A 57,671-nucleotide genomic window follows, 5' to 3' on the forward strand; every position below is an offset into this window, starting at 1 on the left:
AGTCCTTGTCAGTTGGATCGAACACTGCTCTGCGTGCCATTTTCAGAGCTTATGCGCATGCGCCTGAACCATCGGGTCGACGACGATAGCCGATCGTTCTTCGGGACGGCGCAAGCGGAGCGCTCCCAGATGAAGCGAAGTTGGCGGACCGGCGGGAAAAGTACCGGTGCTCACCACAAAGTGAGGCCCTTGGATCGCATCGATCCAAGGGCCTCACTGACCAACCGGCTGTAGTTACATCATCAACAGTTCTTTCACCTTGCCGGTCTTTGGATCATCCAGCATCGGCTTGCTGTCGACTCTCGATCCCCGTCCAAGTCAGTCGCCACGGTGACCCGCACTCAACGAAGTCTCGGCCCGATTCATTGTCCTTTCCGGATCTTGACTGTCCGTACGATGTGGTGGATGCGCGATCGGTTGAAGACTTGGGGCCCGCAGGTCCGCAACGGGTGGTTATGGCTCGGATGTGGGGTAATAGTGGTCGCTCTCCTCATCACGGGTATGTTCACCGTTTCGCGGGTGTTTCATGACGACCCTTGCGACTCCGCTCTCCCGTTAGCGTCCGAGCTGGGACTACATCTTTCCGACGACGACGATATCGTCTCCTGCGAATGGCACTCGAGCTTCCCGGACTCCTCCGGAACTGTCATGGTGCGTACTGCATCACACACCACGCGAGAGGCCTTGCTGGAACGGTCCGGTGTCAGCGAGGAGATTGACCGACGGACAGTAAGTCTGAACGACGGACCGTTTCACGAAGAGATGCGTAGACCGAACCCCGAACGCAGCGAGCAGGTGTACATAGCAACCGCACCTAATGGCCACCAGCTAAGAATCAGCTACGACGAAGGTGTGGAGTCCGGACTCCTGCTCACCGTGCGGGCTATCGAGGTGTGACTACTCGTCCTTCACCGCGTGCCGTTACCGGTTCAGCCATCGGGCGAAGCCTGCGCCGAGCACCATGGGGATCATCGCCGCCCGGAAGCGGAACCATCACCGGGACGAGATCGACTGCCGAACATCGCTGGGACGATGTCGACGCCAGCCGCAGCGATGTAGCCGTCCAGAGTCACGTTCATGCCCAGATGGCATATAGCCTTTCCGGCCGTGGGTGTCCGGCCTCTTGACCAGCGCGGCGCGGGAAACTCATCGGTGCGCGATCTGGGCTCGCCGGTAGTCCTCGTGCTCGGGGCTCAGCGTGGTGTACTCGGCGGACTCGGGCAAGCCGCCTGATCTCGACCGTTCGGAGTGCCTACGCCGTTCTGGGCAGGGTCGTGCCGGCATGCGCCTGCTTCCGCAGCGCCTCGAGATTCTGTCGCATCTGGGGTCGCATGTCTCGATGCTGCGGGAGCAGACGTAGATAGAGCGCGAGCAGTGGGCGGTACGGCAGTCGGTCGATCCGATACGAATGCGTCACCTGCGTTCCGTCGCCGTCCGCTCTGAAGGTGTAGGTCCAGGTTGTCGAGTCGTGGTACAGCGGGTTGCGACGCTCGGAGACCGTATGGAATTCGAACGTCCTGCCCGGGTCGGCGACGGTCACCTCGCACAGCCGCGACCAGCGCAGGTGATGGGCGCGGTTGTGCCCCCGGAATCGGGCGCCCACGGTTCCCGGTGACCGTCCCGGCAACCATGTGCAGCGTCGGCACTCGGGGCTGCGTTCGTCGATGCGGGTGACGTCGGCGACCGCGTCGTAGAGCTGTCGGGCCGGGGCGTCGATCCACAGTTCCACCGACCCCTCGGTGCGTGGTGGCCGGTGGAGACGGGGGCTGACGTCGAGATGAGCGCCCCACCGGGCGGCGCACGCCCGCCGATAGGGTCGTGCGAACGTATGGAGCAAGATGAACCGAGTGAGGGGACCGACTTTACCGACGGCGACGTCGTAGTCCTCGTGATCGACACCGTCGATAATCCAGTGCGCTTCGGTTCCCAACTCCCGCTTGGTTTTCGAGGCGATGAAGACGCGCTGCTCCACCTCGTCCCATTGCCGACCGGTCAGGGTCCGGGCGACGACCGGCATCATCTTGTCCTCTTCACGCTGCAGATGCGGCAGGAGAGCGTGCTCCAGAGCGGTGAGGGATTGTAGAAAATCCTGTCGGGCAGCGGGATCGGCACGATATTCGATGGCCGCGGCGGTGACCCGCTCGATCTCTGGGCCGATCCGAGCATGGTCGGCGTCCATCACGTCGAGGAGTGCTCCGGCGGCCGGGTTCAACTGACGGACGAGAGGCCATAGGGCATCGTCCTCGCCGCTGTGGTGCAGGTGAAGGAAATGCATCATCCACACGAGGTGGTCGGCGAGGGCGACCCGCTGGGCCGATGTGGGCGCAGGGGCAGCGCCCAGCACCTGTATCGCGCGAGCAAGATCGCGGCGTAGCGCGTTGTGCACGATGCGCATGATCCGGGTGTCGGCGTGGGGCAGAGTGTCGGTTGTCATGACGGACTCCAGATAAAAGGCGCACGAAGATTCAGCTCGGGCGGTTGAGGATTTCTGTGATGCGGTCGATCAGCCACGACTCGTATCGGACGCGAGTCCAGCGGCATTCTTGTACGAACAGGGCATATACCTGGTCGCTGGTCTGGACGCACAGTTCGTCGACCTGACCGGGGTCGGGTTGACGGCCGATGATCATGTTTGCGACGTCGGCAGCCGAGCGCCTGCGCTGCCCTTCCAGGTCGACGGACGCCGCTGCGAGCGTGGTATCGACCGTCGCACCCTGGCGGATTGCCGCGGCCAGGCGGTAGATGCGCTCGTTGATCGAGGCGATCATACGCGCAGCGATCTCGATGCGGTCGCCGCTCGTGCGCCCCGCACCGATTGCCGTGTAGACGGGCCGGTCGGCCAACGGCACCTTGGCGTCATCGCCGACAATGGCGACCTCGAGCGTCGCTTTCAACAGGTGAGCCTTGGAACCAAACGTCGTGTAGACGGTTTCGACGGACACCGTCGCGGCCTGCGCGATATCCCTGATGCCGGTGCCGGCCCAGCCGCGCTCGGCGAACAACCGCGCGGCGGCCTCGAGTACGGCCGCTCGGGTTTGAGCTGCCTGCATCCGACGCAGCGGAGAACGGTACCGGCGGGATTGGGACCCGCTTGGCGCCGCCGAATCACGACCGACCGTGGCCATACCTCAGTCTAGAACGGGCAAGTTTTCGATACAACAGCGTTCAGGTGATTTCGTTGCCGCCCAGGCCGGCGTATGCGGTCGCCATCTCGGTGGCGACGACGCCGCCGATGATTGCCAGTCTCGGACGGGATGTACTTCACGGTCGTCGCCTCGCGGGCGGTCCACGGCTGCGCCGCGGTCAAGCCGTCGATCTCCGGAACGAACGGATCGGATCCGGTGGCCACCGGCAACGGCATGCCGTGCCGTGCCGTCAGGGCGGTGACAGTGCCGTCTTCGGCGGTAACGGTGACCTCCTTCGCAGCGCAGATCCGACCGTGGCCGCGGACCAGGGCGATCCCGGCTTTCGCGACCCACCGCTCCTGCCAACTGGACCATCGAAGGCTCCGGATGAGGAACCCTGACCGGCGTGTTCCGGAAGCGGTCCCGGGACCGAAGTCTCCTGACCTGCTGTTGTCCCGTAAAGGTGATCCGGTGACGAATTCGAAACGGTGCGATAACCGGGACTCCACCATCGCACCACACGGCGCCTTCGGCATGGGAGGCCCAGTCAGTCAGCTCAGAGGTCAATGGTCAACGGTCAAACCCTATCCATAACCCAGGCACCTACCCGTTCAGCGTCCAGGTGAAATATCTCGTCCCAGCCGATTCCTAGCTCGCCCCACACGCCCGGATCAGGCCTGTCTGTCACGTGCCCGGGCCATCCGATCAGCCAAGCGGCGCACCGCCCGCTCGTCGGGGATACCGACCATCCTGGCGCGCTCGTGGGCCGCAAGGAACGCCGTGACCTCTGCACTCCCCCGCTGGCGGTCTCGGTGCTGGAACGCTCGGCGCGCCTCGGCCAAGTCCTCGAGGACCAACCACTGGAAGCGATCTAGATTGGCGGCGATCTCGGCCATCCGCGCCCGTTGTGATCGAGCCTCGCGCCACCGGTCGGCCAGGGACGCCCCGAATAGCAGCGCATCGACGACAACACCGCGGAACTCGCTGATCACGGAGCGACCGCTCCCTCATCACCGACCACGCTGGATACAGTCCGCCCACTTCGCATCTGGTCTTCCCGCAAGGTCGCGCGGGCGAGCATCTGCTCCATCTGTGGCCACCCGAACCGGAGATCGGCTGCGATCATCCCCGCGCGGGTATCCAAGTCAGGCTCGAACGCAGTGAAGACCACCCTCGCCGCCGGTGCGAGAACATCGCGTTCAACGGCGTGCACTGTCTCGCTCGGCCAGCGTTCCTCGCCGCCTGTGGTGTCGGGCTCTCCGAACAGCTCGGTCAGTCGGTGCCGAACGTAACCGAGCTGTTCGAGTTCGGTTACGGTGTAAAACTCGGTCAAGGCTCCCCCTGGTGTGCTGTTGCCTGCTCTGACTGTCTGCCGACCGTCTTGGTCTTACAGCTAGTCTCCCTCGATCAGCGTGAGTCCCGCGTCGAGGACTGGGCTGTTGATGACGTTCGTGCGTACGAACTCGATCTGGGCGGTCAGGTTCGCTCTCAGCGCGGTGAGTTCGTCGGCCATCCTTTCAGTGTCGGTCGCAGCGAGCTCGTTACGAGTGATCTGCGTGTACGCCTGGTGGAGGCTCGCCTGCTGCTCTTCGAGCTGGTCGAGGGTCTCCATCTGCTTGATCAGTCGATCCAGCGGTGCGAGTTCGTCGCGGTACGCCAGCAGGGCGGCAACTCGGTTGATGAGGCTGGCCCGCATCTCGTCGATCAGTCCGGTGCTGCGTTCGACTGCTCGGCGGAGGCGCTCGGCGTCCGGGCCTTCGTCTTCGAGAACGTCCGGGTCGATGGCGGCCGAGAGTTGTTGCTTGTCCAGTAGTCCCGCGCTGCTCGCGATTTCGAACCGTTCCCGGCGAAGGTCCAGCCTGATTCGGTGTTCGTCGAGCAGTGGCGACTTCCACGCTGCACTTTTGCGGATGTCGGTAATGATTCGGTCTGCGACGTAGGCGATCTTTTCTGCGTCGCGGGGTTGTTTCCGCGCTTCTGCCGGGAAACCCGTGCACTGGTAGGCCTCCTCGATCGCGAGGTGTTCGTCCGAGCGCACGTGCAAGGGGTGATGGGCGGCGTGTCGACCGCGAGCGGCGGCTGCGATGCCGAGACCTGCGGGAAGAAGGAATGGAATGGTCGTCGTCAGGGGACTCGGTTCCCCTTGCGCCGCGACGATCGCGATGGCGCACAGCAGGGACACGAGAGACAGAACGGCCAGGGCGACTGTCGTTCCCCACCCGGACTTCGGCACCCGCGACCAGTAGTTGTTGAGACCAACCCTTCTGCGATCGTCGAGCTTGCGGGTCAGTTCCGGTGTGAGCGAGCTCCGGTCGAGCCGTTTCAGGTCGCGGAGCTTGGAGCTGGTCGCATAGTCATATTCGGTAATGCCGGATATGAGCTTCTCGACTTCCGTCGAGGACACCAGTGAAGCCAGTCGAGTGTGATCGCGACTGATCTCCCCGGGTGCCTGCTCGTTGCAGTTCTCTTTGCCGTTCATCGTCTCCCCCTTCGTGCCGCCCGTACACGGGCGCGGATCAATTTCTACCGCCAGCTCCGCCGGCGTGCGCAGCGCCCAAGCCTCCCCCCTGGTCTGACTGATGTTTGCCTTGTTCAGGCGATCGGGCTATCCCCAGCTGCGCAAGGTTTCGGCTTCTTCGTCTGAGAGTCCCAGCAGTTCAGCGACTTTGCGCTCTTCGTCTTTCCGGGCGGCGGCGATCACTGGTGCATACTTCCGCTGCGCTGCCTGCTTCGTGATTCCGCCTAGCGCCTGGCCGATCTCGGCCCAGCTGATCCCGCGGCGTCGGGCGACGGCCACGATCTGCTCCAGTGTCCATTTGGCGAGATTCGTGGCCTCGTGCTGGGCCCGGAGCGCTTCGACGACCTGTTCGTTCGTCACGGATCCGCTGAAACGCATGACGTCGCCGGTGTTGCTGCGCTCTTCCATCCCGTCCATGCGTCATCATATTGCTGACCTATCTTGTGTTTGTCAACATAATGATGACGCCGTAAGCGGCGGGCTTCTGCCGCGAACCGACGGGAGTCGGGCGACAGCCGGTGGGTCGACCTGGTTCCGTCGTAAGGTCGATTCGGATCGGCAAGTCGCAACGCGAGCGACCTCGGAAGAGGCCGGAATTGATCAGCCGAACGCAGGGGGGCACACGATCATGAACGCTCACAACGCGGGCGACGTCGGTTCACTACCACTGGCTCCCCGGAACCCGCTGCCGTTCCGGCAACGATTGAAGGCAGTCAGGGAGTACCACATCGGGCAGGAATTGCTGCGCGAGACCGGTGGGCCCGTGAGCAGGGTGACTCTCGGCCCGAAGTGGCTGAACGAGCCGATTGTGTGGGTCACGTCGCCGATGGGGGCTCGTGACGTCCTGGGACGGAAAGATACTGCGTGCGATAGGACTGCTGTTCACCGGGAGATGCGGCACTTGATGGGGGACAACATCGTCGACCTCCCGAACGAGCCGTGGCTTTCGCGTAAGCGGACCTTGCAACCGCTGTTCACCAAGCAGCGTGTGCGCACCTTCGGTGGCCATATGTCCCAGGCAGCGGCGATGGTCGCCGACGGGTGGGGAGACAACGCCGAAGTCGATCTGGACGCCGAGTGCCGGCGGCTGACCATGCGGGCACTGGGCCGCTCGGTCCTCGGAACTGACCTCGATAAACGGGCCGACGCGTTCGCTGAGCCACTGCGTATCGCTCTGTCGCATATCGCTGATCGTGGGATGCGGCCGGTGCGCGCACCGCGATGGCTCCCCACGCCTGCGCGTCGGCGCGCGTGGGCAGCGGATGCGGCCATGCACCGGCTCTCGGACGAGATCCTTCAGGTGTGCCGCGCGGACCCGACCCGAGACGCGCCGCTCGTCCATGCGCTGATCGGGGCCACGGACCCGGCGACCGGGCGGGAACTGTCCGACCAGGACATCGGCAACGACCTGATCGCTTTCGCGGCCGGTGGCTACGACACCACCGCCACCACCCTCGCCTACGCGCTATGGGCGCTGGGACACCACAGCGAGCAGCAGAACAGGGTCGCCGCCGAGGCGGCCGGCATCGGCGATCGGGAACTGACCCCCGACGACGTCCCCCAGCTCGGATACACCGTGCAGGTGCTGCACGAAGCGATGCGACTGTGCCCGCCAGTCGCCGTCGCCGGGCGCACAGCCATGCAGGACATCGAGGTCGCCGGCTACCGAGTCGAGGCCGGCAGCATGGTGCTGGTCGGTATCTACGCCATGCACCGCGACCCCGCGCTCTGGGAGAACCCCCTGGTCTTCGATCCGGACCGATTCAATGCCGAGAACTCCGGTGGCCGCGACCGATGGCAATACATCCCGTTCGGCGGTGGGCCACGGTCCTGCATCGGCGACCACTTCGCGATGCTAGAAGCCACACTCGCACTGGCCACGATCATCCGAACGATCGAGATCCGATCCCTGCAGGACGACTTTCCCCTGGCGGTCCCGTTCACCACCGTCGCCGCGGCGCCCATCCAGGCCCATGTACGCGCGCGAAACTGATGTCGATCCGTGAGCAACCGGCCTGCGCCCCGGGCATCGGGGATGCGCAAGCCGTGGTCACGAGAGGCCCTCTGGCGCGCTCGGCTTCAGCAAATCCTCACCGTTGTTCCTGACGTTGTTGACGGCCTTGGACACCGGATAGGTGTCCAAGCTGCCCGGTTGCGGTGGCGCCATCAAGGATCGGGCGTAGTCGACGTCGGTGTTCGTCGGGTCGAGCCAGTCCGCCCAGTTCTCCTGGGCCACACTCATCGGCATCCGATCGTGGATATGTCCCACGTCGTCGGTGGCATCGGTGTCGGCCGCAGCGAAAACCTACGGGTCGCCTGGTCCGATCCCGAGAACCGGACAGTCCCCTGTCGGGAGGATCTGTCCGTACCACACCGATCGGTCTTGACTATCCTCTCCGCTGCGGCGGACGATCAGATGGGCGTCTGTTGACCAGGAGCCTCAGCGCGGTTCCGTCAACTGACCCCAGAAGAGGCAATAACCATGTCACGCAGCCTGTCGCACACTGAAATATGAAAGGTCATCCAATCTGCTGTAGAGCAGGTGCGATCAATCTGGATCTAACTATTGGAAGCTTTCTGGATTCGATTGCTTCGGCCACCCGACCCGTCAGGCGAGGCAATTTCGCGTGAGAATTTTCATGCCGCACAAACGCCGGATGAGGGGCCATGATGTCACCCACGCCGCCCGGGGACGAGTCCGGGCCGTCTCCCACACCGAATCAAAACGCTGAAACCATGACTTCGACGAACTCATGGTGGAATCACTTAACCCGACTGTTCGACTGGCCGGGCTGGAAAGGCGTCACAGGGCTAATTACGACCCTCGCCGCCATAGGGGCATTGGTATTTTCGGCGGCGACCGTACGACAGACCAGTAAGCAAAATGCTGCGACAATTCACAGCCAGAATACCGAAATGTTCACGAAGGCAGTCGAGCAAATCGGCGATGAAGCGTCGACCAATTCCCGACTTGGCGGAATCTACACACTCGAAAGCGTCGCACACAACTCCGAAGTTTTGAATTCCCTCGCCTACGAGGTTCTGGCTGGTTTCGTCAGGAACCAATCTCCCGGAACGGCGCCCTTATGCTCGGATTCCTCTCAAGCAGAACCCTCCGCTTCTCTTTACTTCCTTCGCGCCCCCGATGACATACAGGCAGCAATAACGGTATTAGCACGGCGTCCCACCAACGTCAGAGAAAGCGTTGCCATCGATCTATCAAGTACATGCCTTTTTGGCTTGACCATGCAACCCGGATCGGATCTCAGCAATACAAAGATTATCTACACAACGCTAAGGGGATCTATATTAGCCGGCATGAATTTGGCCAATGCAAATCTTGGTGTGTCTAACCTGACCAACACAGATCTGTCTGACACGAATCTGAGTGGAGCAAATCTCAGACGCACAGGTCTTGGCGAGGCAGATCTCCGAGGAGCCATTTTGGATGACGCTGTGCTCGTAGGAGCGGATCTTTACGGGGCTAAAGGGCTGGCCGACGCATCATTGATTAATATCTACTACGACGAGTCCACTAAGTGGCCTGACGGATTCACGCCGCCAGAGAGTCGAGCGAACCCGTAGGATTTTCATCCACCAACTCGGCCTTTCGTTACGGGATGCTGTTGCAGGTTACTCGGAAGTTTGTGAAGTCCCCGTTGGCAAAGGTGTAGTGAAACAGAGAGCGCTCGGTCAGCTGAGTACCGTCGGAGAACGACCATTTGACCAGTAGCGGACCTGAGCTGGTTTCGGCCGGACCGCTGGTAAGCCCCCCAACGCTGGCTCCGGTGGCGGTGACGGTGGGCAGGCCCGGGTCGATGGGAACCCCTGTCACCGACACCGTGTACCGGAGGTTGACGCGCTGAACGCCTGCACTCGTGTCGACAGTGCGCACGGAGAAGTTGAAGGTCTCGGTGAGGTTGTACAGCGGCCCGTCCGAGCAGTATGAGGCGGGTCCGACACGGTCAAAGGTATCTGTGAAGGTGTCGTCGGTGACCACCGCCGGCGCCGCCTGTGCAGGTAGGGCCGCCGCGGCAGTGGGCAGGAGAATCAGGGCCGCCATAGGGAGCGAGCGAGCAAGGATTCGAAGGGAATTGCGGATACCGGGAACGGACTTCATGGTGTCTCCTCGGGGCGCGTGTAAATCCGCACCGATCTTCCCACTCCATGGACTGCTCGGGGCCGGAATCTCCTTTCAGTAAAGGAGAATTCACGAGTTTAGTGGGATCACCAGCGCCTATGACAGGGGCTGACCCGGAGCAGTAGCTGACGATCGCGGCCATTGGCTCCGGCAGCTGTTACCGAATCCGGCCGACGAGGCAAGACGGACTGAACGCCGTTCTGCGCTCACCAGGGTCCGTTTTGGCCTAGGTTCTGTCTGCTAATTGCGCAGACGGTGCGTTGTGACTGTTGAGGCGAGGAGTACGCCACCGAGGTAAGTGATGGCGTACTTGTCATACCGAGTGGCTATACCGCGCCAGTGCTTGAGTCGATTGAAACCCCGCTCAACGGTGTTGCGGTGTCGGTAGAGCGCCGGGTCGAAGGCCGGTGGTCGCCCGCCTCGGGAACCTTTCTCCTTCCGTCGTGCAATCTGATCGGATCGTTCCGGAATCGTGTGCGAGATGCGCTTTTCCCGCAGGAAGTTTCGAGTCGAAGGATGGGAGTACGCCTTGTCTGCCAGCAACCGCATCGTGCCACCGTGCCGATCCGGATAGATCTCGAGCAGCGGCGCCAGCTGTGGGTTATCGCCGACCTGCCCGGCAGTCAGCAACAGGGCGACCGGAGCGCAGGTGCCGTCGATGAGGGCGTGGATCTTCGTCGTCCACCCGCCTCGGGACCGTCCCAGGGCGTGATCGGTGGGCTCGCCCGCAAACGTGTAATTCGACTCAGCCCCCTGTGGATCTGGGAGCTGGAGCACCCGCCGCATGCTGATGGGCACGCACGCTGGTCGAGTCGATCGAGACCAGAGCCGCCAACGCCTCATCGTCGACATCACGGACCGCATGCACGGCGCGGAACATTGCCTCGTAGGTTCCGTCGATCGACCAGCGCTTGTGTCGTTCCCAGATCGACTGCCAGGCACCGAACTCGTCGGGAATATCCCGCCATGGGGAACCGGTCCGGAACCGCCAGCAGATCGCCTCGAGTGTCACGCGGTGGTCGTTCCATGGCCGACCACGCCGCGGACACGACGTGGGCATCACTTCCGCGAGCACCTCCCACAAGTCATCGGAAATCACACCTGAACGAGTCACCTGTCCACCATGAACCATCTTCGCCTCGCGATTTAGCAGACACGCCCTAGGCAATATCGGAAACGTGCAGATGGCGCGGAGGGTGTGCGGTTGATCAGTCGGGCTGTGTGCGGCGACGCGCCTGGCGGCGGACGTGGCGTGCCATGAGATGCGCTCTGTTTTTCTCACTGCGAAAGATCTCCTGGTTCACTGCCTGTTCAATCATTCCCGGGGCCTTGAGCACACGCTGCGCCGCCAGACGCATCAACTCCGCACGATCGGACCCAACCCGTGCTGCCAACCCGTCGAGGCTGTCCCGCAGCGGGGCGTCGAAGTGCACATTCACCCTGGCGGGGAAGATCTCGGGCCGAAGATCGCGCAACGGTGCGATGGTCTCCAGGTCCGTGGCGAGGTCACCGGGCTTATCGAGCAGGCGACGAAGAGCAACCCGAAGAAGCGCGGTGCCCAAGCTTGTCCCGTGCCGGCCGGCGAGGCGCCAGATCTGTTGCTTGGCCGATGGGTTGACCATCACCTCGACCTTCTCGGACAGTCCGGTCCACTCGGCCTCGCGGAGCATCGGGTGTTTGTAGTCCGGGGGTTTCCAGGAATCGGTGCGGTGCAATCCGCATGAGTGCGCTGACCGTGGTGTCGCACTCGGCGGCCAGCGCCGTGAACTTCTGCGCGGTGTCCGGTTCCAGTTTGAGCGTGAGCATGACCAGCGGGATCGCCCGCCGGACTGCCGAGAGTCGCCGCGCTTCGTCGAGACGGTTGCGGACGGCTTTGGGCTGGGTGACTAGTCGTTGGCAGGCGACGCGGATCAGCGCCCCGAACCGGCGCGGGCCGATGCCCTTAGCCATCTCGTCGAGTCGGTGTTTGGTCTCCGGGTCGAAGCACAGCGCGATGGGATCGCCCACCGGGATCCGCCCTGGCCTCGACTCAGTCATTTATCGCTCTTCTCGTCCGCCGATGCGCATAGTTGTGCCCCGGCATCGATGACGCCGGGGCACAGGGGTGTTCCGGGAACATGAATGGGGGGATGCACCAGAACGAATTCGAGTCTACGGATCGCCACCGACAGGGGAGTCGCGCGGCCGCAACTGGCGAGTCGGCAAAGTACCCTCGTGGATCCGCTGCCGAACACGGACTTTCCAGTGAAGTGCAGACAGCATGCTCACCGAGCCGGTCGGCACCACTGGCATCCGACTGGAGGAAGACAAGGTCTACGAGCTGAACTACCAGCGACCTTAGGCAAGGGCGAGCCGAGGCGACTACAAGCTAGCCAAAGGCCGGGCTGACGATAATCGATTCGTCTCCGACACCCGCCCCGAACAGCACATTCGCGCAATCACGGGCGTCGAGAACCAATGTCGAAAACCGTGTCGATAAACCCTGCGTCTGGGTATTGTCGACACATGCTAATTGGTTACGCCCGCTCCAGCGCAGACCAGAACCCCGACCATCAGATCGATGCTTTGGTCCGCGCCGGGGTGGCCGCCGAAAACGTCCACGCCGACCATGCGGGTGGGGTGAAGGCGTCACGTCCCGAGCTGGATCTGGCGTTGGCGCGGCTACGCGAGGGCGATGTCCTGGTGATCACCCGGCTCGACCGGCTCGGACGGTCGGTACTGCACCTGATCATCCCTCGGCGCCGAACTCCGTGAGCGCGGCATCGGCCTGAAGGTGCTCGAGCAGGGCATCGACACCGCCACCACCGAGGGCCGCGCCATGTTCGGCATGTTGTCGGTCCTGGCCGAGCTTCAGCGCGAGCTGATCGTGACGAACACCCGCGACGGGTTGGCCGCCGCGCGCGCCCGCGGCCGCAAGGGCGGCCGACCGTCGAAGCTCAGCCCGGATCAGATCGAACTCGCTCAACACCTCTACGACGCCGGCGAGCACACCGTCGCCCAGATCGCGGGCATGCTGAAGGTCCCGCGCACCACGATCTATGGGCATCTGAACAAACGGCAGAAGGACAGCGCACCCGTCGCGCAGGCGAGCGTGGTCGGCGATCCTGCTGTCCGCCCGTCTCGGACGTGCCCGACTTGCGGATACGAGCCGACCACTCGCACCGAGGCGGCGCACCAACGTGCCGACCTCGCTGTCACGTGGCTCCACGCCGACCCCCACCACCGGGGGAGAGTTATCAGCCTGCACCACTGTCGGCATTGCGAACCCGGGCAACCGGCATTCGACATCGCCTGCAGCGTCTGCGGCGACGGACCCATCCTCGCCGGCGCGCTCGCCGAACAAGCGGAGAACGGCAACCTGACCGAGCCTGTTCGACGATGGCTCACGGCAGCGGAATGGGCCGTCACCCCGGATCTCTTATGCCCGGGCCACGCATATGCCGCGGACTGACCCTCGGCGACCACGCCGGTATAAGTCGCTGCACACTGACCAAAATCATGGATTATTCATGGTCGCTCGACAAGACTCAGCGGCGCGCGGAACTGGACGGCGCCACTCGCCGAGTCGCTTCGCGCGCACGCTGCTTCCGGTACCGACGCCGAGCACACCGCCACCCTGACCGTGGCCGCCATCGAAGGCGCCGTAGCCATATGCCGCGCCGAACGCAGCACCCGCCCACTGGACCAGGCATCGAAAGACTCGGATTCCTGATCCGCGCAGTCACCGACACGGTGGATAAATCCAATCCGCCATCAGCGGTGACCTCCTAGTCACGGCGGGCTCACAGATCCTAGGACTGTTCCGCTCGATACAAGTGGATGTGGCACCGGACTCCGCGACCACTACCGGCGAAGTACACACGGTATAGAGCGCTTACGCTTTCACAATTGGTTTCGACAGTCGATTCGTACGTCGATAGGTCTTAGCGCTTAGCCGTCCCGCGGTGCTGAAATCACTGAGTTGATTCGAGCGAGAGACGCAACGAGTCGATGGGTGTTCGCGTCGCTCAGGACCGAGCCTACGGAGTGCGCGCCTTCATTGGGAGCGGCGCCGCGTGCGCTTCAACATTGGATGCGCCGCCGCGGGCGCTCCAAACGCTTCTTCGGGCAGCCGTGGGCATGACTCGAGAGTTCGGGAGACTTAGGAGATGTGAATGGAGCGCAAGGTTTATACCGCTGAGCATGAGGAATTCCGAACGGCTATCCGTCGATTCCTCGAGCGAGAGGCGTTGCCGAGCTACTCGAAGTGGGAGCTGCAGGGCTACGTGGATCCCGAGTTCTTTCTCCGGATGGGGGAACTCGGCTTTCTGGGGATGCAGGTGCCCGTGGAATTCGGTGGATCGGGTATCGAATCGTACAAGTACAACGCTGTCCTCAACGAGGAGGCTGCAGCTGCCGGACTCGCCTTGGGGTCGCTACGCACGCACCTCGATCTGGTTTATCCCTATCTGCAGCGATTCGCCAATGATGAGCAGAAGAAGCGGTGGTTTCCGGGTTTCGGCAGCGGTGACATGATGACCGCGATCGCCATGACAGAGCCCGATACCGGCTCCGATCTCGCTGGCATCCGCACCACAGCCCGACGCACCGGCGACGTCTATGTCGTCAACGGCGCCAAGACGTTCATCACCGGTGGCCGCCATGCCGGACGGGTCCTGGTGGTCTGCCGTACCTCGCCGCCGGAGGAGGGCAACCGCCGTGCCGGGCTGACCCTACTCGCGATCGACAGCACCTCACCCGGGTTCACGAGCGGTCGCATGCTCGAAAAATTGGGCCTCAAAGCTCAGGACACGTGCGAACTCTCGTTCGACGACGTCCGCGTCCCGGTCGAGGACCGCATCGGTGAGGAAGGGCAAGCCTTCCGGTACCTCACACAGAATCTTCCGCAGGAGCGGCTGGTCATTGCCATCGGCGCCGTCGCCTCGGCCCGCCGGGCTGTCGAGCACACGGTGGACTACACCCGCAGCCGTAAGGCGTTCGGCACGCCGATCGCTGGGTTCCAGAACACAAAGTTTGTCCTCGCCGACTGCGTAGCCGACGTGGCAGCGGGACAGGCACTGGTCGACGCCGCTATCGAGCAGCACGACGCGAACGCACTCGCCCCTGCACAGGCGGCATTGGTCAAGCTGTGGACCACCGAGATGCAAAGTCGGGTCGTCGACAAGTGCCTACAGCTGCACGGCGGCTATGGCTACATCACCGAATACCCCATCGCCAAGCTCTACGCCGATGCGCGGGTGACTCGCATCTTGGGCGGAACCAGCGAGGTGATGCGGTCCGTGGTCGCCAAGTCGATGCAGCTCTGACCGATTCCGAAAAGATGAAACGAAACTGCCCGAAAGGACCGCCATGCCCACGTACTGGCCTGAAAATATCCCGCGCCATCTCGAGTATCCGACAGTCGGGGTCGGCCAGCTACTCGCTGCGGCGTGCCACCTGCACGGGGATCGACTCGCTGTCGAAGACGGTGACCTCCAGCTGACCTACGCCCAGTTGTGGGAGGAGGCCGCCGCCGTCGCGGCAGCGCTCGCGGCGGACGGCGTCCGGCCGGGCGATGTGGTGCTCGTCCACTTGCCGAACACCGCATGGTTCGTCGTGACCTATCTCGGTGTGCACCTTGCGGGTGCCGTCGTGTCGCCGGCGAGTCCGCTGCAGCAGGTCACCGGGTTGCGGGAGCAGATGGTCGAGGTGGATGCCGTGTTGGCCATCTCGCATCCCGCCCATGCCGGCGCGCTCGTCGAGGCCGCCGAGGGCACCGATCTGCGGCGCATCGTCGTGGTGCCCGGCTCCGCGGCAGCACCGGCACAGACGATCCCCGTGAGCGACTCGGTGATCGGTTTTGCTGATTGGGCGGTGGAGCCTCCGCGCGAGTTCGAGCCCGTGGTGGTGGACCCCGACGCGCTCGCGCACCTGGTGTTCACGGGCGGCACTACGGGCGTATCCAAGGGGGTGCGTACCCTCCAGCGCAATGTCGTCTCGCAGATTACCCAGGCGCTGGCCTGGCGCATGGGCAGCCTCATCGCCCTGGACGAGAATGGCCGATTGCAGTTCACCCGCTACCGTACGGACGGGGCGCTCGTCGTGGGTGAGACCGTCTCGTTGATCGTCGGACCGCTGTATCACACCCAATCATTGCTGACGATGTGCAATCTCATCTGCACCGGTGCGACGATCGTCTTTCCCGGTCGCTTCTCTCCGGAATCGGTTCTTCGATTCATCGAGGAGAAGGGTGTCACCTACATCAACGGTAGCCCCAGCATGTGGCACTCCCTGTTGAGCTGTCCCGATATTCGTTCCCGCGATCTGTCCTCGTTGCGGGCGATGTCGTCCGGTGCGGCTCCGCTCGATCACGAGACGCTCACCGCGATGAAGCGCGCCTTTCCTCGGGCGATGTTGATCGAGGGATACGGATTGACGGAGGGGACGTGCCTGGTGCTGTCCGTTCCGGGCTTTCACGGCGCTCGCCATAAGCAGGGCAGTGTCGGACAGCCGATTCCTGACACGGAGTTCGAGATCCGCGACGCCGACGGACTACCACTCGGCGCCGGAGAGCAAGGCGAACTCTGGTTACGCGGGCCGCAGATCGCCGATGGCTATCATCGGCATCCGGACAAGACCGCCGAGCAGTTCGTCGACGGGTGGTTGCGGACCGGAGACATGGCGTATGCCGACGACGAGGGCTTCCTGTTCATCAGTGGACGCGCCAAGGACATGCTCGTTTACAAGGGGTACAACGTCTATCCCCGCGTTCTCGAAGAGTTGCTGACCAGCGATCCGAACGTCGACTCCGCGGCCGTCGTCGGGCGCAGTGATCCCAACGCCGGACAGATCCCGGTGGCGTTCGTCGTGCCCCGGTCGGGCCGTACCGTCGATCCCGACCAGCTGCTTGCCGATGTGGCGGCGCAGGTCCTGCCGTACCAGCGGGTGCGGGAGATCATTGTCGTCGACGCCCTGCCCACCAGCGCCGCGGGCAAGATACTCAAGAATGAACTGCGGGCTCGCCTCGACGCGGCCCAGTCCAGCGCGCACAGCGGGTAGTCGGGCTACCTGTCGGCACTGAGGTTTCATCGGCCGCTGCGACCCTGGAAGGGGTGGCAGCGGCCGATGTTCTTGTGCGAATCAGGCTTCGACGTCGTTGTGCGAATCAGGCTTCGACCCGGTGCTGTGTGGGTCGCTGAACACGGCGAAGGGAGGGGCCACCCTCTGCGGGTGGCCCCTCCCTTCGTCTGTGATCGCCGTGGTGGTCAGCCGAACGTGCCGCCTTCTTTTGCCAGGCGGACCAGCAGCGGCGCCGGCTGCCAGCCGTCGGGATTGTCGGCGATCAACTCGGCGAGCACCCGGTCGAGACCGATCTGGTCGGCGTAGTACATGGGGCCGCCCAGGTGCCGGGGGAAGCCGTAGCCGGACACGTAGACCACGTCGATGTCGGACGATCGCTGGGCGATGTCTTCGTCGAGGATTCGGGCGCCCTCATCAACCAGTGCGAACACCAGGCGTTCGGCAATCTGTCGATCGCTGGGGCGTTCGTCTGCGGCGATGCGGGAACGGAAACGGGAGAGCAGTTCCTCCACGACGGGGCTCGGTACCGGGTTTCGGCCGCCGTTGGGGTAGTCGTACCAGCCGGCGCCGGTTTTCTGGCCGAATCGTCCCATCTCGCAGAGGGCGTCGGAGATGGTGTCGTGCGGCATGTCGGGGTTCTCGGCGTATCGGCGTTTGCGCACAGCCCAGCCGACGTCGTTGCCGGCGAGATCACCCACGCGATAGGGGCCCATGGCGAAGCCGAAGGATTCGATCGCGTTGTCGATGTCCTGCGGCGACAGGCCGGATCGGAGGAGCCGACCGGCCGCGTCGCGGTAGCTCTGCAGCATCCGGTTGCCGATGAAGCCGTCGCAGACCCCGGACACGACGGCGGTCTTGCCGAGGCGGCGGGCGGTGGTCATCGCGGTCGCGAGCACGTCGGGTGCGGTGCGGGCTCCGCGGACCACCTCGAGGAGCTTCATGATGTGGGCGGGGCTGAAGAAGTGCAACCCGACGACGTCCTGGGGGCGTTCGGTGACGTCCGCGAGTTCGTCCACGTCGAGGGTGGAGGTGTTGGTCGCGAGAACCGCTCCCGGCTTCATCACGGCATCGAGGCGGGAGAACACGCTTCGTTTGACGTCCCAGCTCTCGAAGACGGCCTCGACGACGAGGTCAGCATTCGCGCCGTCGTGCAGGTCAATGCTGGTGCGCAAGCGGAGTAGTCGCGTGTCCTGCTCGCTTGAGCTCAGCGTTCCCTTGCGTACGTGGGAGTCGAAGATTGCGGCGATGGTGCGGCGACCGCGTTCGAGTGCGTCCCTCGTTGTGTCGATCAGGGTGACGGGTAAACCGGCGTTGAGGAAGTTCACGGCAATGCCGCAGCCCATGGTGCCGGCACCGATGACCACAACCGTCTCGATCGGGCGGGTGATCGTGTCCTCGGGCAGGTCTGGGATCTTGCGTGCCTGGCGTTCGGCGAAGAAGACGTGCCGGAGACCGGCTGATTGTGTGCCGCCGGCCAGTCGTAGGAAGGTGGCGCGCTCGTCGGCGATGGCGTCGTCGAACGGTGTGGTTGCCGAACGGGTAAGAAGGTCCAGCGCCGCGACCGGGGCCTCGAGGCCTCGGTGCTTGGCTCGCAGCGTCGCGCGCATCTCGGTGAGCTGGTTGTCCCCGATCTGGTCGGCGGGGGTGAGATCGCGCAGGCGGGGTAAGGGACGAGCGTCAGCGATACGGGCTGCGACCTGCACGGCGTGTACGACGATGTCACCGTCGTACACACCCTCGATTAGTCGCTGCCCGGGGATGTCGGCGAGCTCTGCGGCTGTCTTCGGTTTCCCGGTCGTTATGAGGTCGGCGGCTGCGGCCATGCCGATGGCGCGTGGAAGTCGTTGGGTGCCTCCGGAGCCGGGCACGAATCCGAGGTTCACCTCCGGCAGGGCGAGGGTGCTCGACGGTGTGGCGACCCGGTAGTGCATCGCCAGAGCCAGCTCGAGGCCGCCGCCGAAACAGGTGCCGTCGATGGCGGCGACGATCGGTTTCGTGGACGCGTCTATTTCACCGATGATCTCGGCCAGCGTGGGTGCGGCCGTCGAACGGGGAGTTCCGAATTCGGTGATGTCGGCTCCGGCGGAGAAGCATCCTTTTCGTCCGGTCACCACCACGGAGCGGATGGTGTCCGACGCCAGTGCCTGCCGCAGTTCGCGCAGCAGTTCGGTGCGGACCGGGTGTCCGAGGCCGTTGACGGGGGGATGATCGATGGTGACGACGGCGACGTTGCCGTCGACACGTGAAGTCACGGGCATGGGTATTCCTTCATGGTTTGGGGCGACGAGGCCGTGCTCGTCACCTTCGCCTCAGCGTCGCGGAGCGGGCTGGTATTGAGCGATCGCGCGGACGGTTTCGGGGTGGGCGAACAGGTCAGCGAAGACGTCGACGCTGGCGTCAATGCCGTCCTGGAGGCTGTTGTTCAGCCACGTCTCGAACAGTCCCTTCTGCGCGGCCATCACCTGCGGGGTGTACGAGCCGAGTTGCTGCGCGAGCGCCAACGCGGTCTTGCGCAGCTCACTGATGCCCACGATGCGGTTCGCCATCCCGGTGTGGGCGAAGTCGGCCAGCGGATACATGTCGCCGGTCAAGATGATCTCCTTGGCCTTGGACAGGCCCACGTACTGGTGCAGCAGCGCAGCATCGACCACGGATGGAATTCCGAGCTTGACCTCGGGCAGCCCGAACTGCACATCGGGATGCGCCACTCGCAGATCACACGCGAGGGCCATTTCGAAGGCCGCACCGATGCAGTAGCCGTTGACCAGCGCCACTGTCGGCACCGGGGACAGCCGGATGGCCCCGACGCAGTCACGTACCCGGGAGATGCTCTCGCGGGCACTCTGCGGTGTGGCATCGGCGAAGGTTTTGACGTGCATCCCAGCCGAGAAGGCCCGGTCGCCTGTGCCGGTGAGGATGATGGCCCGCACCTGCGGACCAGCGGACTGGACGCCGTCGGCGATCACGTCGAGGTCTTCGACCTGTAGTGCGTTACGGATCTCCGGTCGGTCGAGGGTGATCCACCGGATTCCGTCCTCGTCGCGGATCAGGGGTAGTCCCATGAGATGCTCACTTTCTTTTAACACTAGGGATTGGGGTGGCGAACAGGGAACTCGGGGAGAAATCGCCCTACATTCCGGGTGTGACCGTCAGGCCTGCGAGACGGTCCGCGATGGTTTGCTCGGCGTCCCCCACGATGCGCTGCACCAGATCGGCGACGGGGGGAATGTCGTCGATGAGGCCCTGCACCATGCCGATCGTCCAGATACCGCGCTCGGGGTCACCGAATTCATAGACTTCGCGACCGCGGGCACCGGCTACCAGTTCCCGCACGTCCTCGAAAGTTCCGCCTGCAGCGAGGGTTTCGACGACCTCTCGGCTGACGTGATTGCTGGTTACCCGGGAGGTATTACGCAGAGGGCGGAAGATCAGTTCGGTGTCCCGCTCGGTGGCGGCCACGATGCGGTCCTTGATGTTGCGGTGGATCGGCGACTCGACGGTGCACATGAAACGGGTGCCCATCGAGATGCCGTCGGCGCCCAACGCCAGCGCGGCCACCAGCCCTTGGCCGGTGGCGAAACCACCGGACGCGAGCAGCGGCACGGTGATAGACCGTGCGGCCTGTGCGATCAGCACGAGCCCGGGAATGTCGTCCTCGCCGGGGTGACCGGCACACTCGAATCCATCGATGCTGACCGCGTCGACACCGCTCGCCTGCGCCTTGATCGCGTGCCGCACACTCGTGCACTTGTGCACGACCTTGACCCCTCCCTGTTGGAAGGCCTGCAGGTGCGGCGACGGGTCTCGGCCCGCGGTCTCCACGACCGGGACACCGGACTCGATGATCGCCTGGCGATATTCCGCATAGGGCGGCGGGTTGATCGCCGGCAACATGGTCAGATTGACCCCGAAGGGTTTGTCGGTCATATCCCGGCACCGCGCGATCTCCTTCACGAGGGCTTCCGGTGTCGGCTGGGTCAGTGCAGACAGGAAACCGAGCGCGCCGGCATTGGCGACCGCGGCAACGAGCTCGGCGCGAGCAACCCACTGCATGCCACCCTGGGCAATCGGATACTGGATCCCGAAGGCTTCGGTGAATCGAGTACGCAGCATCATTCGTCTCTCTCTCAGGCGACCCTCCTCGAGGGCACCGGGTGCGACAACACCGATGGACGTCGCCAGCCGGTGCGGGGACATCCGAGTCCACCACCCAGCCCGAGATCACCACAAAGATCTAGCAGTGCACGGCCTCATCGCCGTTTCCTATACCCGCTGTTCCACGCGTCGTCCGCGGCATAGGGTGTGCCCTATGAGCTCCCCCCGGTCAGCGGCTGTCTCCGCAATCCCCACTGCCTCGGCGGTCTCGGGTGACTGAGCTGAGCCTGAGTGAAGTCGATCTGCGGTTGATCGAGTACTTCGTGGCGGTGGCCGACCACGGGACGGTGACCCGCGCGGCGCAGAGCCTGTATGTCGCACAGCCGTCCCTGTCCCAGGCCATCCGGACCCTCGAACGCAAACTCGGGGTCACACTCTTCGAACGGTCAGGTCGGGGACTGACTCTCACCACCGACGGAACATTGTTCCTCGCGCCTGCTCGGCAGATCCTCTCTGACGTGCAACTCGCCGTCGAGCAGGTGGCGGCGGTGCGCGACGTGGCCGGCGGCCGACTCAAACTTGCAGCACTGTCGAGTCTGGCGATCGACCCCCTTGCGGGGTTGCTGAGCCGTTTCCACACGCAGTTCCCGGACGTGGTGCTCGATGTCGCCGATGCGGACAACTTCGCTGATGTCGTCGAGTCCGTTCGGGAGGGACGAACCGAGCTCGGTTTGACGGAACTGAGCGAACCCACGCCGGCGCTGCACACCAGGTTCGTCCAGGAGCAGGAAATCGCCCTGGTTCTTCCGCCCGAGCTCGCCGCGACCGTTCCCGATCCCGTGCCGATGCCCGCGGCCGCCGACCTGCCGGTAGTGGTGGAACTGTCGACCACGTTCGGCCGTGCCTTCATCGACTCCACCCTGGCCGACACGCTTCGAAACGTCGTGGTGGAGTGTGCCCACCGCCAGGCCCTGTGGGAACTAGTGCGCGCCGGAGTGGGCGCGACCGTGCTACCCCGCCGATTCGCCGAGACCGAACTGGAAGGCGTGGTCGTCAGATCCTTCTCCCCACCGATCACCCGGCCGATCGGATGGGTGTTCCGGCCGGGTCCGTTGTCTCCGGCCGCGGAGGCGTTCCTCGAATCGTCAACTTCATAAAAATTTTCTGCCGCGAACCGTCTCGACGAAGACACGTCCGGCGGCAGATAACCGGTCCGTGTCGTAGACGAGGCCGACCGGGCTGCTCACCCGCGGTTCGATCGACCGCACAGTCGCCCCCCGCCTCTGCGCCTCCTCCGCCAACGGTCGGTCGAGGAACGCGGCGCCCAAGCCGGCGAGCACGTAACTGAGCCGCGCTTCGCGGTGTTCCAATACCGCCGATACGCGCAGTTCGCGCCCTGCCCGGCGTACCTCGATTTCGATCTCGCGTGCTCGCGGAGTCCCCTTCGGCACCACCACGAACGGAATATCGGGCACGTCGGCCAGCATCAGCGGGTCCTCACCCGGAACGCCCATCCCCGGTGGGAAGGTCAACCACCACTCCTGCTCGCCGAACTCGAGCTCGGCCAATCCTGTTCCGACCGCAACAGGCAGATGACAGATCGCGATCTCGCAGTGGCCCTCGCGGAGCAGTACCGGCGCGGCAGCCTCGTCTCGAAGCTCGCTGATCCGGAACACCACGCCGGGCACCTCACGCCGAACCGCTGCCACGATCTCCGCCAGTGTGCCGGCGGACATCGTTGATGCCACCGCCAGATCGAGTCGGCCGCGGGCGCGACCGATGTCGTCGGACAGCGCACTCCCGGCCACGATGAGGTCCCGCATCACCCGACGTGCCGGACCGATGAGTGCATGACCGGCCGAGGACAGCACCATCCCTCGGCCGATCCGGTGGAACAGTGGCACGCCGAGCTCCCGTTCGGTCAACCGGATTGCCTGCGAGATCGTCGGCTGCGCGAGGTTGAGAGCGGTAGCCGCCGCGTTGATCCCTCCCTGGTCGACCACTGCAAGGAAGTACTCGAACTGATATCGCTCCACAAGATCCGCCTTCCGACCGGCTTCCAGCCCGGCCCCTCCACCAGCGTAGAAGGATGACCAGCCGCTATAGGCGCTGACTCTCAGTTGTATCACTGCCCGGTCCTGTTCTCAGGTGGCGCGGCCATGGTTGCTTGGAACCAGAGCGGCCTTGCCGAATGTGCAATTCAGATCACCGGCCTGATCAGGGCATGTCCGCTCGGCAACGCACGTAGAACCGGCCCCTCTCGAAGCGGCCGGTCGATCTCGCCGTATACCGCCCTAGCAGGAGAGCACCCATGGACTTCTCGTTGACCGACGAGCAGAAAGCAATCCGGGACACCACCCGCGCCTTCATCGACAAGGAGGTGCGCCCCCTCGAGCAGGAGGTGCTGCTGCGTGAACGCCAGCACCGTGTCGGTCTCGAGCCGAGCGAGCTGCGCGAATTACAGCTCAAAGCCAAGAAGTTCGGATTCTGGGGCATCGCCTCACCCGAGGAATACGGCGGCATGAACCTCCCAGCGGTCACCCAGTCACTCATCTGGACCGAGATCGGGAAGACCTTCATCCCGTTCCGCTTCGGCGGCGATGCCGACATCCTGTTGCGCCACACCAACGAGGAACAGGCGAAGGAATATCTCTTCCCGTCGATTGAAGGTGAGCGCATCTCGTGCTTCGCGATCACCGAACCCGGTGCCGGCTCGGACGCCGCCAACATCAGGACCTCCGCCAGCAAGGTGGACGACCACTGGGTCATCAACGGCGAAAAGACGTTCATCACCAACGGAAACGAAGCGGACTTCGCCATCGTCATCGCGGTCACCGATCGGGAGAAGGGCGCCCGGCACGGCTCGACAGCCTTCCTCGTCGACCGGGACATGGGCTGGAAGTCCGAATTCATCGCGACCATGGGAGAGGGCGGGCCCGCCTCGCTCATCTTCGACAACGTCCGGGTCCCCCACCGCAACGTTCTCGGCGAGGTCGGACAGGGCTTCGATCTCGCGATGGAGTGGATCGGCCGTGGCCGGTACACGATCCCATCGCAGGCCGTCGGCAGCGCCGAACGTGCACTGCAGATGGCCATCGACCATGCCAACACCCGCGAGACATTCGGCCGCAAGATCAGCACTAACCAGGCCATCCAATGGATGATCGCCGATTCCGAGGTCGAACTCGAAGCGGCACGTTTGCTGGTGCTGCGCGCCGCATGGATCATCGACCAGCAACGCAACCCCCGCCACGCCTCCTCGATCGCCAAGCTGTACGGCGCCGGCATGGTCAACCGCGTCATCGACCGCGTCCTGCAGATCCACGGCGGCATGGGGTACACCCGGGAACTCCCGCTCGAGCGCTGGTACCGATCGGTCCGTGTTTTCCGAATCCTCGAGGGATCCGACGAGATTCAGCGGCTCATCATCTCGCGGGACCTGCTCCGGGGCTACACCAAGCTTGGCGCCGAGCTGGCCTGAGCGCCGACTCGGCCCCACGGACCACGAAGCGATGCCGAAGGACTGATACCCGGGCCGCCAAGCCCAACGCTTACCGCCCCCGTTCACGGACAAAGGATGCCCGAATTATGACCACCACCAGAAGCCTCAGCCCGGATAGCACGGGCACCGGCTCACACAAGCAGGCATGGACGATGACCCTCATGCTTGTCGCGCTGTACATGCTCAATTGGGCCGACAAGGCAGTCCTCGGCATCGTCGCGCAGCCACTCAAGGACGAATTCGGCTTCACCGCAGCACAAATCGGCCTGGCAGGCAGCCTGTTCTACTTGACGTTCAGTCTCGGTGGATTCCTGGCCGGGCCCCTGAACCGCTGGATGGGGCTGCGGTGGGCGTTGGTGCTCATGGCGGTGGTGTGGGCCGCCTCGATGTTGCCGATGGTGTTTGCCGCGAGCTTCGCGGTGCTGATCGCCAGTCGGTGCCTGCTCGGTCTCGGTGAGGGACCCAACTCGGCGCTGGCCAACACCGCAGCATTCTCCTGGTTCCCCGAAGAGAAGCGAGGACTCCCCGCGGCGGCCATCACCTCCGGCGGGTCCATCGCCAAAATTGCCTTCGCCCCGATCCTCGCGATCGTCACCTCCACGTTCGGCTGGCGCGCCGCCTTCATCACACTGGCGATCGCCGCCCTGATCTGGGTTCCGATCTGGATGGCGCTCTGGCGTCCCGGCCCGTACGGCGAACAGCGCAACACCGCGAACAAGGCCCGCCAAGACCCAGCCACCCGAGCGGCGAACCGAGCATCGCTGCGACGGACGATGCTGACCCCCACCTTCATCGGCGGATTCTTCGCCGCCACCGCGATGTATGCCATTGCGGCGATGGTGATCACCTGGCTGCCCTCATACCTCGAAGTGGGTCTCGGCTACAGCCGGGTCACCGCCGGCTCCCTGCTCGCAGTTCCCAGCATCGCGGCGTTCGTCTGCCTGCTGTCCGCCTCCGCCCTCATCGATCGGGCGATCAGCCGCGGAGCGAACGTGCGGCTGATGCGGGCGGTGATCCCCGCCATCGGACTCGTCATCTGCGGCCTGTCACTCATCGCTGTGCCCTACATCGGCTCCGCCGTCCTGGTCGTCGCTCTCGTCTCGATCGCCTACGGACTCGGCATAGGCATCCTCCCCCAGCTCAACGCCGTCATGTCAATGATCTTTCCCCGGCATCAGGTCGCCGGCGGCCTCGGAATCTTCCTGGCCCTGACCTCCCTCGGCCCGCTCGTCGCGCCGTACGTCTCCGGACTGATCATCGACGGCGCCACCAACCCTGCCGACGGCTATGCCACCGCCTTCCAGACGATCGGCGTCGTCGCGGTGATCGGCGCAGTCATCGCCCTGCTCGCCGTCAACCCGGTCCGCGACCGAGCACACGCTCACCAGTAAACACGGGGCACCGGGGATTCGCGTCACCCGCGGATTCCATTGCAATTCCCATCCTCGACAGGAGATTCCATGCGTGAAGCAGCCATCATCTCGACTGCTCGGACACCACTGACGAAGTCGCATCGTGGCGAGTTCAACAGCACCGCAGGCCCCACCCTCGCCTCGTTCGCAGTGCAGGAAGCGGTCCGCCGCTCCGGCATCGACCCCGACCTGGTCGAGGACCTCATCCTCGGATGCGCGTACCCCGAGGGCACCCAGGGACGTAACATCGCCCGGCAGACCGCGATCCGATCCGGTTTGCCCACCAGCGTCGGTGGCGCAACCGTCAACCGCTTCTGCTCGTCCGGACTCCAGGCGATCGCGATCGCGGCGGGACGAATCGTGGTCGACGGCGCCCCCGCCATGATTGCCGGCGGCGTCGAAAACATCTCGACCGGTCCCAGCCGTAGCCAGCTCCCCCTCGACCACCCTGAGCTCGATCCGTGGATCGCCGAGCACAAGCCCGCGATGTACATGACGATGCTGGAAACAGCCGACATCGTCGCACAACGGTATGGGATCACCCGCGAGGACCAAGACGAGTTCGCCGCCGAAAGCCAACGCCGCACCGCCGCGGCACAGAAAGCGCAACGCTTCGACGACGAAATCGTCCCCTGCACCACCGTCATGACCGTCACCGACAAACAGACGAACAACGTCACCCGAGAAGAAGTCACCGTCACCGCCGACACCTGCAACCGCCCGGACACGGCCCTCGCACGACTGGCATCCCTCGCCCCTGTCCGAGGGGCCGGCCAGTTCGTCACCGCCGGGAACTCCTCCCAACTCTCCGATGGTGCGTCCGCGTGCGTCATGGTCGAGCTCGAGGACGCCGAGCAGCTCGGCGTGCAGCCACTCGGCATCTTCCGGGGTATGGCGATCGCCGGTTGCGAGCCCGATGAGATGGGCATCGGTCCGGTGTACGCAGTTCCAAAACTACTTGCACGGCACGGGCTCACCGTCGACGACATCGATCTGTGGGAGCTCAACGAGGCGTTCGCATCACAAGCGATCTACTGTCAGCGCCGACTCGGCATACCGTCCGAGCGACTCAACGTCAACGGTGGCGCCATCTCGGTGGGCCACCCCTTCGGAATGACCGGTTCCCGTCTCGCCGGTCACGTACTGCTTGAAGGACGTCGACGTAAAGCACGGTACGCCGTAGTGACCATGTGCGTCGGCGGCGGCATGGGCGCCGCCGGCCTCTTCGAGGTGTGCCACTGAAAGCAGTGAACTCGGGCCTTCTCCCCCTATTGGTCGCTCTCGTGCACCGCCGACAGGGACCTCACACGATCCACCCGGGGGTGAGGCTCGGCAGCGCTCACGTCGAGTCGCCACCAAGGGTCGACGATCCGCGCGTGACAAGCGCTCCCACCTTCACCGTTCCCTCACTCTTGGCAAGGACCCAATCTCGTGACACAGGCAGAGACAGAAACATCTATGCCCGGAAGCTCTTTCCAGGAGTCCGGTGCGACAGTCTTCAACGACCGGATCCACCTCACTCGGCATGATGGCGTGCTGACGCTCACCCTCAACCGACCGCACGTGAAGAACGCCCTGGACGCCGACGGTTGGACCGGTCTGGGCGACGCTCTGGAGACGGTGTCGGCGGATCCGGATGCACGTGTCCTTGTCATCACCGGGGCTGCGGGTGATTTTTGTTCAGGCACGGATCTCGCAGGACAGAAGGACGAGCATCCGACAGTTCGGCTGCGACGCCTCAACCGGGCTGCCAGTGCACTCCACGAACTGACCATCCCGGTGATCGCGCGAGTCGACGGGGTGGCTGTGGGTGCTGGCTGGAATATCGCGTTGTGCTGCGACTTCGTCGTGGCATCCTCGACCGCGCGATTCGGCCAGATCTTCGCTCGCCGTGGGCTCTCGTTGGACTTCGGGGGCTCTTGGCTCCTGCCGCGACTCGTCGGCCTCCACACGGCCAAAAGGCTCGCGTTACTTGCTGAGATCATTGATGCCGGCGAAGCCACACGTCTTGGACTCGTGACCTGGGTGAAACCCCCCGAGGAACTCGACGAGTTCATCACCGAACTCGCTCAGCGCCTCTGTGCCGGACCACCGGTGGCACTGGCCCAGAGCAAATCCCTGCTCAACGCCAACAGCGTCGGCTCATTTCGTTCCGCGCTCGAGGCCGAAGGCCGTGCGCAAGTGATCAACCTCGCTACCGCCGATGCGACAGCTGCGCGCGAGGCGTTCCTTACCAGAACGGAGCCAGTCTTCACTGGTCGCTGGATTCCGCAATGAACCGAGCCACACGTCCGGCAATGGCGCGTCAACAAGTCGGGTTGTGTTGCAGTCAAATCGACTTGTCACCCTCACAATTTCCCGTTTTGCGCAGACGATCGTGGGATCCGTGACTGTCGCGGGCCCATTGGCGCCAGAAGCACCGGCCTCCGCGAAAGGCTGACCCTGAATGCGGCTCACGTTGGTGCGTTGGTGGGTGTGCTTCCCCCGCACCCTATTGTGTCCGAAATAGCTGACGAGCGGTAACTTTCAGTTTGCCGATAGGGGATATTATGTCAACTCAGCTGCTCTGTATTGCATCAGATGCATCAATCCCGGGCTGGGTGGTCCGTCCGCGATCCGTCTCCGTTGGCGGCCCCTGGCCGAGTTGACCAATTTGCGGCTGACGGTGGACAAGGCGGTCCGCGCAGGACGTGGCGGCAGGACGTTCGCGGCCATCATCGTGTGGTGGTGTGCATCGTGTGCCACGTACGTTTCGTGCCGGCGGAGTCGTGAGTCGCCGATCCGTTCATACTGAAGTCATGATTTCGGCTCTGCTCACCTACTGACTCGTCACACGCCTGGCCGGGCGTGTAGGAGCAGGGCGTCGCCCTGTCCACCGCCGCCGCAGAGGGCCGCGGCACCGGTTCCGCCGCCGCGTCGTTTCAGCTCGAGCGCGAGGTGCAGTACGACCCGTGCCCCCGACATGCCGAGTGGGTGCCCGATGGCGATGGCGCCGCCGTTCACGTTGACCCTCGACGGGTCGACTCCGAGTTGCCGGGTCGACTCGATGCCGACGGCGGCGAAGGCCTCGTTGATCTCGACGAGATCGAGCGCCGAGGGGTCGAGACCCTCACGGGTGCAAGCCTTGTCGATGGCATTGGCGGGCTGCTGCTGGAGCGTCGAGTCCGGTCCGGCGACGGCGCCGTGGGCGCCGATCTCGGCGAGCCATTCGAGTCCCAGCTCCTCGGCCTTGGCCTTGCTCATCACCACGACGGCGGCGGCGCCGTCGGAGATCTGCGACGCGGAACCAGCGGTGACGGTGCCGTTCTTGCTGAAGGCCGGCCGCAGCTTCGACAGCGACTCGGCCGTGGTGTCGGCCCGAATGCCCTCGTCCTCGGTGACGAGGAGCGGCTCACCCCGGCGCTGCGGAATGGTGACGGGTACGACCTCGTCGTCGAAGAGCCCGTTCTTCCACGCGGCCGCGGCCCGCTGATGTGAGGCGGCGGCGAAGGCGTCCTGCTCTTCGCGACCGATCTTGTCGGTGTTCGCGTTCCGGTCCTCGGTGAGCGCGCCCATCGCCTGCTCGGTGAAGATGTCGTACAGGCCGTCGTAGGCGAGGTGATCGACGAGGGTGGTGTCGCCGTACTTGAATCCGCTCCGCGAGTTCGGGAGAAGGTGCGGCGCCTGGGACATCGACTCCTGCCCACCGGCGACGACGACATCGAATTCGCCGGCGCGGATCAGCTGGTCGGCGAGCGCGATGGCGTCGAGACCCGACAGGCACACCTTGTTGACGGTCAAGGCGGGCACCGACATCGGGATGCCCGCGTTCACCGCGGCCTGCCGGGCCGGGATCTGACCGGCGCCGGCAGTGAGGACCTGCCCCATGATCACGTACTCCACCAGTTCGGGTGCCACCCCGGCCTTGTCGAGGGCGCCCTTGATGGCGATGCCACCGAGATCGGATCCGGAGAGTGACGCGAGCGAACCCGTCAGCCGGCCGACGGGGGTCCGGGCTCCGGCGACGATGACGGACCTGGTGGAAGAAGTCATGGGATGTCCTTGGAGGTCTAGGTGAATAGTGGGACAAGTCCATCGAGAACTGACTTGGCGTACACCGGTTCCGGTGACGCGTGTGAGGTAGTGGTGGGCTGTTGGTGATGGAAGCGCACGATGAGTGGCAGTCGCTGCCGGTATTCGGACATTCCGAGGCCGAATGCCCTCGATACGCGGTCGGCCGGGGGGCCGCCGAGCGGCGCCCACAGTATGGCGAGGTCGAGGATGTCTTGGTCGAGGTGCCGCTTCGATCTCATGGGTGTAGTCGGTGGGGTTCGCGATATCTGGAGATGGCTGGACGACCGGGTGGCCGCGTCGGTTACCCACGCGGCCATGCATGCGCCGGAGGTCAATGGCTGGGTGGGCAGGTGGAGCGGAGCTGGCTACGTCAGACTCAGCAGCACCTTTCCGATCGTGTCGGGGTCGTCGAGCATCCGGTGCGCGGTGGACACGTCCTCTATGGGCAGTGCCGCGTGCACGACTGGTCGTACGGCGCCTGCAGAGATCATCGGCCACACGTGCTTGACGACGTCGTCCACGATGTCCGCTTTGCCGCCTCGCCCGGCGGTGGGGCGGCTGCGGAGGCTGGTGGAGTGCACGCTGGCGCGTTTGGCCATGAGTTTCGCGAGGTTCAGGGTGCCGTCCCAGCCGCCCTGCAGACCGATGACCACAAGGCGCCCACCGTGGGCGAGGGCGGTGACGTTGCGGGCGAGGTAGGCGGCGCCCATGTTGTCCAGCACGACGTCCACCCCGTGCCCGTCCGTGTTCTCTTTGACCGCCGTCACGAAGTCGGCGTCGGTGTAGTTGATCAGAATGTCGGCACCGAGACCACGGCAGGCGTCCAATTTTTTCGACGATCCGGCGGTGACGGCGCTGCGGGCTCCGAGCGCTTTGACGACCTGAATCGCGTGGGTGCCGATGCCGCTACCCCCGCCGTGGATGAGCACGGTCTCGCCTCGGCGCAGGTGCGCGGTGGTGGCGAGGTTGGACCAGACCGTGCACGCCGCCTCCGGCAGTGCCGCCGCCGTGTGCAGGTCGACGCCGTCTGGTATCGGCAGCACCTGTGATGCCGGTACCGCCACCCGTTCGGCGTACCCACCGCCGGAGAGCAGGGCGCAGATGCGGTCCCCGATCTCCCATCCGGAGACCGCCGGCCCGACTTCGCTGATCACACCGGACACTTCCAGCCCGAGAATCTCGCTCGCTCCGGCGGGCGGTGGGTAGTGGCCCTGTCGTTGGTTGATGTCGGCGCGGTTGACGCCGGCGGCGGCGACGTCGATCACCACCTCCCCGGCAGCCGGAGCGGGGTCGGGATGGTCGGTCCACACCATGACGTCGGGGTCGCCGAAACCGGTCAGAGTAATTGCCTGCATGTCTCAGCCGTGTTCCTTCTGATTCGTCAGCATGGCAACGATTTCGTCGGCCGCGGTGGTGTCGAGTTTGTTTTTGGCAATCTTGCCGACCGGAGTTCGGGGCAGGGCGGGGACGAAGCGGTATTCGCGGGGCACCTTGTAACCGACGAGGAAACGGCGGCAGTGCTCGTCCAGATCCGTCTCCGAGACGGGTCGATCCGGGTCGTGGACGAGGTAGGCACACACGGCCTCGCCGCGATATGGGTCGGGGACGCCGATGACGGCGGCCTCGAGAATCCCCGGAAACCGGGCGAGTACCTGTTCGACCTCGGCAGGGTAGACGTTGAAGCCGCTGGTGACGATCATCTCCTTCTTGCGGCCGTCGACGTAGAAGTAGCCGTCATCGTCCATGTGCGCGAGGTCGCCGGTCAGCAACCAGCCCTCGCGCAGTGCAGCGTCGGTGAGGTCGGGCCGGTTCCAGTAACCGGCCATGACCTGTGGTCCGCGGATGATCATCTCCCCCACCTCCCCCACGGGAAGGGGGATGGTGTCGTGTCCGTCGCGGTCGACGATCCGGACGTCGGTCAGCGGCATCGGTATTCCGATGCTGCCGACGCGGCGGTCACTGAAGACGGGATTGAGGTGCGTGGATGGGGAGGCCTCGCTGATGCCGAAGCCCTCGATAATCCGGCCGCCGGTCTTGTTTTCGAACTGTTCGAGCTGCTCGATCGGGAATCCGGCTCCGGCGCTGTTGTAGATGGTGACCCGGTCGAGTCCGGACGCATCGACGCCGGGGGTGCGGCCCATCGCCATGTACATCGTCGGCACACCGGTGAAGACGGCGGGCCGCTGGGATCTGATGACCTCCAGTACTTCCCGCGCATCGAACTCAGGGATCAGGATCTGGTTCATTCCGCCGCGTACAGACGTCAACGTGACGCAGGTCAGGCCGTAGACGTGGCACATCGGCAGCACGTTGACGGTCTTGGCCCCCGCAGGGAGGTCGAACAGTGCATACGTGACGGCGAATCGCTGTTCGATGTTGGCGATCAGATTGCGGTGGGTGAGCATCACACCTTTGGCCGCGCCGGTGGTGCCGCCGGTGTATTGCAGGACCGCGACATCGGAGGATTCGACCGCAACGTTCACCGGTGGGTCGAGGAGGAAGTCGCTTGTGCGTTCAAAGCTGTTACCGCGCAGCCCCGCCGGGTGGTTCGGCTCGGTATCCACGCGGATTGCCGGTCGGCCGAGGAACGACTGTCCTTCGTCGGGGGCGCACCGGTCGAGCGTCTGATCGGTGGTGATGACCATGGAGGCGCCGGCGTCGTCGAGGATGCGGCGCATCTCTTCGGCCGGGTAGCGGTGGTTGACCTGCACCACGATGCCGCCGGCGATCACGGTGCCGAACAGGGCGAAGACGTATTCGGGGCGGTTGGGGAGGATGATTGCCAGGCGGTCGCCGCGGCCGAAGCCGTGCGCGGTGAGCAGGTGCGCGAAAGCGTGCGACTGCACAGCGAGTTCGTCGAAGGTCCAGGTGCCGTCTTGGAAGGTCAGTGCGGTCTGGTCGGCGTAGCGGTCCCTGCTCACGTGTAGCAGGTCGATCAGGGACATCTCGGTCGGGATGTCGAGTTCGTCGACCGTGGCTGGGTACAGCGAGGTCCAGGGTTGGTCGTCGAGGGCAGACAATGCGGGTTCTCCTTGCGGTGGCTCGGCGTGGGCGTGGAAGCCGTTCGCCGCGCGGGTCGTGAGTGTCGAGTGCGGGGTGCGGGCTCGGTGGGCGGTCAGGTGTGGGCTGCAGCGGCGGCTTCCTCCCGGGCCGCGAGCTTCGCCTGGACGCGGGCGGCGTCGCGCGCGGGATGGACCATCAGGAAGATGACCACGCCGCCGACGAGGATGGACAGTCCGAAGATTTGGTAAGCGAGGGAGTATCCGGACAGCGGGTCGGGGGCGCGGTCGACCAGGATGCCGACGAGTACGGGGGCAATGAGTCCGGACAGGTTCTGGACGGCGAGGAAGATCCCGAGGGTGCTCGACAACTGGTGTGCCGGGGCGATCTGGGAGACGACGGCGTTCATCATCGGCAGGGCGACGCTGGCGCAGCCGTAGCCGAACACCAACACGGCGACGACGGCGACCGGGACGCCGATGAAGGGCAGGCTCGCCAGTGCGATTCCGCCGATCACGAGGAATGCCGTGGTCGTCCACACCCGTGTGACGCGGGTGGTGAAGTTGCGGTCGGCGAGGCGGTCGGTGACGAACGTGGAGGTGAACATCATCACCAGTGCGGCGATGCTGGGCAGGCCGAACATGAATCCGGAGGACAGCCGCGAGTAGCCCAGCCCGGCCTCGAAGTATGAGGGGATCCAGGTGATCGAGGCAGACACCAACCCGTACACGGTGAACGTGCCGATGAGCGCGCCGATGAAGGACTTGGTCAGCAGGATGTCTCGGAAGGGCAACCGTACCCGCTGGTGCGGGGATGTTTCGCTGTCGTTGGTGGCGGAATCGCTGTCCGCGTCGCCGGCGCGCCGGGCGTAGGGGCCTTCCTTACCGACGAACAGCCATACACCGCACCAGATGAAGCTCACCATTGCCATCGTCAGGAAGCCGGCGTGCCAGCCCCAGGCGGCCACGATGAGCGCGAGGATGGGGGCGGCGGCGATCTTGGCGAGCGATGACCCGGAGGTCACCAACGCCGAGGGAAATGCCCGCTTCTCCGGCGGGAACCATTGGAAGACTCCGGTATTGGCCATCGCGGTGGCCGGTCCTTCGGCGGCGCCGAGGGCGATGCGGGTGACCAGGAGAACCGCGAAGGTACCCGTGATGACGAGCGGGAACTGGATCAGACCCCAGATGCCGGCGAGGATGAACAGGATCCATCGGATCTGGACGCGGTCTCCGATCAGGCCGACCGCGGCGCCGCTGATACTGAAGAGGAAGAAGAAGGCACTGCCGGCGAACCCGATCTGCGCGGAGGTCAGACCGAGTTCCTCCTTGAGCGGTTGGGCTACGACGCCGATGAGGGCCTTGTCTGCCCAGTTGATCGTCGCGAACATGACGATCATGGCGGTGACCGACCAGGCCCGCGCGGACGGCCTCGGGGACCCTCCCGGGTCGGTGGGCTTGGGCGGCAGGGATGTCGCGGGAGAAGACATGTAAAAGAATCCTGTCATCGAAGTGTGGAGGCGCCCGCTCGAGTTCTCGGACTCAAAAGCTAGCGCTGATAGTTGAAACAATAGACCCCGGAAATCGGGTTTGTGAAGGGGGTCACTCCCACGGGATCGGTCCGGGAAAGGAAACGCCCGCGCCTACCGGCGAGCCACAGGAGTCGGCGCCTCGTGCCAAGCTGGTAAGCATGGGACGACCTCGGATACCACTGCTCTCGCGTGAGCGCATCGTCAGCGAAGCCATGGCCATGATCGACGAGGAGGGTGTCGCCGCCCTGTCCACGCGCAAGCTCGCTGCCCGCCTCGGCGTGCAGGGCCCCTCGCTCTACAACCATTTCAAGACCATGGACGAGGTAACCGACGCGGTGGTCGACGCCATTCTCGACACCGTCGACACCGAGATCTTCGAGACCGCCGGCTGGCGCACAGCGTTGCCGATCTGGGCGCGCAACTACTGGTCCGCGCTGCAGAGACACCCCGGTATCGTTCCGCTTCTGGCGCGCGGACCTGCCACCCGGCCGTCCCAGCTGCGGCTCGCCGATGCCTTCTACGGCAGTCTCACCAAGGCCGGCTGGCCACCGCGGCAGGCCACCGAGGTGGCCATCGCCGTCCGCAACTACATTGCCGGCTCCGCGCTCGGCTCCTACTTCGCCGGCTTCACCGAGGACCCCTCGTTCTACGCCGGTCAGTACCCCCATCTGAGCCAGGCCCACCTGCTGCCGAAGCACGCCGAGCTCGACACCGCCGCCTTCGAGCGCGGCCTGTCCTGCCTGATCGACGGCCTGACGCTGCAGTACTCCGAGATCATCGGACTCGGCGCCACGCGCTGATCCTCGGCCGCCGTCGGCGGCCCTACCTCCTTCGCACGGGTCCCGACTCTCGACTGCCTCCTTCGCACGGGATTCCCCCATTTTCGCGAACCTCTCCTTCGCACAGGGTTCCCCTGGGGCCGCCGTGCATGTACCTTTAAACATGCACTGCAAGTTTTAATGCGGGTTGGGCACGACCCAGAGTGGTCGCCACTCGCCCATCACACATCTTTCAAGGGAGACGAACGTGGCCTACGACTACGTGCTGTACGAGATCGACGGTTCGGTAGCGACCATCTGGCACAACCGACCGGAGCAGCGCAACGCCGAGAACAGCCAGTTGCTCGACGAGCTCAACGACGCGGTCGTTCGCGCCGGCGGCGACCCGCAGGTGCGGGCGGTGGTCTTCGGCGGCAAGGGCGGGCATTTCTCCGCCGGGCACGACCTCAAGGAGGGGCAGGTCGAGCGCCAGGACTTCTCCCCCGAACAGCGGTGGGAGTACGAGTCCCGCTCGTACATGGACTACTGCCTCAACATCTTCAATCTTCCGAAGCCGACCATCGCCCGGGTCGACGGCGCTTGCGTGGCAGGCGGTTTCATGGTCGCGAACATGTGCGACATGATCGTCGCCGCGGACAGCGCCTTCTTCGCCGACCCGGTCCTGCACACCATGGGTGTCAGCGCGGTGGAGGTGCTGGTGCACCCGTGGGTGCTCGGGCACCGTAAGGCCCGCGAGTTCCTGTTCACCGGGGAACGCCTCTCTGCGGCTGATGCGCTGGCCAGCGGGATGGTGAACCGGGTCGTGCCCGTCGACCAGCTCGACGAGGCGGTGGCGGCGCTCGCGAACCGGGTGGCGCTGGCACCACCGTTCGCCACCAAGGTGCTCAAGCGCTCGCTGAACCGCACCCTCGAGGTGCAGGGGTTCCACGCCGCCCTCAACGCGCACTTCGACGGACACCAGCTCACCCATTTCAGCGACGAGGCCCGGCGTGCGAAGGCCGACGGCGGCTTCTCCAAATCCATCGAACGACACAAGGTCGGCACCTCGGTGCGTTGACCTGACGCACCACGACACCCCGATTCATCGAAGGAAGGCAGCACCATGACCAGTACCGAAGCCCCGGCGATCACCGAACTCGACTTGCCCGCCGACGACCGGGTCGTCACCCGTCACCAGGTCGGTCACGTCTACTTCATCGGCCTCAACCGGGTGCCCAAACGCAACGCATTCGACCTCGAGATGCGCGCCGAACTCGCGCTCGCGTACGGCGAAATGGAGCGGGCTGACGACATCCGGGTCGGGGTGTTCTATGCCCACGGGGACCACTTCACCGGCGGGCTGGACATGGCGAAGGTCGGCAACGCACTGCGTGAAGGGCGCGGCGGTATCCCCGAGGGCGGCGTCGATCCCCGCCAGCTCACCGGAGCCCAACGCCGCAAGCCGGTGGTCAGCGCGACCCAGGGCTGGTGCATGACCCTGGGAATCGAGCTGCTGCTGGCCACCGACATCCGGATCGCGGCCGAGGACGCGAAATTCTCCCAGATGGAGATCAGCCGCGGCATCTACCCGTTCGGCGGGGCCACCATCCGATTCCCCCGCGAGGTCGGCTGGGGTAACGCCATGCGCTACATGCTCACCGCCGAACCGTTCGGCGCCGCCGAGGCACTGCGGATGGGCCTGGTCCAGGAAGTGGTCCCGGTCGGACACCAGCTCCAGCGCGCCTTCGAGATCGCGCAGCTCATCGCCGCGCAGGCCCCTCTCGGTGTCTCGACTACGCTGACCGCCGCCCGTCGCGCCGAACGCGACGGTGAACGGATCGCCGCCGAACAACTGGTGCCGGACATGCTGCGACTGCTCGACACCGAAGACGGTGCCGAAGGGGTCACCTCCTTCCTGCAGCGCCGCCCGGCCGAATTCACCGGGCGCTGACACCCACATGACCCCCTCCGCACTTCCGCAGGCAGGACAACCAGCCCGATGACCCTGGCACTTTCCGACGACCACACCACCTTCCGCCACCAGCTGCGACACTTATTCCGCACCGAGATTCCCGCGGACATTCGCCAGCGGGTCGCCGACTTCGAAGAACCCAGCCGTGACGACCTCGTCACCGTGCAACGCATCCTCAACCACAACGGTCTGGCCGTCCCGCACTGGCCCACCGAGTGGGGCGGTCGCGACTGGACACCCATGCAATTGACCATCTGGCGCAATGAGCTACAGCTAGCGGGGGTGCCCGAACCACTGGCCTTCAACACGAACATGGTCGGCCCGGTCATCGCCCAGTTCGGTTCCCGCGAACAGCAGGAATCGTTCCTGCCGGCAACGGCGAACCTCGACATCTGGTGGGCCCAAGGGTTCTCCGAACCCGACGCCGGCTCCGACCTTGCCTCGCTCAAGACCCGAGCGGTCCGCGACGGTGACCACTACATCGTCACCGGCCAGAAGATCTGGACCACATTGGCGCAGCACGCCGACTGGATCTTCGCCCTGGTCCGCACCGACCCCGACGCCAAAAAACAGAAGGGCATCTCCTTCCTGCTCATCGACCTGACCTCCCCGGGGGTGACCGTCCGGCCGATCGAACTGATCGACGGCAGCTGCGAGGTCAACGAGGTCTTTCTCGACGAGGTGAGGGTTCCGGCAACCAACCTCGTGGGCGAGGAAAACGCCGGCTGGGACTATGCGAAATTCCTCCTCGGGCTCGAACGCACCGGAGTGGCGAAAGTCGGCTTCAGCAAACTCAAACTGTCCCAGGCCAAGGCGCACGCCGCCACCGTGCCCGCCGGGGCCGGGGTTCTGATCGACGACCCACTGTTCGCGGCCAAGGTCGCCGAACTCGAAAACGAACTGCTGGCCCTCGAGATCGTGCAGGCAAAGGTCGCCTCCGATTCCGGCTCCGGCCGACCAAACCCGGTGTCCTCCCTGCTCAAACTTCGCGGCTCGGAGCTGCAGCAGGCGAGCACGGAGCTGCTCCTGGACGCGGCCGGGGTCGAATCCCTGCCCGTCGGCGCCGGCTCCACCCATCCCACACCGGGGTCGAGGCGAGCGGTCCCGGCCTACCTGAACCTGCGCAAATCCACCATCTACAGCGGATCGAGCGAAGTCCAGCGCTCGATCATCGCGCGCTCGATCCTCGGACTGTGAGGCACAGACCATGAATAATGCACTGACCGAAGAACAACGACTGTTCGCCACCACAGTCAAGGACATGCTCGTCCGCCGCTACACCACCGAATACCGGCACGCGCTCACGGCCTCCGAACTCGGGTGGAGCCGTGAGATGTGGGCCGCCTTCGCCGAGGTCGGGCTGCTCGCGCTGACCATCGACGAGGAACACGGCGGTCTCGGCGCCGGACCGGCCGCGGCCGCGGCGGCCATGACCGAGATCGGCCGGAGCCTGGCCCTCGAACCGCTGACCGACGCCGTCCTCGTCCCGACACAGTTGGTGGCCGACACCGGGTCGGCCGCCCAGTGCGCGGAGATTCTGCGTGCGGTGGCGGACGGGACGGTGCTGCTGGCCTTCGCGCACCTCGAGCCGGGCGGTAGCTGGTCCTGCCCGGCGGTCGGTACGAAGGCCGAACGCGACGGCGACCGGTATCTGCTGACCGGGACGAAGAACGTGGTGTTTCGCGGTGACTGCGCAGACCGGCTGATCGTCAGCGCGGTCACATCCGAGGACGGAGACCGGTTGGGCCTGTTCCTGGTCGACGCCACCGCCGACGGACTGTCCCGCAATGCCTACACCACCTACGACGGACTGCGCGGCGCGGAGCTCACCCTGGCCCGCACCCCCGGCGAGCGTCTCGGCGACGCCGACGCCAGCGAGGCCGTTCGGCGCGCTGTGATCAGCGGGCAACTCGCCGTCTGCGCGGAGGCGGTCGGCATCATGGACGAGGCGCTGCGGCTGACCGTCGAATACCTCAAGACTCGCAAGCAATTCGGTGTCCCGCTGGCCAGTTTTCAAGCCCTCGCGCATCGGGCCGCGGACCTGTACGTCACGGTCGAAATGGCCCGCGGGATGTGCGACTACGCGACCGCGAAGTTCGCCGACGGTGACGCCGACGAGATACTCGCATCCCGCGTCAAATTGCAGATCGGCCGGTCCGCCCGCCGCATCGGTCAGGAGGCGATCCAGATGCACGGCGGAATCGGCATGACCGCCGAACACGCCATCGGACAGTACGTCCGACGGCTCCTGGCAATCGAGCACACCTTCGGGAGCAGCGACGAACATCTGAGGCGGCTCGCCAACAGGGTCCGCGATCACGACCTGATCGAGCTGTAACCGCCCCCCTCGCACATTATCGCCGCTTGGTTGGTTCGCGGGATGTCGTCAAGTGCGCCGGGCTCCCCGCCTCCAATGTGTTCGGTGTTGGTCACCGAGAATCAGCGGCGGATCGCAGCCGTCGCTGTTGGCGGCGCATGAGTTGGGCATGTCGCCGACGGTCGGCTTCGGTCATCCCACCCCAGGTTCCGAAAGGCTCTGCCGCCGCCAGCGCGTAGTCCCGGCATGCGGCAAGTACGGGGCAGGCCTGGCAGATTCGTCGGGCCCTGGCCTCGCGCCGTGCCCGAGCGGCACCGCGCTCACCGTCTGGAGAGAAGAACACCGATCGCTTACCGCCTCCGCACGCAGCATCGATCCGCCAGCTCCAGTCTTCTGAAGGAACCATTTCCGTTGTCAGTTGCCGGACACCGGCTGGCAGCATGCATCTCCCTTTCGCCGATCAGCGCGGCATAGGCTGATCAGTGGACTTCTTCTTATCACCGGGTCGAGTCGCTGCGGCGGCGCCTTCACTGCCCGAAGTGCACAGCGTCGAGGTACTCGATGTGGGGTTCGCCGTCGAGTAGGCCGACCATCGACTCGAGTGACTGCCGGAAATGTTGGGAATCGCCATGAGCTCGCAGGGCTGCACTGTCCGCATAGAGTTCGATGAACTTGTACTGCCGATTCTCCGATCGTGATCGGGTCAGCCGATACATCAGGTTTCCCGGCTCGGCCTCGCGCATCCTGCTGGCGAGTGTCTCTACCACCGCCTCGAATTCACCTGCTGCACCGTCTTTCACGTAGACCTCGGCGATGACTGCAATCATGCTGTTCTCCCTCGACATCGACGCCGCCGAGATTGCGTCACGTCGGCGGGGACTGATTTGCAACTAATGTAGGAGATTCGATCAGCTGGACGCAAACCGAGACACCCGAATCGGTCGTTTCTCTAATAAGCTGTATGTGAGTCATTTACAGCTACCACGCGTGGAAACGAGCCGCAGTTCCGTGATGCGAGATCAGGTGGACAGGTACCTGTCCGTTGCATTTTGCTACTTATAGTTCGTAGGATGCTCTTTGCATGCGGCGTCTCCACCGCAGCGACAGTCGAAGGAGTGGGATGTATAACCTCGCAAACCTCGTGGACGTCAGCGCCGATCAGGCCCCGGCGAGCCCGGCGTTCGTCGGACCCGACGTCACGGTGACGTACCGCGAACTGGCCGAGCAGATCAGCGCGGCCCGTGCCGGGCTCCTCGAACTCGGCATCAGCAGTGGTGACCGCGTGGCGCTGAGCCTGACGTTCGCGCCGGATTTCGCGGTCGCTTTCTACGCCACGCTGGGGATAGGGGCCGTCGCGGTTCCGATGAACCCGGCACTGACGCCGCGGGAGGCAGCGCACTACCTCGGTGATTCCGGTGCGAAAGTTCTGATCGGCCGCAGCCAGGTCCGATCATGGGTCGAGGACGGGCCGGTCACTCTGGTGGCACTCGACCAGTTGCGTCGACATCAAGACCGAGCTCCGATGACGTCGGTCGCACCCGATGACACCGCGGTGATCCTCTACACCTCGGGCACCACGGGGGTTCCCAAGGGTGCAGAGCTCACCCACGCCAATCTCCTCTTCAATGTGGCCGAGTTGTCGGATCCGGCGATCATCGGGCCCGTACAGACCGATGTCGTCGCCGGTGTGTTGCCGTTGTTTCACACGATGGGCCTGACAATCTTGAATCTGACACTCACAGCGGGAGCGTCGATGTGGCCGATCGAAAAGTTCGAGGCCCGCCACGTGGCCGAACTGATCGATGGCGGGCAGGTGTCGATGCTGGCTGCCGTACCGACCCATCTGCAGATGTTGATGACCAGCTGCGAGGGACTGAGTTTCCGCATCCCACTGAGACGGCTGTCGACCGCCGGGGCCGGCCTGCCTCCCGCGGTGCGGGACTGGGCACAGAGCAGTCTCGGCACCCCGGTCATCGAAGGTTACGGCCTCACCGAAGCCTCCCCCACAGTCGCGTACAACCGAGCCGATGTTCCGATCCGGCCGGGCTCGGTGGGCCATCCCTTACCGGGCGTCGACGTCAAGATCGTCGATGCGCTGGGCGCCGAAGTGGCCACCGACCAGCTCGGCGAGATCATCGTGCGGGGACCGAACGTCATGAAGGGGTATTGGAACAATCTCACGGCCACCGGGGCTGCGATCACCGACGGCTGGCTGGCAACCGGCGACATCGGCCGTATCGACGCGGATGGCTACCTGTACGTGGTGGATCGGTTGAAGCAGGTCATCATCCGGGGCGGATTCAACGTCTACCCGGGCGAGGTCGAGGCTGTCCTGCGTGAGCATCCGGCCGTGGCCGAGGCAGCCGTTGTGGGGATTCCGGACGCGCGGGTGGGGGAAGAAATCGTCGCCTTCATCGTGGGAACCGGTGCTCCAGTGTCGGAGGAGCATCTTCGCGACTATGCGCGCGCCAATCTTGCCGCGTACAAATCGCCACGGCGATTCGTGTTGACCACCGAACTGCCACGAACGCCGACCGGCAAGATCGCGCGAACACAGCTACCGTCCCTGCTGACGGACAAGTAAGAGACGACACCGGACGACCGAATCGGTGGAGCGGACGCGGTTCAGCGGTAGACGAACAACCCCTTACCCACCACCGGTTCGGTGTCGCGGTCGGTGATTTCCTCACCGCAATCCGAACAGACGACACGCGGAGTCATCCGATGTCCGCAGGGCTTGTGTAGAAGATCGACCGGCGGCGCGGCCAGTCCTGTCCACTCGTTGCCCCATGCCATCAAGGCGACGTACACGGGAAAGAGATCGTGCCCTTTTGCGGTCAGGCGATACTGTTGACGCGCCCCACCCTCGGGGTCAGCGCGGCGCTCGAGAATGCCCTGCTCGATGAGCAGGCTCAGTCGGTCGGTGAGGATGTTGCGCGCGACACCGATACCGCGTTGGAACTCGTCGAATCGTCGCGCACCATTGAAGGCCTGACGGAGAATCGGCCACATCCAACGTTCCCCGAGCACTGCAGAGGAGCGCGCGATCGCGCAGTTCTCTTCGAACAGTTCGTCATGCTTCATACCACCACTCTAGATCTGGTAGTTGCAATTCGCTACTCTCCGAGTAGTTCGCTGCATCACACGCTCCCCTCCGTCACGGAGACGGCATGGCACAAGCGCGCAGCTGAAGACACCAAAGAACGATCTCGCTCGCCATAGAACTACTCGACGAACGCTCTCGTAGACTTTCCCACTTGTTCGGTAGCGATTACGCACGTCCCATTCGAGCCGACTCGGTTCGTGAGTGTCGTGGTCAGGTTACGAATGAGGCGGCGATCTGCGACCCCCGTCGAAGTCCGCGGACAGGCCTTGACCGGCCGGTCGGCAGACCTCGACGGGTGCACGGCGAGCGAGGCACGCCGCAACGTCAGGTGATGACGATCCCGCCGTCGACGGGCAGCGTCGAACCGGTGATGTATCCGCCGGCTTTACTGGCGAGGAACACGATCGTCGCGGCGAGTTCTTCCGGGTGCCCGAACCGCCCGGACGGCACACGTGCAAGTGTCTGCTCGACATAGCCGGGGGGATACGTCTGGGTCATCTCGGACTCGAAGAATCCCGGGGCCACGGCTGTGACGCGGATGCCCTTGCGCCCGGTCCACTGCTGGGCAAGATCGCGCGTCAACCCAATAACGGCCGCCTTGCTCGAGGTATAGGCCGCCTGCGGCAGCCCGGCGGTGGTCAGCCCCAGAACGCTGGCGATGTTGATGATGGCGCTACCCGGCTGCATCACGCGGCCACATGCCTGAGCCATCCAGTAACTACCGCACAGGTTGACATCCATGACATTTCGGAACTGCTCGGGCGTCTCCCGTGTCGCCGGTACGGCCGAGGCGATACCGGCATTGTTGACCAGTATGTCGACCTTGCCGAACTCGGCCAGCCCGGCGTTCACGATGCGGGTCGCGTCCTCGGGCAGCGAGACATCGGCTCGAACCACGACAGCGCGCCGGCCAGTTTCTTCGACCATGCCCTTGGTCTTTTCGAGCTGGTCGACGCGGCGCGCAGCCAGAACGAGATCGGCGCCGGCTTCGGCGAGACCACGCGCGAACGCGACCCCGAGACCGGAAGAAGCACCGGTAACAACGGCTACCTTGCCATCGAGTCGGAACATGTCGAGCAGACCCATCGAAAGATCCCATCTTTAGTGGTTATTTGAAACTATCGGGCAGAGTAACGCATGGCGCCTTCAACTTGTAGACGCGGGGATCACTTGCATATAAAGGATTATCGCCAGCCCTCCCGTACAGATGGGGTGCCAAGTCGGTACGTCTAGTGGGTTGTTTTAGTAGCACTTTACTACTAATGTTGGCGTGGAGACAGGAACCGGCAATGATCATGAAGGGAAGTCTCGTTGTGACTGACACAGTGGGCACGGAGTTGGCTGGGCGCACCACGGGTGGTGGTGAACCGGCCGTCACGGTGGAACGGCGCGGCCATGTGCTGCTGATCGGGCTGAATCGTCCCGAGAAGTACAACGCGTTCAATCTCGAGTTGATCGACCAGCTCGCTCGCGCGTACCACCTGCTCGAGAACGATCCGGAGATTCGGTGTGGGGTGCTGTTCGGTCACGGAAAGCACTTCACGGGTGGACTCGATCTCGAAGAGGTTGGCCCCCGGATCGAGGAAGGAGTTCTCGACTACACCCAGCCCGGCCTGCGGGACCCGTGGCGCAAGGACGGCATCTGGACCACTCCGCTGGTGATGGCGGTGCAGGGCTGGGTGATGACCTTGGCGATCGAGCTGCTGCTCGCCGCCGACATCCGGATCGCCGCGTCGGATGCGAAGTTTTCGCAGATGGAAATCAATCGCGGGATCTATGCCTTCGGTGGCGCCACGATCCGTTTGCCGCGCGACGCCGGGTGGGGCAATGCCATGCGCTGGCTGCTCACCGGTGAGCCCTACGACGCGGCCGAGGCGCTGCGGATCGGTCTCGTGCAGGAGGTCGTCGACCCGGGTAAGCAACTCGATCGCGCCCTCGAGATCGCCGAGTACATCAGTGAGAAGTCCGGACCGCTCGGAGTGAAGACGACCCTCGAATCGGCACACCGGGCACGCATCGAAGGAGAACAGGCTGCCTTCGACCGCCTCGACTCCGACATGTCCGCGCTGCTGCACACCGACGACGGACGTGAGGGGATGGCGTCATTCGTCGAACGCCGGCCGGCCCGGTTCACCGGGAAGTGAGTATGAACAGGCAATTTCGTCTTGCCCACCGTCCGGTTGGCGCCGCGAAGGAGACGGACTGGGATCTGGTCACCGAGCTGGTGCCGAGCCCCGGCGACGGCGAGTTCGTGGTGCAGATCCAGCAGCTCTCCCTCGACCCGGCGATGCGTGGCTGGATGAATGCCGGCCGGTCCTACGTTCCGCCGGTGGAGGTCGGGGCGGTCATGCGCGCCTACGCAACGGGCACGGTTGTCGTCTCCCGCCATCCCGATTTCCCGGTCGGTGAGCTGGTCACCGGGGAGTTCGGGGTGCAGGAATATGCGCTCAGCGACGGCCGGGGCGTGCGCCGCATCGACCGTCAACTGCCGGTTTCGGCCAGCGCTTACCTTGGTGTCCTGGGCTTGACCGGGCTGACCGCGTACTTCGGTCTACTTGACGTGGGGCAGTTCCAGCCCGGGCAGACGGTCGTGGTCACCGGCGCTGCCGGCGCGGTGGGCAGCACCGTCGGGCAGCTCGCGAAGCTGCAGGGCGGCAGGGTCGTCGGCATCGCCGGTGGAGCGGAGAAGTGCCATTATCTCGTCCACGAGCTCGGGTTTGACGCCGCCATCGATTACAAGTCCGAGAACATTCGCCAGGCGCTGCGCACCCACGCACCCTATGGCGCGGACGTGTTCTTCGACAACGTCGGCGGCGACATCCTCAATGACGGGCTGCTGCGGTTGGCCCAGCGGGCGAGGGTGGTGCTCTGCGGCGCGGTGTCCCAGTACAACTCCACGACCGGCGCCCAAGGGCCGGACAACTACCTGGCTTTGCTGATCGCCCGGGCACGGATGGAGGGTTTCGTCGTCACCGACTACGAGGACCGCTATGACGAAGCGATCGAGGCGTTGGCCCGGTGGATCACCGACGGTGCCCTGATCGCTGCCGAAGACATCATTCGGGATTCGATCCTCGCGTTCCCGAAGACATTGGCGCGGTTGTTCGCCGGTGAGAACACCGGAAAGCTGATTCTCGAACTGGAAGGCGCCGCATGAAGCGCAACCTCAAATCCGACCCGCCCCTGCTCGATCCCCGTGATCTCGACTTCCTGCTCTACGAGTGGCTCGAGGTGCAGTCGTTATGCACGCGCGAGCGCTACCGCGAGCACTCGCAAGAGACGTTCGACGCGGTGCTCGACCTCACCGCAGAGCTGGCAACCAAGCGCTTCGCCCCGCACAACAAACTCGGAGACACCCAGGAGCCGTCGATCGACCCCAACGGCGCCGTCGTCACCGTCCCGGAGATCAAGGACGCCCTCGCTGCCCTGAGCGAGACCGGCCTGCTTGCCGGAGAGTTCGACGCGCGTCTCGACGGAATGCAGCTGCCCTACGTGGTATCGAAGGCCGCGTTCGCGTGGCTGCAGGCAGCGAACATCAGCACCTCCGCTTACGCCGCCCTCACCATCGCCAACGCTCACCTACTCGAGGCTTACGGTACCGAGGCCCAGATCGACCGCTGGGTTCGGCCGATGCTCGCGGGCCGGTTCTTCGGCACGATGTGCCTGTCCGAGCCGGGCGCCGGATCCTCGCTGGCCGATCTCACCACCCGGGCGATCGCGCAGGACGACGGTACCTACCGGCTCACCGGCACCAAGATGTGGATCACCGGTGGCGACCACGAAATCAGCGAGAACATCGTCCACCTCGTGCTCGCGAGAACCCCGGACAGCCCGGCCGGGGTGAAGGGCATCTCCCTGTTCATCGTCCCCAAGTATTTGGTCAACGGCGACGGCACGATCGGTGAACGCAACGATGTCGCTCTTGCCGGTCTCAATCACAAGATGGGCAACCGCGGTACCACCAACGCCCTGCTGAATCTCGGCGACGGCACCCACCGTCCCGCCGGTCGTGCCGGAGCGGTCGGATACCTTGTCGGGCAGGAAAATCAGGGCCTGACCCAGATGTTCCACATGATGAACGAGGCCCGAGTCGGTGTCGGACTCGCCGCGACCGCGCTGGGCTACACCGCGTACCTGCAGTCGCTCGACTACGCGCGCACCCGCATCCAGGGTCGCCCGCTCGGTCGACCCCAGGAAGGGCAGGTGCCGATCATCACGCATCCGGATGTGCGACGAATGTTGCTGGCGCAGAAAAGCTATGTCGAAGGCGCCCTGGCCCTCGGCCTGTACTGCGCCCACCTCGTCGACGACGTCGACACCGCCGACGATCCCGCTGCCCGCAAGCGCGCCGAACTGCTCCTGGAACTGTTGACCCCGATCACGAAGAGCTGGCCGTCCCAATGGGCACTGGAAGCGAACTCCCTGGCGATCCAGATCCATGGTGGATACGGATACACCCGCGACTACAACGTCGAACAGCTCTACCGGGACAACCGCCTCAACGCCATCCACGAGGGCACGCACGCCATCCACGGGCTCGACCTGTTGGGCCGCAAGGTCCTCATGGCAGACGGCGCCGCACTGCGTCTTCTCCTCGAGACTTTCGAGGCCACCAGCAAACGCGCCACCAACACCTCCACGCCACTGCGCGAGTGGGGCGAGCGCCTGCACGAGGCAACCCAGCGCATCGCCACCGTCACCGAGCACCTCTGGCGGACACGGGATCCGGAACTCGCGCTCGCGAACGCGAGCACCTACCTCGAAGCGGTCGGACATTGCGTCATCGCCTGGATCTGGCTCGAGCAGGCGCTGACCGCCGAAGGCAAGACCGGGGACTTCTACGAGGGCAAACGCCACGCCGCCCGATACTTCTTCACCCACGAACTACCCAAGACCGACCATCAATTCGATCTGCTGGCCAGCTTGGACCGGACCACACTCGACATCAACGAGAACTGGTTCTAATCCGGCGTGCCGCGCCACCCGGCCGAGGCACGTGCCGATCCGCCGTATTCGCGCACACACCTGCTCACCTCCTCGAATCAGAAAGTGAACATTCATGACAGAAGCAGTAATCGTTGCCACGGCCCGCTCACCCATCGGACGCGCCGGTAAGGGATCGCTCCGAGAGATGCGCCCCGACGACCTCGCCGCGCAGGTGATTCGCGCAGCCTTGGACAAGGTGCCCGCACTCGACCCGTCGACCATCGAAGATCTCTATCTCGGTGCCTGGGAACACTCGGGCGAGCAGAGCGAGAACATCGCCCGCCGGGTCGCCGTCCAACTCGGCCTCGACACCGTACCCGGGGCAACGGTGAACCGCGCCTGCTCGTCGAGTGTGCAGACCACCCGCATGGCCGCGAACGCCATCAAAGCCGGGGACGGCGACATCTTCGTCTCCGCCGGCGTCGAATGCGTCTCCCGCTACCCGCAGATGACCGGTGTCGGCGCCGGCGACGAGCAGTTCCAGAACCCGCTCTTTTCCGCCGCACAGGCCCGCACCGCCGAACTTGCCCGCACCGCAGACACCTGGACCGACCCCCGCTCGGCAGGTCAACTGCCGGACATCTACATCACCATGGGTCAGACCGCGGAGAACGTCGCCACCCTGCGAGGAATCTCCCGCGCCGACCAGGACGAGTTCGCCGCCCGATCCCAGCAATTGGCCGAGAAAGCCATCGCCGACGGATTCTTTGCACGGGAGATCAGCCCCATCACCGTGTCCGACGGAACCGTGGTCGATTCCGACGACGGGCCCCGCCCGGGCACCACCATCGACACGCTCGCAGGGTTGCGCACCGTCTTCCGCGAGTCCGGCACGGTTACCGCCGGCAACGCCTGCCCGCTCAACGACGGTGCCGCGGCGCTGGTCATCATGAGCGACAGCACCGCAACGAAGCTGGGCCTGACACCGCTGGCGCGGGTCGTGGCCACCGGCGTCAGCGGGCTGTCTCCGGAGATCATGGGACTCGGTCCGGTCGAGGCATCGCGTCGTGCCCTCGCCAAAGCCGGCCTCACGATCGACGACATCGACCTCGTCGAAATCAACGAAGCCTTTGCAGCCCAGGTCATCCCGTCCTACCGCGACTTGGGCATCGACCTCGACCGCCTCAACGTCAACGGCGGCGGCATCGCCCTCGGCCACCCCTTCGGTGCGACCGGAGCACGCATCACCACCACCCTGTTGCATTCCCTCCAAGAACGCGACCAGCAGTTCGGTCTCGAAACGATGTGTGTCGGCGGCGGCCAAGGTATGGCCATCATCTTCGAACGCCTGAGCTGAACATGAGTGAAACCATGTCCAACATAACCTTCGACTTCACCGGTCAGACCGCGATCGTCACCGGCGCGGCACGCGGCATCGGCTTCGAGATCGGCCGGTTCTTCAAAGGCGCCGGCGCGGAGGTCGTGCTCGTCGACTTCGACAAGGTGGCCCTCGACGAGGCGACCGAGAAACTGCGCTGTCACGGTGCCCTCGCCGACGTCAGCGACTCCGACTCCGTGCAATCGGTGGTGGACCTCGCAATCGAGCGGACCGGCCGCATCGACGTCCTGGTCAACAACGCCGGCATCCTTCGGGACCGGCTGCTGTGGAAGCTGACCGACGACGACTACGAACAGGTCATGGCCGTGCACGCCGGCGGAACCTTTCGTTTCACCCGCGCCTGCGTTCCCCACTTCCGGACCCAGAACCACGGGCGGGTCATCAACGTCACCTCCTACACCGGCTTGCACGGCAACCCCGGCCAAGCCAACTACGCGATGGCCAAAGCCGGGATCATCGGGTTCACCAAGACTGCCGCGAAAGAACTCGCCCGGTTCGGGGTAACGGTCAACGCGATCTCCCCGAACGCCGAAACCCGGATGGTCGCCTCGATCCCGGAGGGCAAGAAAACGGAAATGACGGCGCAGATTCCGCTCGGGCGTTTCGCCGACGCCCAGGAAATGGCCGCGGCCGTCGCCTTCCTCGCATCCGCCGAGGCCGGCTACATCACCGGTGTGGTCCTGCCCGTGGACGGAGGAATCGCGATATGACCCACTTCGCAGGACTGAACGAGCTGCGGGCATCCGTCGATGCCGATCTCGGAACGAGTCGATGGATCGACATCGACCAGGCCCGGATCAACACGTTCGCCGACACGACCGAAGATCGTCAGTGGATTCACACCGATCCGCAAGCGGCCGCCCAGGGACCGTTCGGTACCACCATCGCTCATGGATTCATGACACTGTCCCTGGTGGCCGCGTTTCTCGAAGACCTGATGGTGGTGGACGGGATCAGCATGGCGGTCAACTACGGGCTGAACAAGGTGCGGTTCCCGGCACCGGTGCCGGTCGGCTCCAGGATCCGCGCGCACGGCCGGGTGCTCGCGGTCGACGAGATCCCAGGCGGGGTCCAGACCACTGTTCTGGTCACCGTCGAACGTGACGGCTCCGATAAACCGGTCTGCGTCGCCGAATCCGTGAGTCGATTCCTCGCACCGGTCGCAGAAGCCGTCCCCGGCCAGCAGTAAACCCTTCGGATTCGCGGTCGGCGGCATAGATCGAACACCCCGGTCGCCGATCTTGCGCCTCCGATCGCGAATCCGCCTGTCCAGCAGCCTTTCTACCTCGTGCCCGATAACCCGTAAAATGGCGCGCCGCCCCGCCTGGGCCCGCCCCGCTGTTCTTCTGCGTCTTTCGTCACGACGCGCACGCCCGCGCCGCGGCACCCTGACCCCTCCCCTCGACCTCTCACCGGGTCGACTTCCGTCGAGGAGCACTCCCATGACCGACAAAGCGATTGAAGAGACAGACACCGCCCTCACCCCGCCGCAGGGGCACAAGACACGGCAGCGCGCGCACCACAAGCTGCTCGCCGCGGGATTGTTCGGCAGCTCGATCGAGTGGTACGACTTCTTCCTCTACGGCACCGCCGCAGCACTGGTATTTCCGCACGTGTTCTTTCCGGATGCCTCGGCCCTGATGGGAACCCTGCTGTCTTTCAGCACATTCTGGGCAGGTTTCATCGCCCGCCCCCTCGGTGGACTGATCGCCGGCCACTACGGCGACAAATACGGCCGCAAACCCGCCGTACTGACCTGCCTGTTGCTGATGGGCGCAGCCACCTTCCTCATCGGGTGCCTGCCCGGTACCGCGCAGATCGGGATCTGGGCACCGATACTGCTGGTAGCCCTACGATTCGTCCAGGGACTGGCGTGCGGGGGGCAATGGGGTGGCATCGTGCTGCTGCTGACAGAATCGGCGAACCCGAAACGCCGAGGCTTCTCCGGCACCTTCGGCCAGATCGGGGTATCGCTCGGCATCATCCTCGGGAATCTCGCGTTCCTCGCCGCCACCGCCGCCATCTCCACCGAGGCGTTCTTCGCGTGGGGATGGCGTATCCCCTTCCTCTTCAGCGCGCTGCTCTTCCCCGTCGTGTGGTACATCCACACCAAGGTCGAAGACACACCCGAGTTCCGCGAACTGCAACAACACACCGCGAACTCGGCGGCCCGGGTCGTGCGAGCTCCCCTCGCGCAGGCACTCACCCGGCACTGGCGCACAGTCCTACTCGCAAGCGGACTCATGGCGGCGATCAACGCGTTCCTGTACATCAATATCGCCGGAATCTTGAGCTACGGCACCACCGAACTCGGACACAGCCGCAACGACCTGCTGAGAATCTCGCTCCTGGCCACCGCGATCTCTGCCGGTTTCATCATGTGGGGTGGGCACCTTTCCGACAAGATCGGGCGGCGGCCCGTGGTGTTGATCGGCGCCGCACTCATCGCCCTCTGGGCATTCCCCTACTTCTGGCTCGTCAATACCGGGTCCCTGATCTGGTGCTTCGTCGCCGTCACCGTCGGCAGCCTGTTCTCCTCCCTGACCTACGGACCCATCGCGGCATACATCGGGGAATTGTTCGCACCGAACGTCCGATACTCCGCGGCATCGGTGTCCTATCAGCTCTCCGCCATCACCGTCAGCGGCGGAACACCCTTCATCATGACCGCGCTCATCGCACAGACAGGCAGCACCACCTGGGTATCAGCCTTCATCGCCGCGATGGGCGCGCTCACGGTTCTGTGCGCCGCACTACTACCGGAAACCAACTCCGAGGCTGTACGCAACGACCCCGCGACCCTACCGGGCCAGCCGGCGACCCCCTGACCGAACGTATTCCGAGCCGGATGCGGGTCCTCCTCGACGTGACACGCGTAAATGCGTATTCGAATACTCCGTACGTACGTCCGGCGCCCCTCGGTAGCGCAGAAACCGTTCCACCTGAGCCGGATTCAGTGCGGGCATCCCAGGGCAATGGTGAGCTCCAACACCTGCCGGGGGTCACCGAGGCGGTCGCCGAACAAGTCCCGCAGCTGGTTCAGCCGATATCGAACAGTCTGCGGATGGACGAATAGTGCGGCGGCGATGTCGTCACGGCGCCCCTGGTGCAGGAGCCACGCTCGCAGCGTTTCGGTGAGCCTGTTCCGGGACCCGGCGCGGAGTCCGGCCAGGGGAGCGAGGACGCGGTCCCGCAGGTCTGTGAGCGCCTCGGGATCAGATCGCAGGACCACCTCGGTCAGATGATCGTCGGTATCAACGGGAGCCCCCGCGTCCCCGAGGGCCAACCGGAGCGCCCGGCGCGCCCGATCGAATGACGACGCGACCGCACACCATGGCCGCACCGGACCAACTACTGCAAGCGGCCGATCACCGAATCTCGCAATAAGGTCACGGCGAGTCCGTTCATTCAGGTCAGGTATCAGAAGGGCCGTGAGGTCCTCGGCCCCGGTGAGGCCCGGTAGATCGTCAACCAGCCGCAGGGTACGCGGGTCGAGCGGTGGGAGCTTGTGCCCGTGAGCGGTCAGGACCGCAGTCAGCGTTTCCGGGGGTGTCCACGCGGCCCGTTCAGCGGCGGCCACGAGGACGTCGGGGGCTGCGCCGTTCAGCAGTTCGCGGGTGAGCCGGTCGAGATATCGCTGGCGCACCTGGCCGGTGGTGGCCAGTTCGTCCGTGCCCCGACACGCTGGCGGCGGACAACTCGTCGATGTAGGCGAACACCAGTTCGGCGAAGGTGGCCGCAGTCGCGGCATCGACACCAGTTTACAGCCAGCGCGGCGGTTCCCCGATGTCGCCGTCGAGGGCCACGCCGACGGCCCCTCGGCCCGCAGCCCATCGCACCACGGCCGCGGGCTGCCCGGAGATCTTCGTCGTGATCGACGATTCGGGGGATACTGCGATCGGCGCAGCGCCGTTGATCTCGAGCACGAGTCCGCCGCCGAGATCCTTTTTCTTCCACGCACCGACGATGTCGGTGAGCAGCGAATCGAGGACGACGCCGGGAAAGTCGCCGAATCGGCCGCCGTTGCCGAGGTCGACGGCGTGGATCCACACTTCCCGGGTCCGCATCCAGGCCGTCTCCGACGCCGGCACCAGCCGGCCCTGCGCGGTCCGCACCTGCGCCGACCACGCCGCATCCGGCAGGTTGCGCCACTTCTCGTCGAGCCGGGCGACGGTGTGGTCGAACAGGTTCCGCAGCGCCGTCCCGTTGAGCGTTGCACCCTCGGCGATCTCTCGGCCCCGCTGCTCCGCCGACGCGTACATCGGGGTTTCCACCCCGGACGTCGCCCAGTCCAGCAGCCGGCACAACGCCGCCGCGTTGTAGCCGACGTGTGCCACCAGGTGTCGCCGTGACCACCCGTCCAGCGCGATCTGCTCGTACAGTTGCTCGTCGGTCAACTCCGCCAGGCGCTGCGCGAAGTACGCGGTGCCGCGGCGGGCGATCAGCAGCCGCTCGGCCAGGGGAAGGTCGTGAAAGCTCACGGCTCCTACTTGATGATCGTCGTGTTGCGGACGGTGCCCAGGCCCTCGATGGTGACCTCGACGGTCTGCCCGTCCTGAATGTAGAGACCGGGCTTGCGGGCGTGCCCGACCCCACCGGGGGTGCCGGTGATGACCACGTCACCGGGCTGCAAGGTGACGATGTGCGAGATGTACTCCACCAGCTTGGCCGGGGTGAACACCAGGTCGTCGGTGGTGGTGGACTGCACCACCTGCCCCTCCAGCTTCGTGACAAGGGTGCCGCCGAACGTGTAGGAGTCGGTGGTCGTCAGGAACGGCCCGAAGCCGCTGGTCTTCTCGAACGTCTTGCCCTGATCCCACTGCAACGTCCGGTACTGGTAGTCGCGCATCGTGTAATCGTTCATCACCGAATACCCGGCGATGTAGGACTCGGCGTCCGCCTCCGGCACCTGGTACGCCTGTTTCCCCACGACGAATGCGAGTTCCCCTTCCCAGTCCAGCTGCGCCGCAGCATAGGCCGGGACGATCACGTCGTCGTACGGGCCGGTCAACGCCTCTTTGAATTTGGAGAACAGCGTCGGGTACTCCGGCAGATCCCGGCCCATCTCCTGGATGTGGTTCGCGTAGTTCAACCCGACGCAGATGATCTTCCCCGGGTTCGGCACCACCGGGGCGTAATCCGCGCCCTCGAGGCTGACGAAGTCACCGGACGCACTCGCCGCGACCGTCTTCCAGTTCGGGTCGGTCAGCAGGGCGGACAGGTCCGGGTACCCGTCGATGATCGTGGCGGTGGTGTCGGAATCGACGCGGACGGCGACGGTGGCACCGTTGTGGCGCAGGGTGGCAAGCTTCATGAGATTTCAGGCTCCTTCGGAAATATGGGTGCGATGAAAGTGCAGGCGTTCGACGATCGGGGCGTCGGAGAATGCGAACAGGTCGAACTCGGTTTCGGCCTCGATCGACCACTGCGTCCAGGACGGGACGACGATCATGTCCCCCGTGGCCACGGTGCGGATGTCGCCCGCGAGGATGAACCGGCCCGACCCTTCGAACACCTGGTAGACGGTCGACCCGACGTCGCGGCGGGGCCGGGTGTGCGCGCCCGCGCGGAGTCGGTGGAACTCGGCGCGGATCGTGGGCATCACGTCGCCGCCGGTGGTCGGGTTGGTGTAGCGGACCGCGGCGTGACCGGGTTCGGTGGTCGCCGCATACCCCTCGTCCTCCAATGCCAGTTGCTCGCGCAGGGCGGCGTCGGTGTGCTCCCACCGGTACGCGGCGATCGGTGAGGAGGTCTTCGCGTCCAGCCCGATCAGCGGTCGCAGTCCCGGGTGCGCCCACAACCGTTCCGACCGGGACACGTCCGGGGTGGAGTCGTCGGTGACGTTCTCGGATCCGAATTCGAAGAACCCGGTGTCGGTGTAGTGCACGAACGGGATGTCGAGGCCGTCGATCCAGGCCATCGGCTGATCGGTTTCGTTGTGGTGGCCGTGGAAATGCCAGCCCGGGGTGAGCAGAAAATCGCCGCGCCGCATCGCCACCGGGTCGCCGTTGACGACCGTCCACACCCCCTCGCCCTCGACGACGAACCGGAAGGCGTTCTGCGCGTGCCGGTGCTCCGGCGCCACTTCCTTCGGACCGAGATACTGGATGGCCGCCCACAGCGTCGGCGTCACATAGGGGACGCCACCCAAACCGGGGTTGGCGAGGGCGATCGCCCGGCGTTCCCCACCCCGGCCGACCGGAACGAGGTCCCCGGCCCGCTGCGCCAGCGGATACAGCGTCGACCACTTCCACACGAACGGCACCGCCCGCGACGTCGGCGTCATCGGCATCAGATCGCCGAGCTGGGTCCACAACGGATTCAGGTGTTCGCTCTCGAAATCGGCATAGAGCTGTTTCAGCTCCGGAGCGTCGTCGAGCGAGGGGTCGGGGGTATGCATGTGGTGCTCCTTCGATTGGAGACCGAGGATCGGCGGCGGCGCCATACACGTCGCCGATCCTCGGTGGACTTAGGAGGTGGCGTGTTCGCGGGCGAGACGGTCGCGGATGTCTTCGCGCATGGCCTTCTTGTCGATTTTCCCGACCTTGGTGGTGGGCATCTGGTCGACGATGACGAGCCGCTCGGGGAGTTTGAATCGGGCGACGCCTGCCTCGTTCATCAGGGTGATGACGTCGTCGAGGGTGACCTGGTGACCGGGTGCGAGGGTGACGTACAGGCACAGCCGCTCACCGAGTTTCGGGTCGGGCATGGCGACGGCGGCGGCCATCTCGACGCCGTCGAGCTGGTAGGCGAAGTTCTCGACCTCTTCGGCGGAGATCTTCTCCCCGCCGCGGTTGATCATGTCCTTGTCGCGGCCGGCGACCACCAGGTTGCCGTCAGGGCGGCGGACGACGATGTCGCCGCTGGCGTACCAGCCGTCGGGGGTGAACGCCTTCGCGTTGTGTTCGGGGGCGCGGAAGTAGCCGCGTGGGGTGTAGGGGCCGCGGGTGAGCAGGGCGCCCGGTGTCCCGTCGGGCACGGGGTCGCCGAGCTCGTCGACGACGGCGATCTCGTCGGCCTCGCTGACCGGTCGGCCCTGGGTGTTCGTGATGATCTCCGGGTCGTCGCCGAGGCGGGTCATGTTGATCAGTCCCTCGGCCATGCCGAAGACCTGCTGTAGGCGGGCGCCGAGGACGGGTTCGACGCGTGCGGCGAGTTCGTCGGGCATGCGGGATCCGCCCACCTGCAGCACTCGCAGGGTGTTGCCGGTCATGGTGTGGTGTTCGCGTTGGTGTTCGATCCAGGTCTGGGCGACGGCGGGAACGGCGGTGGCGACGGTGACGCCTTCGGCGTCGATGGTGCGCAAAGCCCGGTCGGGGGCCGGCGACGGCAGCATCACGGTGCGGCCGCCGGCGAACAGCGCACCGAGGATGCCCGGACATGCCAGTGGAAAGTTGTGACTGCTGGGCAGGGTTCCGAGATAGACGGTGTCGGAGTCGAATTCGGTGACATCGTTGCACCGGAGGACGTTGTAGACGTAGTCGTCGTGGGTGCGGACGATCAGCTTGGGCAGTCCGGTGGTGCCGCCGGAGAGCAGCAGGCAGGCCACGTCGGCGCCGGTGGGTTCGTATTCGGCGTCGGTGAACCGGACGGGGGTGTCCATGCCGGCGGCCAATGAGCGTTCGGGTGCGTGGGGCGTCGCGTCGGTCGAGAGTTCTCCGTGGACGAGCACGGCCTGGATGCTGGGGACGTCGGCGGCGACCTGCTGGGCGATCTGGCGGAGGTCGGTGTCGCGGTCGGTGTCGGCGACGACGATCGCGGTGGCCTCGGACAGTGATGCCAGGTGGGTGAGTTCGTGCCTGCGGTGTGCGGGCAGCGCCATCACGGGGATGATCCCGGTCCGGAAGCACGCGAGGGTGAGGGCGACGAACTCCCAGCTGTTGGGCAGTTGCAGCACGATCCGGTCACCGGGAGCGATCGACAGGTCGAGCAGATACTGGGCGCAGGAGGCGGCTTTGTCCCACAGTTGCCGGTAGGTCAGGCGGGTGGAGCCGTCGACGAGGGCTTCGTCGTCGGGGCGGCGGTCGACCTGCTCGGCGATGTGGGAGCCGATCGACACTCCTTGCCAGTAGCCGGCCTTGCGGTACTGCTCGGCGACCTCATCGGGCCAGGGCACGACGCCGTCGATGGACAGCGGGGTGCGGGTGCTCATGACGGCTCTCCTTCGAGTGCGGTGGGCGGATGCGGTGCCGGGAGGATGACCGCGTCGAGAGCCGTCAGTCCGGTCGGGGTCAGGCGCAGTGGATTGATCTCGATATCGCTGATCTCGGGGTGGTCGGCGAGATAACCGGCGACGGTGACGGCGAGGTAAGCGAACTCGTCGCGGCTCAGGACGGGGCCGCCTCGCCAGCCGTCGAGCAGCGGGGCGCACTGCAGGTCGTCGAGCATGGCGGCGGCCGCGGCGTGGGTGAGGTGGTGGCTGCGGATAGCGACGTCGCCGATTGCTTCTGCCGCCGTGCCGCCGAGGCCGGCGACGACGATGGGTCCGAACACCGGATCGCGGCGGGCGCCGAGGAACAGGTCCACCCCCGAGGTGGCCATACTCTCGACCAAGTATGCAGGTGCCTTGATGATGTCGAGTGCGTCGAGTGCGGTGTCGAGGTCCTCCGCGGTGCGGATCCCCAAATGGACACCGCCGATCTCCGTTTTGTGTACGACCGTGGCGTCGAGGATCTTCACCGCGACCGGGAGGGTGAGTTCGGTGAGGGCCTGGTGTGCGGCGGTGCGGTCGGTGCAGACCCGCCTGGGCGGTGTGGC

The 57,671-nt window shown here is 65.0% G+C and carries 52 protein-coding genes and 3 pseudogenes (1 of these 55 running past the window's edge); 26 read left to right on the plus strand and 29 right to left on the minus strand.

The annotated features are described in order from the left end of the window. The first annotated feature begins 405 nt into the window (after positions 1 to 405). Positions 406 to 897: a hypothetical protein gene (locus tag L1080_RS33670; RefSeq protein WP_250775394.1), complete on the plus strand. Its 492-nt coding sequence runs from the start codon at positions 406 to 408 to the stop codon at positions 895 to 897. Between the two features lie 180 nt (positions 898 to 1,077). After that, complete coding sequence (locus tag L1080_RS33675; protein WP_250775392.1) at positions 1,078 to 1,233, plus strand: hypothetical protein; 156 nt, start codon at positions 1,078 to 1,080, stop codon at positions 1,231 to 1,233. A 19-nt stretch (positions 1,234 to 1,252) separates the two neighbouring features. Here the strand turns inward: L1080_RS33675 and L1080_RS33680 are convergent, their stop codons facing one another. From L1080_RS33680 to L1080_RS33705, 6 genes are all read right to left on the minus strand, one after another. Further along, the gene (locus L1080_RS33680) at positions 1,253 to 2,434 is read right to left on the minus strand and encodes a hemerythrin domain-containing protein (protein WP_250775382.1); all 1,182 of its coding nucleotides are present in this window, start codon (positions 2,432 to 2,434) and stop codon (positions 1,253 to 1,255) included. 31 nt (positions 2,435 to 2,465) lie between these two features. Next, positions 2,466 to 3,125 (minus strand): TetR/AcrR family transcriptional regulator, encoded by a 660-nt coding sequence (locus L1080_RS33685; RefSeq protein WP_308202190.1) that lies wholly within the window; start codon positions 3,123 to 3,125, stop codon positions 2,466 to 2,468. Between the two features lie 671 nt (positions 3,126 to 3,796). Then, positions 3,797 to 4,117, minus strand: coding sequence for a hypothetical protein (locus L1080_RS33690; protein ID WP_250775378.1), 321 nt, complete (start codon positions 4,115 to 4,117; stop codon positions 3,797 to 3,799). Further along, a complete protein-coding gene (locus tag L1080_RS33695) occupies positions 4,114 to 4,458 on the minus strand; it encodes a hypothetical protein (protein ID WP_250775376.1) in 345 nt (114 codons plus the stop codon). Before L1080_RS33695 ends, L1080_RS33690 begins: the two co-directional genes overlap by 4 nt. Positions 4,459 to 4,518: 60 nt before the next feature. Beyond that, positions 4,519 to 5,604 (minus strand): hypothetical protein, encoded by a 1,086-nt coding sequence (locus L1080_RS33700; protein WP_250775374.1) that lies wholly within the window; start codon positions 5,602 to 5,604, stop codon positions 4,519 to 4,521. Positions 5,605 to 5,730: 126 nt separating this feature from the next. Next, positions 5,731 to 6,060: a hypothetical protein gene (locus L1080_RS33705; protein ID WP_250775372.1), complete on the minus strand. Its 330-nt coding sequence runs from the start codon at positions 6,058 to 6,060 to the stop codon at positions 5,731 to 5,733. Between the two features lie 211 nt (positions 6,061 to 6,271). Here L1080_RS33705 and L1080_RS33710 point away from each other — a divergent pair, with 211 nt between their 5' ends. Beyond that, the gene (locus tag L1080_RS33710; protein WP_250775370.1) at positions 6,272 to 7,636 is read left to right on the plus strand and encodes a cytochrome P450; all 1,365 of its coding nucleotides are present in this window, start codon (positions 6,272 to 6,274) and stop codon (positions 7,634 to 7,636) included. 57 nt (positions 7,637 to 7,693) lie between these two features. Here L1080_RS33710 and L1080_RS33715 read toward each other — a convergent pair. Next, a pseudogene (locus L1080_RS33715) lies at positions 7,694 to 7,918 on the minus strand (SOS response-associated peptidase family protein); the annotation flags it as partial. A gap of 461 nt (positions 7,919 to 8,379) precedes the next feature. Between L1080_RS33715 and L1080_RS33720 the strand changes: the two are divergent. After that, positions 8,380 to 9,228, plus strand: a complete 849-nt coding sequence (locus tag L1080_RS33720; protein WP_250775366.1) for a pentapeptide repeat-containing protein — start codon at positions 8,380 to 8,382, stop codon at positions 9,226 to 9,228. A gap of 28 nt (positions 9,229 to 9,256) precedes the next feature. On the opposite strand, the gene L1080_RS33725 is transcribed toward L1080_RS33720, so the two are convergent. From L1080_RS33725 to L1080_RS33735, 3 genes and pseudogenes are all read right to left on the minus strand, one after another. Next, entirely contained in the window at positions 9,257 to 9,763 is a 507-nt protein-coding gene (locus tag L1080_RS33725; protein WP_250775363.1) for a hypothetical protein, read from the minus strand. Between the two features lie 261 nt (positions 9,764 to 10,024). Further along, positions 10,025 to 10,898 (minus strand): annotated as a pseudogene (locus L1080_RS33730) (IS5 family transposase). A 94-nt stretch (positions 10,899 to 10,992) separates the two neighbouring features. After that, a complete protein-coding gene (locus tag L1080_RS33735) occupies positions 10,993 to 11,454 on the minus strand; it encodes a ribbon-helix-helix domain-containing protein (protein WP_250776763.1) in 462 nt (153 codons plus the stop codon). A gap of 835 nt (positions 11,455 to 12,289) precedes the next feature. Between L1080_RS33735 and L1080_RS33740 the strand changes: the two are divergent. From L1080_RS33740 to L1080_RS33755, 4 genes and pseudogenes are all read left to right on the plus strand, one after another. Continuing rightward, positions 12,290 to 13,235, plus strand: a pseudogene (locus tag L1080_RS33740) (recombinase family protein). A 54-nt stretch (positions 13,236 to 13,289) separates the two neighbouring features. After that, positions 13,290 to 13,496, plus strand: coding sequence for an LmrA/YxaF family transcription factor (locus tag L1080_RS33745; protein WP_459032630.1), 207 nt, complete (start codon positions 13,290 to 13,292; stop codon positions 13,494 to 13,496). A gap of 442 nt (positions 13,497 to 13,938) precedes the next feature. Next, positions 13,939 to 15,090: an acyl-CoA dehydrogenase family protein gene (locus L1080_RS33750; protein ID WP_250776760.1), complete on the plus strand. Its 1,152-nt coding sequence runs from the start codon at positions 13,939 to 13,941 to the stop codon at positions 15,088 to 15,090. A 43-nt stretch (positions 15,091 to 15,133) separates the two neighbouring features. Then, on the plus strand, positions 15,134 to 16,822 hold the full coding sequence (locus tag L1080_RS33755; RefSeq protein ID WP_250776759.1) for a class I adenylate-forming enzyme family protein: 1,689 nt from the start codon (positions 15,134 to 15,136) through the stop codon (positions 16,820 to 16,822). Between the two features lie 206 nt (positions 16,823 to 17,028). Here L1080_RS33755 and L1080_RS33760 read toward each other — a convergent pair whose 3' ends face one another. The 3 genes from L1080_RS33760 to L1080_RS33770 form a co-directional block, all read right to left on the minus strand. Continuing rightward, on the minus strand, positions 17,029 to 19,101 hold the full coding sequence (locus L1080_RS33760; protein ID WP_250776758.1) for a 3-hydroxyacyl-CoA dehydrogenase NAD-binding domain-containing protein: 2,073 nt from the start codon (positions 19,099 to 19,101) through the stop codon (positions 17,029 to 17,031). Positions 19,102 to 19,152: 51 nt separating this feature from the next. After that, positions 19,153 to 19,905, minus strand: coding sequence for an enoyl-CoA hydratase/isomerase family protein (locus L1080_RS33765; protein ID WP_250776757.1), 753 nt, complete (start codon positions 19,903 to 19,905; stop codon positions 19,153 to 19,155). Positions 19,906 to 19,972: 67 nt separating this feature from the next. Continuing rightward, the gene (locus L1080_RS33770; protein WP_250776765.1) at positions 19,973 to 20,956 is read right to left on the minus strand and encodes an NAD(P)H-dependent flavin oxidoreductase; all 984 of its coding nucleotides are present in this window, start codon (positions 20,954 to 20,956) and stop codon (positions 19,973 to 19,975) included. A 254-nt stretch (positions 20,957 to 21,210) separates the two neighbouring features. On the opposite strand from L1080_RS33770, the gene L1080_RS33775 reads away from it, so the two are divergent. After that, on the plus strand, positions 21,211 to 22,095 hold the full coding sequence (locus L1080_RS33775) for a LysR family transcriptional regulator (protein WP_250776756.1): 885 nt from the start codon (positions 21,211 to 21,213) through the stop codon (positions 22,093 to 22,095). Here L1080_RS33775 and L1080_RS33780 read toward each other — a convergent pair. Next, positions 22,090 to 22,974 (minus strand): LysR family transcriptional regulator, encoded by an 885-nt coding sequence (locus L1080_RS33780; RefSeq protein WP_250776755.1) that lies wholly within the window; start codon positions 22,972 to 22,974, stop codon positions 22,090 to 22,092. The genes L1080_RS33775 and L1080_RS33780 overlap by 6 nt on opposite strands. Before the next feature lie 275 nt (positions 22,975 to 23,249). On the opposite strand from L1080_RS33780, the gene L1080_RS33785 reads away from it, so the two are divergent. From L1080_RS33785 to L1080_RS33800, 4 genes are all read left to right on the plus strand, one after another. Further along, positions 23,250 to 24,419 carry an acyl-CoA dehydrogenase family protein gene (locus L1080_RS33785; RefSeq protein WP_250776754.1) on the plus strand — a complete coding sequence of 390 codons (1,170 nt, stop codon included), beginning with the start codon at positions 23,250 to 23,252 and terminating at the stop codon, positions 24,417 to 24,419. 107 nt (positions 24,420 to 24,526) lie between these two features. Next, entirely contained in the window at positions 24,527 to 25,831 is a 1,305-nt protein-coding gene (locus L1080_RS33790) for an MFS transporter (protein ID WP_250776753.1), read from the plus strand. 69 nt (positions 25,832 to 25,900) lie between these two features. Further along, positions 25,901 to 27,094, plus strand: coding sequence for an acetyl-CoA C-acyltransferase (locus L1080_RS33795; protein WP_250776752.1), 1,194 nt, complete (start codon positions 25,901 to 25,903; stop codon positions 27,092 to 27,094). Positions 27,095 to 27,310: 216 nt separating this feature from the next. Continuing rightward, complete coding sequence (locus L1080_RS33800) at positions 27,311 to 28,129, plus strand: enoyl-CoA hydratase/isomerase family protein (protein ID WP_250776751.1); 819 nt, start codon at positions 27,311 to 27,313, stop codon at positions 28,127 to 28,129. Between the two features lie 552 nt (positions 28,130 to 28,681). On the opposite strand, the gene L1080_RS33805 is transcribed toward L1080_RS33800, so the two are convergent. The 5 genes from L1080_RS33805 to L1080_RS33825 all read right to left on the minus strand — a co-directional run bounded on the left by L1080_RS33805 (position 28,682) and on the right by L1080_RS33825 (position 34,394). After that, positions 28,682 to 29,884 (minus strand): acetyl-CoA C-acetyltransferase, encoded by a 1,203-nt coding sequence (locus L1080_RS33805; protein ID WP_250776750.1) that lies wholly within the window; start codon positions 29,882 to 29,884, stop codon positions 28,682 to 28,684. 17 nt (positions 29,885 to 29,901) lie between these two features. Further along, positions 29,902 to 30,144, minus strand: a complete 243-nt coding sequence (locus L1080_RS33810; protein ID WP_250776749.1) for a hypothetical protein — start codon at positions 30,142 to 30,144, stop codon at positions 29,902 to 29,904. A gap of 126 nt (positions 30,145 to 30,270) precedes the next feature. Continuing rightward, a complete protein-coding gene (locus L1080_RS33815; RefSeq protein ID WP_250776748.1) occupies positions 30,271 to 31,260 on the minus strand; it encodes an NAD(P)H-quinone oxidoreductase in 990 nt (329 codons plus the stop codon). 3 nt (positions 31,261 to 31,263) lie between these two features. Then, the gene (locus L1080_RS33820; RefSeq protein WP_250776747.1) at positions 31,264 to 32,925 is read right to left on the minus strand and encodes a long-chain-fatty-acid--CoA ligase; all 1,662 of its coding nucleotides are present in this window, start codon (positions 32,923 to 32,925) and stop codon (positions 31,264 to 31,266) included. Positions 32,926 to 33,020: 95 nt separating this feature from the next. Beyond that, positions 33,021 to 34,394, minus strand: a complete 1,374-nt coding sequence (locus L1080_RS33825) for an MFS transporter (protein WP_250776746.1) — start codon at positions 34,392 to 34,394, stop codon at positions 33,021 to 33,023. Between the two features lie 200 nt (positions 34,395 to 34,594). On the opposite strand from L1080_RS33825, the gene L1080_RS33830 reads away from it, so the two are divergent. The 5 genes from L1080_RS33830 to L1080_RS33850 all read left to right on the plus strand — a co-directional run bounded on the left by L1080_RS33830 (position 34,595) and on the right by L1080_RS33850 (position 39,504). Beyond that, on the plus strand, positions 34,595 to 35,236 hold the full coding sequence (locus L1080_RS33830) for a TetR/AcrR family transcriptional regulator (RefSeq protein ID WP_250776745.1): 642 nt from the start codon (positions 34,595 to 34,597) through the stop codon (positions 35,234 to 35,236). 226 nt (positions 35,237 to 35,462) lie between these two features. Further along, positions 35,463 to 36,272 carry an enoyl-CoA hydratase gene (locus L1080_RS33835; RefSeq protein ID WP_250776744.1) on the plus strand — a complete coding sequence of 270 codons (810 nt, stop codon included), beginning with the start codon at positions 35,463 to 35,465 and terminating at the stop codon, positions 36,270 to 36,272. Positions 36,273 to 36,317: 45 nt separating this feature from the next. Then, positions 36,318 to 37,145, plus strand: coding sequence for a crotonase/enoyl-CoA hydratase family protein (locus L1080_RS33840; RefSeq protein WP_250776743.1), 828 nt, complete (start codon positions 36,318 to 36,320; stop codon positions 37,143 to 37,145). 48 nt (positions 37,146 to 37,193) lie between these two features. After that, positions 37,194 to 38,363, plus strand: a complete 1,170-nt coding sequence (locus L1080_RS33845; RefSeq protein ID WP_250776742.1) for an acyl-CoA dehydrogenase family protein — start codon at positions 37,194 to 37,196, stop codon at positions 38,361 to 38,363. Between the two features lie 10 nt (positions 38,364 to 38,373). Next, entirely contained in the window at positions 38,374 to 39,504 is a 1,131-nt protein-coding gene (locus L1080_RS33850; protein ID WP_250776741.1) for an acyl-CoA dehydrogenase family protein, read from the plus strand. A 91-nt stretch (positions 39,505 to 39,595) separates the two neighbouring features. On the opposite strand, the gene L1080_RS33855 is transcribed toward L1080_RS33850, so the two are convergent. Beyond that, on the minus strand, positions 39,596 to 39,889 hold the full coding sequence (locus L1080_RS33855; RefSeq protein ID WP_374435723.1) for a WhiB family transcriptional regulator: 294 nt from the start codon (positions 39,887 to 39,889) through the stop codon (positions 39,596 to 39,598). A 121-nt stretch (positions 39,890 to 40,010) separates the two neighbouring features. Continuing rightward, positions 40,011 to 40,310 (minus strand): putative quinol monooxygenase, encoded by a 300-nt coding sequence (locus L1080_RS33860; RefSeq protein WP_250776739.1) that lies wholly within the window; start codon positions 40,308 to 40,310, stop codon positions 40,011 to 40,013. 293 nt (positions 40,311 to 40,603) lie between these two features. Here L1080_RS33860 and L1080_RS33865 point away from each other — a divergent pair, with 293 nt between their 5' ends. Next, positions 40,604 to 42,067, plus strand: a complete 1,464-nt coding sequence (locus L1080_RS33865; protein WP_250776738.1) for an AMP-binding protein — start codon at positions 40,604 to 40,606, stop codon at positions 42,065 to 42,067. A gap of 41 nt (positions 42,068 to 42,108) precedes the next feature. On the opposite strand, the gene L1080_RS33870 is transcribed toward L1080_RS33865, so the two are convergent. Together L1080_RS33870 and L1080_RS33875 are read right to left on the minus strand one after the other, a co-directional pair. Further along, entirely contained in the window at positions 42,109 to 42,567 is a 459-nt protein-coding gene (locus L1080_RS33870; protein WP_250776737.1) for a winged helix-turn-helix transcriptional regulator, read from the minus strand. Positions 42,568 to 42,913: 346 nt separating this feature from the next. After that, positions 42,914 to 43,675, minus strand: coding sequence for an SDR family NAD(P)-dependent oxidoreductase (locus L1080_RS33875; protein ID WP_250776736.1), 762 nt, complete (start codon positions 43,673 to 43,675; stop codon positions 42,914 to 42,916). A 227-nt stretch (positions 43,676 to 43,902) separates the two neighbouring features. Here L1080_RS33875 and L1080_RS33880 point away from each other — a divergent pair, with 227 nt between their 5' ends. The 7 genes from L1080_RS33880 to L1080_RS33910 all read left to right on the plus strand — a co-directional run bounded on the left by L1080_RS33880 (position 43,903) and on the right by L1080_RS33910 (position 51,742). Beyond that, positions 43,903 to 44,733, plus strand: coding sequence for a crotonase/enoyl-CoA hydratase family protein (locus tag L1080_RS33880; RefSeq protein ID WP_250776735.1), 831 nt, complete (start codon positions 43,903 to 43,905; stop codon positions 44,731 to 44,733). 2 nt (positions 44,734 to 44,735) lie between these two features. Next, a complete protein-coding gene (locus L1080_RS33885) occupies positions 44,736 to 45,746 on the plus strand; it encodes an NADP-dependent oxidoreductase (protein WP_250776734.1) in 1,011 nt (336 codons plus the stop codon). Beyond that, positions 45,743 to 47,554, plus strand: coding sequence for an acyl-CoA dehydrogenase (locus L1080_RS33890; protein ID WP_250776733.1), 1,812 nt, complete (start codon positions 45,743 to 45,745; stop codon positions 47,552 to 47,554). The genes L1080_RS33885 and L1080_RS33890 overlap by 4 nt, the downstream gene beginning before the upstream one ends. Positions 47,555 to 47,648: 94 nt before the next feature. Then, entirely contained in the window at positions 47,649 to 48,872 is a 1,224-nt protein-coding gene (locus tag L1080_RS33895) for an acetyl-CoA C-acetyltransferase (RefSeq protein ID WP_250776732.1), read from the plus strand. Between the two features lie 14 nt (positions 48,873 to 48,886). Next, entirely contained in the window at positions 48,887 to 49,624 is a 738-nt protein-coding gene (locus L1080_RS33900) for an SDR family NAD(P)-dependent oxidoreductase (protein ID WP_250776731.1), read from the plus strand. Continuing rightward, positions 49,621 to 50,103 carry a MaoC family dehydratase gene (locus tag L1080_RS33905; RefSeq protein ID WP_250776730.1) on the plus strand — a complete coding sequence of 161 codons (483 nt, stop codon included), beginning with the start codon at positions 49,621 to 49,623 and terminating at the stop codon, positions 50,101 to 50,103. The genes L1080_RS33900 and L1080_RS33905 overlap by 4 nt, the downstream gene beginning before the upstream one ends. A 253-nt stretch (positions 50,104 to 50,356) precedes the next feature. Further along, a complete protein-coding gene (locus L1080_RS33910) occupies positions 50,357 to 51,742 on the plus strand; it encodes an MFS transporter (RefSeq protein ID WP_250776729.1) in 1,386 nt (461 codons plus the stop codon). Between the two features lie 125 nt (positions 51,743 to 51,867). On the opposite strand, the gene L1080_RS33915 is transcribed toward L1080_RS33910, so the two are convergent. The 6 genes from L1080_RS33915 to L1080_RS33940 form a co-directional block, all read right to left on the minus strand. Continuing rightward, complete coding sequence (locus tag L1080_RS33915; protein WP_250776728.1) at positions 51,868 to 52,560, minus strand: PucR family transcriptional regulator; 693 nt, start codon at positions 52,558 to 52,560, stop codon at positions 51,868 to 51,870. 115 nt (positions 52,561 to 52,675) lie between these two features. Then, positions 52,676 to 53,395, minus strand: coding sequence for a maleylpyruvate isomerase family mycothiol-dependent enzyme (locus L1080_RS33920; protein WP_250776727.1), 720 nt, complete (start codon positions 53,393 to 53,395; stop codon positions 52,676 to 52,678). A gap of 5 nt (positions 53,396 to 53,400) precedes the next feature. After that, complete coding sequence (locus L1080_RS33925; RefSeq protein ID WP_250776726.1) at positions 53,401 to 54,228, minus strand: fumarylacetoacetate hydrolase family protein; 828 nt, start codon at positions 54,226 to 54,228, stop codon at positions 53,401 to 53,403. A gap of 6 nt (positions 54,229 to 54,234) precedes the next feature. Beyond that, positions 54,235 to 55,314 carry a cupin domain-containing protein gene (locus tag L1080_RS33930; RefSeq protein WP_250776725.1) on the minus strand — a complete coding sequence of 360 codons (1,080 nt, stop codon included), beginning with the start codon at positions 55,312 to 55,314 and terminating at the stop codon, positions 54,235 to 54,237. Between the two features lie 69 nt (positions 55,315 to 55,383). Next, a complete protein-coding gene (locus L1080_RS33935; protein ID WP_250776724.1) occupies positions 55,384 to 57,066 on the minus strand; it encodes a (2,3-dihydroxybenzoyl)adenylate synthase in 1,683 nt (560 codons plus the stop codon). Continuing rightward, positions 57,063 to 57,671, minus strand: the end of a protein-coding gene (locus L1080_RS33940) for an acetate--CoA ligase family protein (RefSeq protein ID WP_250776723.1). Its footprint extends 1,497 nt past the window's final position; only the last 609 of its 2,106 coding nucleotides appear in the window; the start codon falls outside the window, past its right edge — the gene reads right to left on this strand; it ends in the stop codon at positions 57,063 to 57,065. Before L1080_RS33940 ends, L1080_RS33935 begins: the two co-directional genes overlap by 4 nt.

Source organism: Rhodococcus sp. MSC1_016 (assembly GCF_023667485.2).
Lineage (GTDB): Bacteria > Actinomycetota > Actinomycetes > Mycobacteriales > Mycobacteriaceae > Rhodococcus_F > Rhodococcus_F oxybenzonivorans.

Bases quoted from the DNA above. Each gene is read 5' to 3' on its own strand.
- L1080_RS33735 (WP_250776763.1), bottom strand. From the start codon at position 11,454: ATGCTCCGCGAGGCCGAGTGGACCGGACTGTCCGAGAAGGTCGAGGTG.
- L1080_RS33845 (WP_250776742.1), top strand. From the start codon at position 37,194: ATGACCCTGGCACTTTCCGACGACCACACCACCTTCCGCCACCAGCTG.
- L1080_RS33890 (WP_250776733.1), top strand. From the start codon at position 45,743: ATGAAGCGCAACCTCAAATCCGACCCGCCCCTGCTCGATCCCCGTGAT.
- L1080_RS33865 (WP_250776738.1), top strand. From the start codon at position 40,604: ATGTATAACCTCGCAAACCTCGTGGACGTCAGCGCCGATCAGGCCCCG.
- L1080_RS33670 (WP_250775394.1), top strand. From the start codon at position 406: ATGCGCGATCGGTTGAAGACTTGGGGCCCGCAGGTCCGCAACGGGTGG.
- L1080_RS33710 (WP_250775370.1), top strand. From the start codon at position 6,272: ATGAACGCTCACAACGCGGGCGACGTCGGTTCACTACCACTGGCTCCC.
- L1080_RS33900 (WP_250776731.1), top strand. From the start codon at position 48,887: ATGTCCAACATAACCTTCGACTTCACCGGTCAGACCGCGATCGTCACC.
- L1080_RS33905 (WP_250776730.1), top strand. From the start codon at position 49,621: ATGACCCACTTCGCAGGACTGAACGAGCTGCGGGCATCCGTCGATGCC.
- L1080_RS33910 (WP_250776729.1), top strand. From the start codon at position 50,357: ATGACCGACAAAGCGATTGAAGAGACAGACACCGCCCTCACCCCGCCG.
- L1080_RS33805 (WP_250776750.1), bottom strand. From the start codon at position 29,884: ATGACTTCTTCCACCAGGTCCGTCATCGTCGCCGGAGCCCGGACCCCC.
- L1080_RS33720 (WP_250775366.1), top strand. From the start codon at position 8,380: ATGACTTCGACGAACTCATGGTGGAATCACTTAACCCGACTGTTCGAC.
- L1080_RS33815 (WP_250776748.1), bottom strand. From the start codon at position 31,260: ATGCAGGCAATTACTCTGACCGGTTTCGGCGACCCCGACGTCATGGTG.
- L1080_RS33860 (WP_250776739.1), bottom strand. From the start codon at position 40,310: ATGATTGCAGTCATCGCCGAGGTCTACGTGAAAGACGGTGCAGCAGGT.
- L1080_RS33770 (WP_250776765.1), bottom strand. From the start codon at position 20,956: ATGCTGCGTACTCGATTCACCGAAGCCTTCGGGATCCAGTATCCGATT.
- L1080_RS33830 (WP_250776745.1), top strand. From the start codon at position 34,595: ATGGGACGACCTCGGATACCACTGCTCTCGCGTGAGCGCATCGTCAGC.
- L1080_RS33760 (WP_250776758.1), bottom strand. From the start codon at position 19,101: ATGCCCGTGACTTCACGTGTCGACGGCAACGTCGCCGTCGTCACCATC.
- L1080_RS33680 (WP_250775382.1), bottom strand. From the start codon at position 2,434: ATGACAACCGACACTCTGCCCCACGCCGACACCCGGATCATGCGCATC.
- L1080_RS33850 (WP_250776741.1), top strand. From the start codon at position 38,374: ATGAATAATGCACTGACCGAAGAACAACGACTGTTCGCCACCACAGTC.
- L1080_RS33675 (WP_250775392.1), top strand. From the start codon at position 1,078: ATGCCCAGATGGCATATAGCCTTTCCGGCCGTGGGTGTCCGGCCTCTT.
- L1080_RS33705 (WP_250775372.1), bottom strand. From the start codon at position 6,060: ATGGACGGGATGGAAGAGCGCAGCAACACCGGCGACGTCATGCGTTTC.
- L1080_RS33825 (WP_250776746.1), bottom strand. From the start codon at position 34,394: ATGTCTTCTCCCGCGACATCCCTGCCGCCCAAGCCCACCGACCCGGGA.
- L1080_RS33785 (WP_250776754.1), top strand. From the start codon at position 23,250: ATGGACTTCTCGTTGACCGACGAGCAGAAAGCAATCCGGGACACCACC.
- L1080_RS33885 (WP_250776734.1), top strand. From the start codon at position 44,736: ATGAACAGGCAATTTCGTCTTGCCCACCGTCCGGTTGGCGCCGCGAAG.
- L1080_RS33810 (WP_250776749.1), bottom strand. From the start codon at position 30,144: ATGAGATCGAAGCGGCACCTCGACCAAGACATCCTCGACCTCGCCATA.
- L1080_RS33875 (WP_250776736.1), bottom strand. From the start codon at position 43,675: ATGGGTCTGCTCGACATGTTCCGACTCGATGGCAAGGTAGCCGTTGTT.
- L1080_RS33925 (WP_250776726.1), bottom strand. From the start codon at position 54,228: ATGAAGCTTGCCACCCTGCGCCACAACGGTGCCACCGTCGCCGTCCGC.
- L1080_RS33895 (WP_250776732.1), top strand. From the start codon at position 47,649: ATGACAGAAGCAGTAATCGTTGCCACGGCCCGCTCACCCATCGGACGC.
- L1080_RS33935 (WP_250776724.1), bottom strand. From the start codon at position 57,066: ATGAGCACCCGCACCCCGCTGTCCATCGACGGCGTCGTGCCCTGGCCC.
- L1080_RS33795 (WP_250776752.1), top strand. From the start codon at position 25,901: ATGCGTGAAGCAGCCATCATCTCGACTGCTCGGACACCACTGACGAAG.
- L1080_RS33685 (WP_308202190.1), bottom strand. From the start codon at position 3,125: ATGGCCACGGTCGGTCGTGATTCGGCGGCGCCAAGCGGGTCCCAATCC.
- L1080_RS33930 (WP_250776725.1), bottom strand. From the start codon at position 55,314: ATGCATACCCCCGACCCCTCGCTCGACGACGCTCCGGAGCTGAAACAG.
- L1080_RS33725 (WP_250775363.1), bottom strand. From the start codon at position 9,763: ATGAAGTCCGTTCCCGGTATCCGCAATTCCCTTCGAATCCTTGCTCGC.
- L1080_RS33800 (WP_250776751.1), top strand. From the start codon at position 27,311: ATGCCCGGAAGCTCTTTCCAGGAGTCCGGTGCGACAGTCTTCAACGAC.
- L1080_RS33755 (WP_250776759.1), top strand. From the start codon at position 15,134: ATGCCCACGTACTGGCCTGAAAATATCCCGCGCCATCTCGAGTATCCG.
- L1080_RS33840 (WP_250776743.1), top strand. From the start codon at position 36,318: ATGACCAGTACCGAAGCCCCGGCGATCACCGAACTCGACTTGCCCGCC.
- L1080_RS33765 (WP_250776757.1), bottom strand. From the start codon at position 19,905: ATGGGACTACCCCTGATCCGCGACGAGGACGGAATCCGGTGGATCACC.
- L1080_RS33750 (WP_250776760.1), top strand. From the start codon at position 13,939: ATGGAGCGCAAGGTTTATACCGCTGAGCATGAGGAATTCCGAACGGCT.
- L1080_RS33790 (WP_250776753.1), top strand. From the start codon at position 24,527: ATGACCACCACCAGAAGCCTCAGCCCGGATAGCACGGGCACCGGCTCA.
- L1080_RS33855 (WP_374435723.1), bottom strand. From the start codon at position 39,889: ATGGTTCCTTCAGAAGACTGGAGCTGGCGGATCGATGCTGCGTGCGGA.
- L1080_RS33870 (WP_250776737.1), bottom strand. From the start codon at position 42,567: ATGAAGCATGACGAACTGTTCGAAGAGAACTGCGCGATCGCGCGCTCC.
- L1080_RS33700 (WP_250775374.1), bottom strand. From the start codon at position 5,604: ATGAACGGCAAAGAGAACTGCAACGAGCAGGCACCCGGGGAGATCAGT.